Source organism: Bordetella pseudohinzii, from assembly GCF_000657795.2.
Taxonomy (GTDB): Bacteria; Pseudomonadota; Gammaproteobacteria; order Burkholderiales; family Burkholderiaceae_B; genus Bordetella; species Bordetella pseudohinzii.
The window spans coordinates 56,622-112,799 of the sequence record NZ_JHEP02000004.1 but is presented as its reverse complement, the minus strand read 5'-3'; the positions used below and the strand labels follow the sequence as shown (position 1 = coordinate 112,799).

The following is a 56,178-nucleotide window of genomic DNA, read 5'->3' as shown; positions in this document are numbered from 1 at the left end:
GATACAGCTGACGTCCGGCCAATCGGCGCTCCCGGCACGGTCCAGCACAAAATGCCGGACACAATGGCCGTGACGCCGCCAAATATCGGCCTGCGTGGCGATTTTCTTGGCCACGCCGGACCGGTCGCCCGGAATCTCAAACGTCAAATAGGCAATTCTCATCGCGGCGTGAGGGGGGACGACGGCATTCGATGCCATGATACCATCGGGCGCTGCGGGCCCGTGCCCCTCCCTGAACCGCCTGGCAACCCGATTACAAATGTGTGGAATCCTTGGCAGCTGGCAATTCGATGCTCAAGCCCGCGGCGATGCCGAAGACGCGCTGGCGCGCGCGTTGCCGCTCATCCGGCACCGGGGTCCCGACGATATCGGCACCGCGACAATACCCACCGCGTCCGGCCACCTGCGGTTCGGCCACACCCGGCTTGCCATCATCGACCTGAGCGCCGCCGGTCATCAGCCCATGATCCGCGGACCGCTCAGCGTGGTCTTCAATGGCGAAATCTATAACTATCGCGAACTGCGCCAGGAGTTGCTCGGGCTGGGCCACAGCTTCAGCACCGACACGGACACCGAGGTCCTGCTGGCCGCCTGGCGGCAATGGCAGCAAGCCGCCCTGCGCCGTTTCACAGGCATGTTCGCCTTCGCGTTGCACGACGCGCGCAACGACAGTCTGACACTGGCCCGCGACGCCTTCGGCATCAAGCCGCTCTACTACAGCCTGGACGGGCGGCGGCTGCTGTTCGGCTCCGAAATCGCCCCCTTGCGCGCCCTCGATCCCAGCCTGCGCCGCCTGGACTGGCAGCGCGCCTGCGACTATCTGTCATACGGCCGTTACGACTGCGACGAGCGCACTTTTATCCAGGGCATCTCGCAAATCGAACCGGGCTGCCTGATCCGCTATCACGCACAGGATGGCGTCCAACCCGCGCGCTGGTGGACGCCGCGCACGGCCGCCACATGGCGTGGCAGCTTCGCGGACGCCGCGGCCGAATTCCGCGAGCGCTTTCTCGACAGCGTCCGCCTGCACCTGCGCAGCGACGTCCCGATTGGCGCGGCGCTGTCCGGCGGACTGGATTCGGCGTCGATCACCTGCGCGATGCGCCACCTCGAGCCCGACATGCCGCTGCATACCTTCAGCTATATTGCCGAAGGCCCGCAGTCCGAAGCAAAATGGGCGCAACTGGTCAACCGGCACTGCGGTGCCCAGGCCCACGAAGTGCGCGTCGACACGGCCGACCTCGAACGCGACCTGGACGAGCTCATCGCGGCCCAGGGCGAGCCCTTCGGCAGCACCAGCATCTATGCGCAGTACCGCGTCTTCCAGTTGGCGCGCGAACACGGCATCGTGGTCACCCTCGAAGGCCAGGGCGCCGACGAACTGCTGGCCGGCTACAGCGGCTATCCCGTCGAAAGGCTCAGCAGCCTGCTCGAAAGCGGCCATCCCCTGCGGGCGCTGGCCTATGCGGGCCAACAGGCCCGCCTGGGACGCCATCCCTTGCGCCTGCTGGCGCAAAGCCTGGCCAGCGTGTCCGGTAAATGGGGACGCGAAGCGCTGCGGCGGCGCGCCGCACGCTGGCCCGCCTGGCTTCGCGGCCAGCTGCTGGCCGAAGCCGGCGTCCAGGCCCGCCCTCCGCTGCCGGCCCAGCGCCAGGGCGCGCGCGGCCGGCGCCTGATGCAAGCCCAGGCGCGTGCCTTGGCTGGCGACGGCCTGGGCGCCTTGCTGCGGCACGGCGACCGCAACGCCATGCGCTTCAGCATCGAAAGCCGCGTGCCCTTCCTGACGCCCGACCTGGCGGACTTCCTCCTGTCCCTGCCGGAACAGTTCCTGGTATCCGCGCGGGGGCAAACCAAGACGCTGCTGCGCGAAGGCCTGCGCGGCATCGTCCCCCAGGCCATTCTGGAGCGCCAGGACAAGATCGGCTTCGCCACGCCCGAACAGGCCTGGCTGCGGGCGTTGGCCCCTGAACTGCGGCAGTGGATCGTCGCCGGGCCAGAGGTCGCCTTCATCGACCGCGAACAGGTCTTGCGCGAGTTCGACGCCATGATGCAAGGCGCAAGGCCCTACACCTGGCAGGTTTGGCGCTGGGTGAACTTCTCTCGCTGGATGTCCTGCGGCGCGGTCCAGGCCTGATCGGCCCGGACCGGCACGGCAGTTCCGGACGTTCAGCCCAGAGCGGCCAGCTTGGAAGCGTGCTTGGCCATGGTCTTCTCGATCAGATCCAGGTTGTCACGTGTCCAGGCGACCGTGCGTTCCAGGCCGGTGTCGATATCCACCGAGGCCTCGAAACCCAGCTCACGCTTGGCCTTTTCCGGGCTGCCGAAACGCTTGCCCGAATTGTCCCAGGGACGCTTGGGCAGGCGATCCAGTTCGGTCGAGTTCCCGGTCAGCGCATTGATCTTGGCCGCCAGGTCGGCAATGCTGGTTTCCTTGCCGCTGGCAATGTTGTAGACGCCGCCGGGCGTGCCGTCCGCCGCGCACGCGATCAGGCCATTGGCCACGTCGGTGACGAAAATAAAATCACGTGTGGCAACGCCGCCGTTTTCCAGCGGCAGGGGCAAACCCTTGAGCGACTTGTAGACAAAGGTAGGCGTGACATTGCGCCACACCGTAGCCGGCGTGCCACGCCACTCACCAGCACCGAGGATCTCACCCGGCCCATAGACGTTCTGGAACCGCGCTCGCACGGTCGGCAACTGGTGCTGCTTGTGGTAATAGACCGAATAGAACTCGCCGAAGATCTTCGACATCGAATACGGGCTGTCGTTGTTGTGCAGCGAGACAATATCGGTCTCTTCGGTGGCCGTAGCATCGCCGAAAGTCTTTTCCGCAATGGAGCAGCCCGCGGCCGAATAAACCACTTTCTTCAGACGCTTGAAGCCTTTGATGCGCTCATACAGCTTCAGCGTCGTCAGCGTGTTGTTTTCATGATCGGCCAACGGATCATGGATCGAACTCTGGTTACCATGGTAGGTCGACAGGTGGAAGACGTAGTCGTATTCATCCTGCAGCGAGGCCAGCAGCGCATCGTCCGTGATCGAAGCCTGGCTGAAACGCACGGCCGGATGATCAGGCACATTGATGCGCTCGGCGGACAACAGGTTGTCAACCACATGGACAAGATTGGCGTCCAGTTCCAGCAGGCGCTTGACCAGATTGCTGCCGACAAAGCCGGCGCCACCGACGACCAGAACGTTCGATTTGGCGAGTTTGGAAGCATTCATATTTGAAACGGATTCTCTTGAATCAGGCTTTGGGCGCGGAAAGATGGCTGAAGATGTCCGTCACGCCATACTTGTCGTACCAGGCCAACTGGCCCGTGATGGTGTCTTTGAAATTCACGGCGGCCCTCCAACCGAAAGCCTGCTCCGTGACGCGCGGATCCAGCACGACGCTCTGGACGTCGTCGGCGCCGGCCGGCACCACCGGCACCGGTTCGGCCAGGGTGGCGCCGACATAGTCCAGGACTACATCAAACACTTCCTTGATCGAATGCCCCTCGCCGGTGGACACATTGAACACGCCGGTGGGACGTCCATCCTCCAACGCCAGCTCCGCGATGCTCAGGAAATCCGACATATCCAGGAAATCGCGCACCGTATCGCTGCAAAAGCACTTCTGGCCCGCCTTCAGACGCTTATAAAACGTCGGAATCGGACCGATCGCCAGGCGCGGCCCCGTGATGTTTGCCAGGCGCAGCGACACGACCGGGACATCGCCCATGAACAGATAGGCCTCGCCTGCCGTCTTGGAAATCCCATAGCTGGTGAAAGGCGCGGTGGGATGATCAGCCGGGATGGGAACTTGCTTCGGGCGTCCATAGCACAGGGCCGTCTGGAAATTCAGCAAGCGCTTGACCCCCAGCCGCGAGGCCGCCTTGGCCACATTGATGGAACCACGCACATTGGTGGCGGCATCTTCCGCCCAGTCCGATGGATCTTTGTACGCAGCGGCGCTGTGCACCACATGCGAGGGTTGGAACTCGTCAAAGACGCGATCCACCAAAGTAGCGTCGGCCACCGAGCCTTCGACCACTGTCAGCCCCGCCACCGGCGGCAACACCTCGCGCTTACCCGTGGCGAAGTTGTCGAGGACCAGAATCTCGTGGCCTTTGGGCAGCCAGTGCTCGATCAGATTGGAACCCAGGCAGCCGGCGCCGCCAGTGATGAGGATACGCATGGTGATTATTTGTTCTCGTTGATCTTCAGGTGGGTATAGCCCCCCGACACGCCGTACTCACGGAAATAGGCAACGGCGGCCGCCACGGTTTCCTTCAAGGGCGTGAATTCGATCTTGCCGAAATCCTGGACCGTGCGGGACGGGTCGAGCAGGATGGAAGGCGCGTCGTCCGGTCCCAGTTCGCGGATCTCGGGTTCCGGATAGGCAGGCAACTGCATGGCCTCGACCACGGCGTCGTAGAGCTCCTTGATGGCCACATCGGTGCCCGACGAAAAGTGATAAGCCCCATGGCCCACGCCATCGATCGCCTTGACGGTGGCGCGCGCCAGGTCCTTGACGAACACGAAGTCGCGGCGGGCCTTGGTCACAAAGCAGCGCTTGCCTTCGGACAGGCGCTGGAAGAAGATCGGCAGCGGACCCGACACATTGCGCGGGCCCACGACATTGGCCAGGCGGAAAGTGACGAAATCCAGCCCCGAATACTCCAGGTAGTCTTCATTGGCCGACTTGGAAATGGCATAGCTGCTATTGGCCGGATTGCGCGGATGATCCAGACGGACCGGCTGCTGGATGGGCTTGACACCGTAGCACAGCGCGGTCTGGAAGTAGACAAAACGCCCGACGTTGTTCTTCTTGGCAGCCTGAACGACGTTGGAGCCGCCGACGCAGTTGGTCAGCGTGTCGTTGTACCAGTCGTCCGGATCCTTATAGGAAGCCGCCGTATGCACGACGGCGTCGGGCTTGAGGTCGCTGATCAGCTTGTTGACCAGGGCGTGGTCGGCGATCGTGCCCTCGACGAACGTCAGGTTCGGGTGGTCTTTCAGGTGCTCGCGGCGCCCGGTGGCGAAGTTGTCGATGCCCACGACCTGGTCGCCGCGTTCCAGCAGGAGTTCGGCAATATGCGACCCGATCTGGCCGCAAATACCGGTGATAAAGATCTTCTTCATGGCTCAGCCTCAAATGCTCAATGTCTGTTGATGTACGTCGTGGAACTGTTGCTGCCACAGTTCAAGGCTCAGGAATGCCCAGATATTGCGGCTGAACAAACCCTCTTGCTGCATCATCGTCTCGATATCGAAACCCGGCGCAAGATACTCGCGCGTGCGCGCGTTCGCGCCACGGAAGGTATCAAGGATGAACTCGCGCGCCTTGCCGCCCTGCTTCATCCACACCTGCAGGGGGACCGGGAATCCCATCTTGTCCTTGCGCTCGCGAATCGCCTGCGGCAAGGTATCCTGGAAAGCCAGCCGCAGCAGGCGCTTGAGTTCGCCGTTCTGGAACTTAATGTTGGCAGGCACGGTGGCCACCAGCTCGATGAGCTTGTGATCCAGGAAAGGCACGCGCGACTCGATGCCATGCGCCATGCTCATCCTGTCTTCCACTTGCAGCAGGGCGGGCAGCAGCGTCTTGAAATCGAAGTGCGTGATCGAATCGAAATACGATTCCTGGCCGACGTTCTTGCCCCAGAAGATTTCCTTGAAATCGTCAAAGGAAGAAGCCTTGTTGGCGAACATATCCCAATTGACCACATTCCCGAAGGTGTTCGAGCGATTGATCAGGCGGTAGTAGCGCTTGTCCCGGGTATCGAAGATACCCTCGGCCATGAACTCCTGGATCAAGGGCTTGTAATTGCGCAGCGTCCGCAGGTTGGGAATGATGGACTCGTAGGTCACGATGTAATTGCCATTGTGCATCGTGCCGTCCAGCGCGCCCTTGATGCATTGCTCCCAATAGGCAATCAGGTATCGGGCATACCCGCCGAACATCTCGTCGCTGCCCTGCCCGCCCAGCACGACCTTGACATGGTTCTTGGCCAGCCGCGACACCTCATACTGCGGGAAAGATCCGGGACCGGCGACGGGCTGGTCCAGGTGATAGATCACCTTGCTGATGTCGTCGACGAAATCGTTCTCCGAGATATCGACCTGGTGCAGTTGAATATCATGCTCATCAGCCAGAACCTGCGCATAGCGCGACTCGTCAAAGGATTCGCTGAACGAGAATTTGCCGGTAAAGCCCTGGAACCGCTCGCCCTTGCGCTCCTGCCTGGCCATCGCCGCGACCAGGCTGGAATCCACGCCGCCGCTGATATAGGCGCCCACTTCAACGTCGCTGCGCATGTGCAAGGTGACCGAATCACGCAGACACTCGCGCACCTGTTCGACGAAGTAGCGCTCGGTATGGTCCCAATCCAGGTTGTAATGCACCTCCCAGTACTGCCGCTGCTGCAGCCCAAGGCTGGGGTCCACATAGCCGCAATGAGCCGGCTTCAGTTGCCGCACACCATCGAACAGCGTCTTCTCGCCCAGACAGAACTGGAAGGCAAAATAATCGTGCAGCGCGTTGACATCGGTCTTGACCTCCGGCAAGAAGGGCGTCAGGCCCTTGATCTCGGAAGCAAAGTAGAAACCACCCTGGCTGACCGCGTAATAGAAAGGCTTGATGCCGAAACGGTCGCGCGCAACAAAAAGCTGGCCGCGCTTCTCATCCCAGATCGCGAAGGCAAACATGCCTTCCAGCTTCTGAACACAATCCGGCCCCCATTTTTCATAGGCGCGCAGGATGACTTCGGTGTCGGAAGTCGTTTCAAACAGCTCTTCACCGATCTCCCTGCGCAGCTCAATGTAGTTGTAAACCTCGCCGTTGTACGTGATGACATTGCCCGAGGCGCCGCGCATGGGCTGCGCGCCGGTATTCAGGTCGATAATAGACAGTCGGACATGCGCCAAGCCCAAACGGCCGCCCGGGTGTATCCACAGGCCATGACCGTCCGGTCCCCGGTGGCGCTGCCGCTCCACGCCGAGCTGTAGATGCTTTTCGATCAGACCTGCCGGTCGATTCTCACGCCAGATTGCACCAAAAATTCCGCACATATTTTCTTTTACATGGATGGAGTAGTAAGCGGCGTACCGATTCTGCTTGAGCGCACAGTCGCAGGCGTCAGTGTACCAAGGGGCTGGCCGGGAAATCACCCCACCCGGGATGGCCGATTTGCATTATTCGAAAAAATTCCAATTCATTCCTACTGAACGAAAAACCGCTATTTGGCGGCTCACATCGAGAAGGGCCTGATCACCATGCCCAGGCTGCTATCCCAGCCGTTGACGAACACTGCGGCGTCGCCGGCCGCCAAGGCCGTGAACAGCAGCGGGTTGAATTCGGATGTATCCCGAGTTCGGCGCCGGGCTCGGCGCGCAAGCAGTCCAGCAGGGGGGTCGAATGCGTCACGAACCATATGGCGGGGAGACCGGCCAGCAGATCGATGGTATCCGCGAGGACAAAATCCGCGGCCCAATCCATATCCAGGGTCAGGAAGATACGTCCCTTCCCAGGACACCTCGTCCTCCACATCGATTTCGTCGATACGCGCAAAAATGTTCATGCGCCCCCTCTTTCTTTCTAACGGCTCTTGCACGCTCATCGAATCAGCCGCGCAATCGCCTCAACATGGCCCGCGCCGCGGGCCTCAAGACATTCTGCATCCCAGGAGGCAAACGGTTCCACACACGATACAGCACGGCCGTTTTGCCCACCGGCGCCAAGACATTGGCCGGGCTGGCTTCATCCGGCTGCGGCGCCGGGGGCGGGCGCATTTCAAACCGCCCCCCGGACTTGGACGGCCGATCGCCGATAAGCGTGGACACATCGGCGTAGAAGTCCCGGCTGACCGCCTCCCAATGATAGGTCGACGTGAAATATCGGCGCCCTGACTCGCCTTGCCGAGCCCGGACATCCGGCGCGCCGGCGATCTCGTTCACCTTGTCGGCCAGGGCCTGCGCATTGGTGAAATCGACGGTGGACCCGACGCCCGCCTCGCGGATGATTCTGCCGACGAACACGAGATTATTGGCCAGGACGGGCAGTTGCGCGGCCATATATTGCGACAGTTTGTTGGGGCTGCAGAACTTGTTGTTCACCGACACGGCCGGATCATACGGAATCACGCCGACATCGGCTTTAGCGGCCTCTTGGACGAGTTCATCCTCCGAGACGGCTGGCGGGAAAAAGATGCGTTTATCCAGCAGGCCGGTGGCGCGCGCCAATTCGATCATCTCGCGCTTGAAGGGGCGATCGGGTCCGCGCAATTGCAGATGCACGTTTTCATTCGTCAGCGGCCAGGCATTGATCAATTGTTCAATGCCGCGTCCCTCGGCGAAATTCCCCTGAAACAGGAACGTGCAGATATCACGAACCGGATACTCCCTCATGGCCATTGCGGCAGCCAGCGGCTCGCAATTGGGCACCGCGCCAAAAGGCCGACCATAGAAAGCCGCCATATGCCTGGCGAGCTCGGGCGAGACCGAATAGGCGGAATCAACTGCTTGCAGCAGATCGCGCTCGAAACGATGCCATGTCTCGACCTCCCAGCTTTGCGCGGCCGGCCCCAGGGAAGTCGGCCAGAACTCATGCGCGTCGAAAATGAGCGGAACGCCCAAGGCCTCCTTGAGGACGGCTCCAGCGGGCAAAGCCTCGAAATCGGCCACGATGATGGCATCGACGCCGCGCGCCTGGAGCACCGCATCGATCAGGGCCGCATTGCTCCTGAGCAGATAGGCGCACAGCCAGGCGCAATCGGCGGCGCGCGGCGAATCCGGATCGCCGCCCAGCATGGCGGCCAGCTGCCGCGGCGGACGGTCACAGAGCATCTGCAGCCGGGCCATGGCCTGCATGCCCACGCCGCCCATGCCCTCGCCCAGGAATAGCTCGCGCCAGCGCCGGGTATCCACGCGCGGAATGACGTTCTCGATCGCCCCGTTGGGCCGGGTTTCGAACGTGGCGCTCGCCAGATTGGTGTCGACGCCCACAACATGGATGCGCATGCCTTCGGGCGCGTGATCGGCCATCCAGCCCACGCGCGGATCGACTTTGGGTCGATGTGCGCACAACAACACGACGTTCTTACAGGCCGGGCCGTCTGCCTTGTATATTGGCCGGCCGGCACACGGCCTATCCTGCAACAACCGGTCAAGCCGCTCATCGACCGACGCCACGAAGGCCTGCATGGAGTAGCGCGGATTGGCAATGATTTCTTCGTAAGTGCGATCAACGATCTCGGAACGCAGGCGCTCGTCATACACATACTCACAAACCTGGTCGAAATTGGAGAGATCGCGATTCAGCGGCACGAAGTGCTGCCAAGGCTTGAAAATGTCCGAGTACCTGCCATCGTGCATGACTTGCAGCGCGCGCGCGGCGCCCGCCTCGAAATGCCGAGGCGAAATCTGGTTGTAGTAGACATTTCCCTCATAGGGCTCGAGCTGCTTGAGCACCCATTCGGAGTATTCGTGCTCGCTCTCGAAGCGATCCCGCTCTTGCTCCAGGCGCCGGCAAAGCGCTTCGACGTCGCCCTCAAAGTCGAAAATGCTCGCGCCCGATTCCACACCCAGCGTAATCTTGGAACGCGCCAGGAAATTGAACCAATCATCGCCCATCAAGCGATCTTCCCAGCGGCTGGAGATATCCAGCTTCAGGTTCCTGCCCTGCGCCGCCCGGATGACATCGTCGCCGATCGTTCGCTTGTCGTAGGCGAGCCGGCCGAAATACAGCGGTTGCAGCGAGCCCCGATAGGAAATATCGATATCGCGCTGCGTGGCCTTGGACTGGCGAGCCAGCAGCTTCGGGGTCACGTAGCCCGTGAGCATCTGCATGAACTCGGCGTCCCCGACCTGGTCCTTGGGGTACATTTTGTGGCGCTCTTCGGGCCACATGCAGCTCAACACCAGATCGAAACGGCGGCTGCCGATGAAGCCGGCGATCGCGCCGCTGCGGTACTGTTCATCCTGCTTGAACATCACCTTGACCCCGTCGAAGTCGCGCAGGCGCGGCAAAAAACGCTGATCAATGGCTTCGAGATTGACGGGGTTGTACGAGATCGTATTGTGAAGAATGATGCCGTCATATCCGGCGAGATTCACCATTCTGCCTTCGGATAACGGCGACACCGAGCCGAAGAGGTTGAAGATATCAATGGTGAAATCCGAGTAGGTACGCAAATACTGGATATTGTCCAGCACCGTCTCGATCCCATTCGGATCGAAATAGCACACCAGCAGGAATCTCTCGGGCCTTTTCACGAACGCCTTCATCGGTTCACTCGATCCTTATTGATTTGCTTTCTTCAGCTCAAAGCAGGCATCGATGCCGGCATAATGGCCATTGTGTAGTGGATAGCCCCGTTCATCGAAAGTGAGGCTCAATAGAAACTTGCGGTTTTCCTCGGGAAGCTGCCGATTCTGGATGGCGGAAAAACGCAGCGGAGCCAGGTTGGCTTCGTGCATCGATATCGCCGCGCCGCGATACGTGGCCGAAAAACCATTGCGGCGGCAGATGTCGATAAATTCCTGCGGACGATAGACATTGGCGATCGGACATTCTTCGCCGTCCGTGCTGCGCGCAAAGGCCTGGCGCAGGCTCACATCGGTATCCCGACCCCACTGTAGCCGCCATTGATAGGCGACGTAGAGGTGATACCAGAGGCTGTCCTGGTTGTAGACCATGACCTGCATGCTGCCGTCGGGCTTAAGCAGGCGATGCAGCTCACGCAAACAGCTATCGATATCTGGGACATGGTGCAGCACACCGCTTGAGTGAATGAAGTCCACACTGGCGGCGGCCAGCGGCAAGACCGGCTCATCCGCCTGCCCCTGTATCAGTTCGGCATCGATGCCATGCAAAGCCAAGCGGCTACGCGCCTCGTCGAGGGACGAAGGCGACAACTCGTAGCCGTATAGCTTCGCGGGTTTGGAGTACGTTCCGAAACCGACAAGATCATGTCCCGGTCCGCAGCCGAAATCCAGCACGACCTTGCCATCCTGCCCTGCCACCGGCATGAGTTCGATATAAGGGTAGTACTGGTCGCAACGCCACCAGAAGTAATCCAGGGACTCCTTTGGCGAGGCAAAGGCGTGGTGCAGGGTGACATTATGCTCAGTCCAATATTCTCCGACCGAGAGATCCCTACGCACCGGCGTCGCGGGTTTCGCGACGGGCACGGGCTCCACAACAGGCCCTGGCTCCGGCGCAAGCGTCGGGGCAACGGCGACCGGGACTGGAGCCTTCAGGATGGCGCGGATACGCCGGACAACTTTCCTCAACATTTTCATCTCCAAGGCTTCTGCTGGAATCAAATGCGGCCGGGGCCGAAAACCAGGATGCTACAGAACGGCTTCGAAATTCCCCTTAACTCGCCGGAAGGCCCGCAGGCCGAAATAGAACAGCAAGCCGGCCAGCACGATCAGATATGCCAGGCCGCCCGGATCCGGGCTCTGGTGGTGGATGAGCGGCTGCCGATATCCCTCAGCCAGGATGAAAAAAGGATTGTACTGGGACACCGTTTTGACAAGCGCCGGCATGACATCGATGGGATAGAAAATCGGCGTTCCGAAAAGAATCATGACCAAGGCATTAGGTATAACGAAGGTCATATCCCTTACGAATACGGTGATTGCGGACAGCCAGAGACCGATTGCGGCGACAAAGAAAAACTGCAGGAATACTATCAACGGCACCCAGGCGATATGCCAGGACGGCGGATTCCCGTCCACAATCATCAGAATGGCCAGAAATATCAAGCTCACGCAAAGTGGCACGATGCCCGTCGCCGCCGCCGAAATGGGCAGGATTTCGGACTTGAAGGCCAGGTTCTTGACCAGTCCGGACGCCGCCACCACGGAGGAGGCCGCCAGGGTGATCGACTCCGATATCGCGATCCAAGGGCCATAGCCGCTGATCAACCAGACGACATAGGCCAGCGTGGTGTCGGCCCCCGGCAGTTTCGATTTGTAGACGAAGCCAAAGACGAACGTAAATATTCCCAACATGAACAAGGGATTGACGACAGCCCAGACCATGCCCAGGGCTGAGCCTAGGTATTTATCACGCAGATTGACGACGAAGAAATTCCACGCCAATTGCAGATCACGCTTATGAAAACCAAGCACGATATTCACCCTTGATTCAAGAAAACAGGCTTGGCCTCGATTTGAAGCGGATAAAGAAGCATCGGCACGCCTCCCGAGGGCGGGTTCTGTGTATAGACTTCAAAGATTTTCGAGAGCACGGTACTCTGGCTCTCGCCGCGATCTATTTCGATATCGAAGCGATATACGCCCTGGCCGAGAACAACCCGCACCATGTCCAGCTCAAACTTGATCCGCCCCTGGTCATCCTGGCAGGCGGGCGGGACGCTGGCACGCCACATCAAGGTGCCGTCAAGACGAGTGACCGCGCATGATACTGCAGTTGCCTGGGCGTACCGCGGCGTCTGCAGGGCCACGAGGAGCGAGGCCGGCTCGCCCGCCTCGATGAGCGTGCGGTCGCCATCGCCGCCCTGCGTCATCCTGAAATCCTGGATCGACCAGCCCTGCGGCAATTCGACGTCCCGCGCCTGGGCCTTGAAGCGCTGGAGCAGGCGCTCTTCGTCCTCCGAGCGAACCGAATCGATATATTTCTCGATGACGTTTGCGGGCGTGCCATCCATGACGACACGTCCGCCATCCATCCAGATGCAGCGATTGCAGATGGCCTGTATCGCGCCCATGGAGTGCGACACGACGATGACGATGCGGCCCTTGGCGCAGATTTCGCGGATTTTCTCTGTTGCCTTGGCTGAAAACTTGGCGTCGCCGGCGGACAGGGCTTCATCAATGATCAGGATCTCCGGTTCCAGGCAGGAAATCATGGCAAAGGCCAGCCGCGATTTCATCCCGGTCGAATAAGTCCGGACGGGATAATCGATGAACTCACCGATATCGGCGAACGCAATGATCTTGTCCACAACCGCATCGATCTCTTCGCGCGACTTGCCCTGCACCTCGCCATCGATATAGATGTTCTCCCGACCCGTCGCCTGCTCGCGCAGTCCCACGCCCAACGTCATGATGGACGTCACGGAGCCGGACACCTCCAGGGAGCCGGAACTCGGTGTGGACAATCCCGCCACCATATGCAGCAGCGTGGATTTGCCAGCACCGTTGCGGCCGATGATGCCGATGCGTTCGCCTTCACCGATCTCCAGGCTGACATGGTCGACGGCGACCTTCTCCGAAGCTTCGCCAGCGGCGGTGCCGCGCAGGGCGAACTTCTTGACCAGTTCATTTGCCTTTATATAGAGCGTCACTGCGCCACCTTGATTTCCACCGGCAGAAGAACCGCCGCATCGGCCGCGGGCCCGGACACGGTCAGGTCCCAACCGTTACCCGTCGTCCAACTGCGCGAGTCGTGAACCTGTGCCGGCTCGTCCAGCGACGCACGGTGCCGGCTCAATGCAACGTTCAGGGAGTACTGCCCGGTGACCAGCGGCAGACCGTCTATCTTGACGCGAACCTGATGGCGGCCGGCGTGTGTGGCGACCAGCATATTGCTTTCGATAAGCAGGATCTCCCAGCCGGTTCCGACCCGCAGCGTCTCGACGGAAAAAGAAAATGCCACCGGTTCATCAATCGAGGATTCAATCTCGAACACGAACTCCGCGTCCTCGCCGCTGACGGCCTGATACAGCGTCGGGTGATCTTCGACGAACCGCGCCTGTCCCGCCTGCGGAACGTCGATGTCCAGATACTGGACAACCACCTTGTCGCTGGGCCCGGAAGCCACCAGCTGGCCGCGCTTGAGAATATGCGATTGCTCGCACAGCCTAAGCACAGATACCCAGTCATGCGTGACCAAGATGCCGGAGGCGCCGTTGAGCAATAACTTGCGCATGCGGCTCCAGCACTTGGCCTGGAAATGCTCATCGCCCACCGACAAGAGTTCGTCGATCAGGTAAATCTCGTGCTGCAAGGCCGTAGCCGTCGCGAAATACAGGCGCGCGGCCATACCGGCGGAATACGTCAGAATCCGCTGGTCGAAACTGCCCTCCAGCTCCGAGAAATCCAGGATGTCATCCAGATAGGGCTGCTGCCGCTTGCGCGGCACACCCATGATGGAAAGATACCGGAGGGCGTACTCCCGTCCCGTCAGATGCCGGTTTCCCATGCCGCCTAGCTCGAACAGCCCGCAGGCCAGGCCGTCGACATGCAAAGAGCCGCGGGTGGCGTTGTAGACGCCGCCAAGAATACGCAGCAAGGTGCTTTTACCGGCGCCGTTATGACCCAGAATGCCCACTATCTTGCCGCGCGGCACCGATAGCGACACGCCTTTCAGGGCATGGAAAGTCTTGCCCCTGAGCGGCAGGCCCAGCAGCATGCGCCACACATTGCTCTGCCCATCGATCGGAAAGACTTTTTCCACACCTTCGCAGACCAGCGCGAGCGGCCGGCATGCCAAATCAGCCATTCGTGGGCTCCTTTCTCAACAGGCGCCGGCCTCTGAGCAGGCCCGCATAGACCCGGTCGAAGTGCCGCGCGCCGGCATGCGATGAATGCCATTTGACAGCGAATGCCCGGCTGCGCCGTCCGATCTCTTCACGCTCATCCCGATTCTCGATGAGCCGCTTGACGACCTGGTATACATTGCCGGGGTTGGCCTGCACCACGGGTAATTCGTCGACATACTCGGGAAACTCCACCCGCATGCTTTCCAGCCATTCCGGCCGGATGAAACAGACCAGCGGCTTGCCCAGCATCAAGGCCTCGCGTCCGTTGGCTCCGAAAAAACCAAAGGTCAGCATATCCAGCACGATGTCGGCCTGCGCCTGGTAGAAGCGGATCTCCCTGTTCGGCACATGGTGGTAAGACAGGTGCTCAACATCATGGCCTTCGGCCCTGAGCCGTTCGATCAGGGGCACGTAGATATGCGAAGACTTGATATTCGTGCCTTCCTTGTCCGTGCGGGCGTCCTTGTTGCCGATCACATGATAAAGCCGCACCACGCCTGGCCTGTCCTCAAGCCGATAGGCCTCAGGTATTTCCAGATCCGGCCGCCAGAGATCCTTGTCCAGGCAGTAAAAGCCCGGCGCCTCATGGACACGGGGATCATCGTTGTAATCCGCGCGGTTGCCGCCGATATTGCATTGGTAGTCCGCCACGGAATTGCGGAATCTGGCCCAGGTGAGATTGCCTTCGTCGCTGCACACTTCCGGGTGGTTGCGCCAGTTGCATGAAGCGCAGGGCGATATGGGCCCCCATTGCGAGAACGAGGTCTGGGATACCCCGTCCATACAGCCTGTGTTGGAATAGACGATCTTCTTTCCCAGCGCCCTGAGCAGGTCAATCTCGAAATGCTCCCAGAAATTCTCCTTGAAATAGCCGCTCAACTGGAAACCGAACGACAGCCCCCCAATATTGGCGAAATGGAAGATGTCGTACCTGTCGATGGCTTCAAAGAAAAAATCGAGTTTGGCCTCCAAGGACTGGTACTTCTCATCGGCGAAGTGGAAATCGTGTCCGTGGTAGTAGATCTGCGAAGCGGGATTCAAGTCCCAGTTCAGCACATCGGCCTGCCAGCCCAGCCTGCGCAACTCGCGCGACAAGTACCAGGCATGGTAGTAGGACTGCCCACAGAACAGCACCGCCCGCCGCGGGGCGATACGCCGCCGCGCGCGGTGCAAGGGCTCCAGCACGTACTTCATCATCGCCTTCGGATGACGCTTGAAAAATTCGCCGAAAACGACTTCCCTGATATTCACTCTAGCTCCGACATTGCTTCTATCCCCGGCCGGCGCCCGCCAGCAGGGATCTTGTGCCCTGGACGCCGGTCTCCATCAAGGCGTCCACGATGGAAAGGCCGGTATTGAACTCCGTCTGTCCGTGCTGCGGATACACCGGGTGACGAAAACCTTGGTAAATCAGACCGATACCCGCCGCGCGGAACTTTTCATCTTCCTGATAGCCCGAGGTCCCCCCACCGCACATATACGCATCCGCCCCCGCGCGCCGCGTCAGATCGATCAGCAGATCGGTGGCGGACGACACCGCACCGAGATCCGAACTTATCAACAGCTTCTCGCGGGGAATCCCTAGGAGGGCGCAGATCTCGACGATTGCCCCGATGTTGAACTCGGACAAACTCTCAGTCTGGCGCATCAACATCGCTTCCACCAGCGGAAAGGCCTCGCGAAAATACGGCGCGCGCGCATACGACATCGCGATGGCCCGGCTGACTTTCTCGCGCCATCCACGATTGATGGGACTGAAACGCATATCGCGGATGGCTCGCCCACCGTGATAGGAGCGGTCCACCGGCGCGGTCACCCATTTGGGTTGCCCCGAGATCCGCATCTGCACGCGATTGGTCCAGCTGCCGTGACTGTACTGGACATCATCCAGCAGGATGAACACATCGCTGCGCGCGATCTTGTCGAAATAGCCCAGCCATGGGAAAAAATTGGGTTGATGTATCGCGCATATCCGATGCGTCATCATGCCTGCTCCAACCAAGCCCGCAGGCGGCCGCGCAGCACCGCGATGTCCTGCATGGGCACATACTCGGGCACGTGCAACCGCTCGCCGTTGCCGCGTTCCACATAGGCGCCGCCCAATGGCCGGACTTGGGCACGAATCCAATTGAACATCTGCCTGTCCGTCATGTTCGCCACATCCAATCTGGGCGAGTCCGCGTTCAGGCGCGGGTTGCGCGTCGCCGCGTCTTCGGCCTGCGGGTGGCAGGCAAGCCCTCCGGCAACAATACCTGGCAGGTAGGCATTCAGCAGCTGCTGCGTCGCGGCATGCACGCGCTGCGCCAAAGTAACCCAGGTGTCTCCCTCCTCGATGGCCACCGCCGAGCGGGCCACCACCGGCCCGGTATCCAGGCCTTCGTCGAGATAATGCAGGCTGACGCCGCTGGCCGGCTCGTCGTTGATCATGGCCCATTGGATGGGATTGGGGCCACGATTGCGCGGCAAGAGAGCGGCATGGACGTTCAAGGCATCGTAATCCACCAGTTCCAGCACCTCGGGGCGCAGGATCATGGAATATGAGTGCGCCAGCAAACGGGTGGGCCGGGTGCGCGCCAATTGCGCCACGAACTCCGCGTAACCCGGATCGTCGCGGCGCGGCTGGACCAGGAAAGGACAAGCCGCCTCGGCCGCCCGCCCCGCAAGGGCATCGAAGTACTGTGGCCGGATACCCGCGCCTACGATGGCGCAAATCCGGGCCTGCGACGGCAGCCTGGACCACAGGTCGGCCAGGCCACCGCCGTCGACGAACAAGGCCAGGCGCGTCGTCGATTGCTGCGTGGACGATACCGTCTTCATCTGCTTAGCGCCCGACATTCTTGCGGCCAAACGCGGCAAGGTCATTGTCATACTGGCGCAGCGTGGCCTCGGCCCGGCCGCGCACGCAGCGTTCGACGCGCTCACGCGGACTCATGGGCGTGTCCACCCACCAGGCCGGATGAGTCAGCACCTGCAAGCAATGGTCTTCGCCCTTGGCCAGCACCTCGGCCAGGCGGCGATGGCGCCAGTACCCATTGGAATCCGAGCAATAACCCACTTGGTCGCGGAAGTAGGCCGAATACGTATTGATCAGGCCGCCGTAGCGTGCATCCCGCTGCTCAAGCATCCAGACATCTGGATTATGGAAGGAAAATACATCAATGGCCTGGCCGAACAGGCGCTCAAGCAGGCGGGCCTCGAAGTACAGCAGGTCCTCCAGCTGGTCAACCGCCTTGACGCCGTAATAGCCACAATCGAAGTGCAGGCCCAGACGGTGGCCCAGGGCCAGGATACCTTCGACCTGGCGCAGGATGACGCGATCCATCAGATTGTAGAAATCACTATGCGGCAACAGGAAAAAGGTGCTGCTTACCTTCTCCTGCGCCTCGATCTCGGCCAGCTTGCGGGCCGCGTGGACCGAAAAGTCGACATCGTGGCGCCACAACACAAAGCGTTCGTCCTCCCTGTAATCATGAAAGTGCCTGAAGGTGTAATGTGCCCGCGCGGCACGCAGCTGCTCGCGATACGCCGAACGCGTGAAATCCGCGTAGTGATACTTCAGGGCAAGTTCGTCTTGATCCGATTGCATTGCTAGACCTTGTTCTATTGAGCCTGATCATGAAACCGACGATGCGATCCGCGCCGCAAGGCAGGCATGAAGCATTCGCCGTCAGCCGTGTCAGCCTCGAGAATCTCCACGCTGCCATCCCCGGTGGCCACGATCACCCTATCCTGAGGCAGACACAAGACCTGACCCGGCGCGCCGAACAGCACCGCTTCCGTGTAGACACGCGCCCGCCATATCCGCACCTGCCGATCCGAAAACCAGCTGAATGCGCCCGGATAAGGATGGCTGACAGCCCGCACCAAACGGACGATGTCGGCAGCCGGTCGGTGCCAATCGATCAGGCCGTCCTCCGGCGCGCGCTGGGCACCATAGCTCGGTGTGCCGATCTGCGTCCGCGGCACCAGCGTTCCGTTGACCATGCCATCGACGCAGCGCTCGATCAAACGCACGCTCGCCGCATTGCAGTGCTTTACCAGATCGCCGATGTAGTCGTCCGGTCCGATCGGTATGGCCTCCTGACCATACAAGGGCCCATCGTCCACGCCGTCACTCAACACGAACAGGCTGACTGCCGTTTCCTTCCACCCGGCCAGCATGGCCCAGTTCAGGGGCGCACCGCCGCGCAACTCGGGCAAGCGCGACGCGTGCAGGCCTACCGCTCCCTGCGCAAAACAATCGCGCAAACGCCGCGGCACCATGTGATACCAACCAGCGACGATGCAAAGATCCGCCACGGATGCCTTGAAGTAATCGGTCAGGGCGTCTACACCGCCATATTCGACGGCGGCGATGCCGCGGCTGGCGCACCAGCCCCGGACGTCAGCCTGGCGCGACACGGAGACCGGCTTGTCGCTATAGGAAATGGAAAAGGCCGGCGCCACATGCACAATGCACGTGACTTCATGGCCGGCGCGCAGGACTGCCTCGGCGATGGACAAAGTGGTATCGGTGCTTCCGAGTAGCGCGATTCGTCCCATTCATATTTCTCCGGAGTGCATGAATCGACCGCTCGTTAGAACGTCTGGCGCAGCCATGCGTCGACGCTTAACAGGGACCAGATGAGCAAGCGGCGATTGCGCGCCCCACTCAGATGCTCCTCGACTAATTTCCTCACCACCCGGGCATCCATCAACTCGTATAGCGGCGAGTTTCCGGTCATGAGAGTGCGCTTGACGAATTCCAGGCTGTCGCCCTTGAACCAGCTCGAGTCGGGGGCCGAGAAACCCTGTTTCTCCGCCCGCGCGATGTCCTTAGGCAAACGGCTGCGCATGACATCGCGCAGAATCGTCTTGCCATCGCGATTCCGCTCAAAATAGGCATGCACCTTGCTGCCCGGCTCGTTCTCGTTGATCTTGACGACCTCGGCCAGGTTATTGAGCTTGAGCCGCACGGGGCAGCTCATGGCGAAGTCCACAAGATCGTTGTCCAGGAATGGAACCCGCGACTCCAGGCCGTGCGCCATACTCAGCTTGTCCTCGACAACCAGCAAGCCGTGCAGAAAGGTCTTGGCCTCAAAGTAAAGCGAGTGGTTGATGTAGTCTTCCGGACGGCACAATTGGTCGGCATGCTGCTTGAACACATCGCGGAAGATGTCGCGTGTCCAGACATCCGAGACGTCCTTCCAGATGGGCGCGAACATCCCGCGCAAGGCTGTATTGGGCACAAGCCGTTGCCAGAACTGGTAATACTTGTCGATGTAGTGCTCAAAGTCGTCGTTGACGACAGCCCGATAATACCGCCAGGGATAGCCGCCGAACAGCTCGTCACCGCCCGCCCCGGACAGGACGACCTTGACAAACTTGGAAGCCAGCTTTGCTGCGTAGTAGTTGGGATAGCTCTGACCCACGCGCGGCTCTTCCAGGTGCCAAGCCAGCTGCGGCAGCACGCGCTCCATATCGCCTGACTTCAACACCATTTCATAGTGCTCGGTCTTGAAGCAGTACGACATGTATTCGGCCTTGCTGCGTTCATCGAAACCGAGCTCTATGCCCGATGCCGATGTCATATCAAAGCCGCAGGTAAACGTCTTGATATAAGGATGGGACTCGGCCGCGATGGAGGTGATCGAACCGGAGTCGATGCCACCGCTCAGATAGGAGCCCAACTCGACGTCCGTGACCAGCTGTCGGTTGACGGCCTGGTGAAAGAGACGGCCTAGCTCTTCACGGTAGGCTTCGTCGTCTCCCTGACAGTCCGGCTCCCTGAAATCGAAATCCCAGTACTGGACCGGCTTCAGCGCGGGTGATGCGCTGCGCAGATCAATAGAGGCATAGTGTCCCGCTGGCAGGAGCTGGATATCCTGCAGCAACGTGCGGGCAGTGAAGATATTCTGGAACGTGAAGTACTCGAACAGGGCCTCGCGGTCCAGTTTGCGTTCGAACTCCGGCCTTGAAAGAATGGCCTTCTGCTCGGATCCGAACGCCAGGATATTGCCTTGCAGGCTATAGTAAAGCGGTTTGACGCCGTAGCGGTCGCGTGCCAGCGTCAATTGCCTTGCCTGGCGATCCCATAAGGCAAATGCGAACATGCCATTCAGTCGCGCCAGTGTCCGGTCCAGGCCCCAGGCAGCGACGGCATGCAGCAGGACTTCTGTGTCGGTGCGCGACCGGAACTGGCAGCCTTGCGCTTGCAGCTCGCCGCGTAGCTCCCTGAAATTGTAGATCTCGCCGTTGTAGCTCAGCACATAGCGCGAATCCGCCGACATCATCGGCTGATGTCCGGCCGGCGAAAGATCGATGATGGCCAGCCGCCGATGCCCCAGGCCCACGTTGCCCTCGATCCAATGCCCTTCGCCATCCGGCCCCCGATGGGCGATGGCGTCGGTCATGCGTTGCAGCGCCACCGGAGAAACCGGTACACCGTCGAGCTGGATCAAACCTGCAACACCACACATAGTCGTTTTCAGCGCGTTCGCGCATTCAGGAAAGAAAATGGACGGCGCCGTTCCATGTGGAACGGCGCGTCCGTCGCGCACGAGCCTTTGCTGCGAATGCGGATCTAGGCAGCCAGTGCGCGCAGTTCACGCACCACATACCGGTAGTCTTCCTCCGACATGCGGTTGTGCAGCGGTATGGCCATCGAATAGTCATTGCAGTCGCGCGCACCCGGAAAGTCCTCGGGCTTGCAGCCGAATCGTTCGCGATAGAACCCAAGCATGTGCACGGCATGGGTGCCGGGACGCGTGGCGATACCTCGCTCCTGCAAGCGCTGCATCAAATCGTTGCGCGGCATGGGCGCGGTGACTGGGTCCACCCAGGTGACAAAGGATTGCCAGCCGTGGCGCGCGTCTTGCGGTTCCTGCGGCAGGCGCAGCCAGGCAATGTCGGCGAGCTGCTCGCGGTAGAAAGCCGCCCAATTTGCCCGTTCGTCGATAAAGGTGTCCAGCTTGGCGAGCTGCACCACACCGACGGCGCCCTGCAGGTCCGTCATGCGGTAGTTGAAGCCCATCAAATCGAAGTCAGCCAGGATCCAGGGCCGCGGACCATGGTGGCGCTGCTCTTCCGAAATACTGGCGCCATGGTTGCGCATCTGGTTCATGCGTTCGGCCAACTCGGCATTATTGGTGGTCACCATGCCGCCCTCGCCCGTCGTCACGGATTTGCGCGGGTGGAAAGAGAACACGCCGACATCGCCCAAGCTGCCGGCCGGTCGGCCGCGCAATCCCGCGCCGGCCGCGCAGGCCGCATCCTCGACGATGGTCACCGACGCTGGAAGCACCGCGCGCAGGGCATCGGTATCGGCGCACAGGCCGAACAAGTGAACGGCAATGACCGCGCGTGTTCGCGCGGTCACCTTGGCCGCCACCTGCGAAATATCGATATTAAAGGTCTCGGGGCTGACATCGACGAAGACCGGCGTACCGCCGCAGTACAGCACGGCATTGGCCGTCGCCACCCAGGTGAAGGCCGGCACGATGACCTCATCTCCCGGCCCGATACCCAGGCCTGCCAGCGCCAGGTGCAACCCCGTAGTGCAAGATGTCACCGCCAGCGCATGATCGACCTGGTGCCGCTGAGCGAACGCTTTCTCAAAAGCCGCCACCTTGGGGCCTTGCGTCAGCCAACCGCTCATCAAGGGCTCGCGAACCGCCTGCCATTCCTCTTCGCCGGTCATCGGCAGGGAAATGGCGATGTTCCGCTTCTCGGATGGGATGCTCACGCCTCGTCTCCATGGGCCACGCGCCAGTCGATCAACTTCTGCAGCCCTTCGGTCAATTCGTACTTGTAGACGAAATCCAGGTCGCGCGTCGCCTTCTTGGGGCAGCCGATACGGTTCTGCACCAGACGCCGCGCATCATCGGCACTATAAGGACGGTACTCGACCTTGAGATCCGACTTCTTCAGGTCGAGAATGGTGTCGCACAGCTGCTTGATACTGGTTTGCACACCTGTGCCCACGTTGTAGAACTGATCCGTGGCGTCGGACACCAGGGCCTGTACATTGCAGCGCGCAACGTCCTCGACATAAATGAAATCGTAGGCCTGGGTACCATCGCCGTTGATGATCGGCGCCTCGTTGGCATCGATCTTGTTCAACATGATGGGAATGACGCCCGTATAGGCTGCGGTCTGGTCCTGGTGCGGACCATAGACGTTCATGTAGCGCAAGCCGACGTAACTCAAGCCATAGCGATCATGGAAAGCATGGCACATCGCCTCGCCGGCGATCTTGCTGGCGCCATAGAAATTGCGATTGTTGAAGGGATGCTCTTCGGTCATGGGCACTTCGAGCGCATCGCCATAGACCGATGCCGACGACGAATACACCAGGCGCTTGATGTCGTTCTTGACACAGGCCTCCAGCACGTTGAACGTGCCTTCGATATTGACGTGGAAGGCCGTGCGCGGAAAATCCTTGCAATGCAGAAGCCACATCGCCGCCAGGTGCACCACGCCGTCCATGCCACGCATCGCGTCGTTCAACAGGTCGATATCACGGATATCTCCGCCATTCGGGTACAGCCGGCAACGCGGGTCCTTGAGGTATTCGGCAATGTTGCCGTGCTTGCCGCGGGCAAAGTTGTCATAAATGACAACCTCGGCCACCGGATGCTTCAAAAGCTCCGCGACAACGAAACTGCCGATAAACCCTGCACCGCCGATAACCAGAATTCTTGAACCGTCTAGCTTCATGGAGATATACCCTTAATTGCGACGAGCAAACAGTCCATTTTATCCGGAACCGTGCATCGTCCGCTGGCAGGCCCCGCTCACGCCCAGCCCGCAAATGCATATTTACAGCCAGTCGAAACTCGTACCCGCCGATTTCATATGTTTACTATTCAATGGAAATGATTGACGTTTCCATGTCAAAAATAAATGCGTTACTCGATAAATAGAAAGCCCCTTGCCAGCAAACCGACATGGGGCCTTGAATATCGAAAACAAACAGAATCAGAACGGAATATCGTCGTCCATGTCCGCCAGATTGGCCGCGCCGCCGCCCACGGGGGCCGCCGGCGCCGGCCGCTGGGCCGGGGCCGGGCGCTGCGCGGGCGCGCGCTGCTGGCGCGGGGCCTCGTCATAGCCGCCACCACCGCCGTAGTTGCCGCCGTCGCCGCCATCGCGCCCGCCCAGCATCTGCATCTGGTCGGCGACGATTTCGGTGCTGTAGCGGTCCGCGCCGGTTTCCTTGTCCTGCCACTTGCGGGTCTTCAGGCGGCCCTCGATGTAGACCGAGCGGCCTTTCTTGAGGTATTCGCCAGCGATTTCGGCCAGGCGGTTGTACATGACGACGCGATGCCATTCGGTTTCTTCGCGGCGCTCGCCGGAGGCCTTGTCCTTCCATTGGGAGGTGGTGGCCAGCGAAAGATTGCAGATTGCCGCGCCGTCCGGGCTATAGCGGACCTCGGGGTCGCGCCCCAGGTTGCCGACGAGAATGACTTTGTTGACGGATGCCATGCGATGCCCCTCTGTTGTGATCTGCCCGCCGCCTCTATGGACGGCGGCGCCAGCGCCCAACATAAAACCTGTTCAAGACGAAGGCCTTAACAAACACGCCGGTCTCATGCAGAAGACCGGCGTCGGTGACGGACCCGAAAGTCCGGTTTAAGGCCTGAAGTAAGCGCCATTATCGACGATATCGGCAACCCGCGCTACGCCGGACTGTGACCAAACGATGATGCGCCTGCCGGGGCCGGCCGGCGGCCCGGCCGAGACGCCCTCAGCGCAGGGGCTTCATGGCCCAGGCGGCCGCCAGCCAAAAGAGAGACAAAACAGCGGCGGCCAGGAAAACGCCATCGGGACCGGTCCGCGCGGCCAGCCAGCCGCCCAGGGCGCCGCCGGTAAACAGGCCCGCGGCCTGGGCCGTATTGTAGAAACCCAGGGCCAGGCCTTTGTATTGCTGCGGCGCCACGCGCGAGACCAGCGAGGGCTGCAGGGCCTCCAGAATATTGAAGGCGACGAAAAAGCCCGTCAGGGCAAGGGTCAGCGGCAGGAAGGACTGGGCGGCCAGGGGCAGCAGGGCGCAGACCAGGGCCAGCCCGGCCACGGCGGCGCGCAGGGCCGCGCGGTGCGCGCGGTGTTTTTCGGCCACGAAGATGACGGGCACCATGCAGACGAAGGACAACAGGATGACCGGCAGGTAGACATGCCATAGCGCGCCCAGGTCCAGGCCGCCGGTGCGGGCCAGCAGCGAGGGCACGACCACGAAGAGCGCCACCTGGATCAGGTGCAGGACGAAGACGCCGAAGTTCAGGCGCAGCAGTTCGCCATGCCGCAAGACTTCGCTGGCGCGGGCCTGCTGCATGCTGCGCGCCTGGGTCATCGGCACCACGGGCACCACCCAGCGGGCCACGGCCAGGCTGGCCAGGCCCAGGCAGGCGATGGTCCAGAACAGGCCATGCAGGCCCCACCACCCCACCAGCACGGGCGCCAGCACCAGGGACAGCGCGAAGGACAGGCCGATGGAGGCGCCGACCATGGCCATGGCCCGGGTGCGGACTTCGTCGCGCGTGGCGTCGGCCAGCCAGGCCGTCACGGCGGCGGAAATGGCCCCGGCGCCCTGGATGGCGCGGCCCATGGTGATCCAGAACACGTCGTCGGCGCGGGCGCAGACCACGCTGCCGGCAATAAAGAGAAGCAGGCCGGCGACCACCACGGGACGGCGCCCCCAGCGGTCCGAAGCCAGGCCGAAGGGGATCTGCATGATGGCCTGGGTCAGGCCGTACATGCCCAGGGCCAGGCCGACGCGGGCAGGATCATCGCCGCCGGGCAGTCCGCGGGCCGCGACGGCGAAAACGGGCAAGAGCAGGAACAGGCCCAGCATGCGGCAGGCGAACAGCCCGGCCAGGGCTACGCTGGCGCGGCGCTCGGACGAGGTCAGTTTCAGCTTCGGGTGTTCCGCCATGTATCTCTTGTCTAGGTATGCGCCGGCCGCCGGGCGGCGCGCAGGGGCGCCATCACTCTGGACGGCTCGGCGCGCTATAGTACCAAGTTGGCCTTTGAAACTGCTTAAACCCAGCCCGCTTGCCGCAGGCGGGCAAAGAAGGACGCGGAATGGACGAAATACGCATTCGCGGTGCCCGAACCCACAATCTCAAGAATGTCTCGCTGGACCTGCCGCGCCACCAATTGGTGGTGATCACCGGCCTGTCCGGCTCGGGTAAGTCATCGCTGGCCTTCGACACGCTGTATGCCGAGGGCCAACGGCGCTATGTCGAAAGCCTCTCGGCCTATGCCCGCCAGTTCCTGCAGTTGATGGACAAGCCCGATGTGGACCTGATCGAAGGCCTGTCGCCGGCCATTTCCATCGAACAGAAGGCTGCCGGCCACAATCCGCGCTCCACCGTGGGCACCATCACCGAGATCCACGATTACCTGCGCCTGCTCTACGCCCGCGTGGGCACGCCTTATTGCCCCGACCACGGCCTGCCGCTGCAGGCCCAGAGCGTCAGCCAGATGGTCGACGCCGTGCTGGGCTGGCCGGCCGATACGCGACTGGCCATCCTGGCGCCCATCGCGCGGGCGCGCAAAGGCAGTTTCGAGGATGAGTGCGCCAGCCTCCAGGCCCAGGGCTTTGTGCGCCTGCGCGTGGATGGCAAGCTGGTCGAAATCGACCAGATGCCGCCCCTGAAGAAAACCGAAAAGCACGACATCGATGTCGTGATCGACCGGCTGCGCGCCCGCCCCGAAAGCAAGCAGCGCCTGGCCGAGAGTTTCGAGACGGCGCTGCAGCTGGCCGACGGCCGCGCCATCGCGCTGGACCTGGACAGCGCGCACGAGCAGGTCTTCTCCAGCCGCTATGCCTGCCCGGTCTGTAGCCACAGCCTGCCCGAGCTGGAGCCGCGGCTGTTCAGCTTCAACAACCCCATGGGGGCCTGCCCCAGCTGCGACGGCATCGGCCAGGTGGGATATTTCGATCCCAAGCGCGTGGTGGCGTTTCCGGAACTGAGCCTGGCCGCCGGCGCCATCCGCGGCTGGGACAAGCGCAATGCGTTTACGCACTCGCTATTGACCAGCCTGGCGACGCATTATGAATTCGACATCGAAACGCCTTTCGAGGAACTCAGCGAGGAGATTCGCGACAAGGTGCTCTACGGCTCTGGCGAAGAAGAGATCGCGTTTTTCTATCTCAATGAAAAAGGCCGCAGCAGCGTCAAGCGCCACCCCTTCGAAGGGGTGATCCCCAATCTTGAGCGGCGCTGGCGCGAAACCGATTCGGCCACGGTGCGCGAGGAGCTGGGCAAATACCGCAATATCAAGACCTGCCCGGACTGCGGCGGCTCACGGCTGCGCCCGGAAGCGCGCCATGTGCTGATCGGCGATGAGCCCGGCCAGGGCCAGGAGCGCGGGCAGGCCATCTACGAAGTCGAGGCCATGCCGCTGTCGGCCTGCCTGGCCTGGTTCCAGGCGCTGCGCCTGACCGGCGCCAAGCAGGAAATCGCGCAACGCATCGTGCGCGAGATCGAGGCGCGGCTGAGTTTTCTGAACAACGTGGGCCTGACCTATTTGTCGCTGGACCGCAGCGCCGACACGATTTCCGGCGGCGAGGCCCAGCGCATCCGCCTGGCCAGCCAGATTGGCTCGGGCCTGACCGGCGTCATGTATGTGCTGGACGAACCCTCCATCGGCCTGCACCAGCGAGACAATGACCGCCTCATCGCCACGCTGCAACACCTGCGCGACCTGGGCAACAGCGTCATCGTGGTCGAGCATGACGAAGACATGATCCGCCTGGCCGACTGGGTGGTGGACATGGGACCGGGCGCCGGCGAACACGGCGGCCAGGTCGTGGCCCAGGGCCGCCCCGAGGCCGTGCAGGCCGATCCCGCCTCGCTGACCGGCCAGTACCTGAGCGGCGCGCGCGCCATCGCCATCCCGGACAGGCGTCCCGTCAGCGAGGACCTGCCCTGGCTGGAGCTGACTGGCGCCACGGGCAACAACCTGAAGTCGGTTGATCTGCGCGTGCCGGCCGGGCGCCTGGTCTGCGTGACCGGCGTGTCCGGCTCGGGCAAATCGACCTTGGTCAACGACACGCTGGCCGTCGCGGTCGCGCGCGCGCTCAACCATGCCCAGGGCGATGCCGCGCCTTATGCGACGCTCACCGGACTGGAGCATTTCGACAAAATCATCAGCGTGGACCAAAGCCCCATCGGACGCACGCCGCGCAGCAATCCCGCGACCTACACCGGCCTGTTCACGCCGATACGCGAACTGTTCGCCGGCGTGCCCGAGGCACGCACGCGCGGCTACGACCCGGGCCGCTTCAGTTTCAACGTCAAGGGCGGCCGCTGCGAGGCCTGCCAGGGCGATGGCGTGGTCAAGGTCGAAATGCACTTCCTGCCGGACATGTATGTGCCCTGCGACGTCTGCCATGGCAAGCGCTACAACCGCGAAACCCTCGAAATCCGTTATCGCGGCCGCAATATCAGCGAGGTGCTGGACCTCACGGTGGAGCAGGCCCTGGAGTACTTCGAGTCGGTGCCGGCCATCGCGCGCAAGCTGCAGACGCTGATCGATGTGGGCCTGTCGTACATCCGCCTGGGGCAGTCGGCCACCACCCTGTCCGGCGGCGAGGCGCAGCGGGTCAAGCTGTCGCTGGAGCTCTCGCGCCGCAGCACCGGCCGCACGCTCTACATCCTGGACGAGCCGACGACCGGCCTGCATTTCCGCGATATCGAGCTGCTGCTCAAGGTCCTGAACCAGCTGGTCGACAGCGGCAACACCGTCCTGATCATCGAGCACAACCTGGACGTCATCAAGACGGCCGACTGGCTCATCGACATGGGCCCGGAAGGCGGCGATGGCGGCGGGCGGCTGATCGCCCAAGGCACGCCCGAGACTGTCGCCGCCACGCCGGAAAGCCACACCGGCCATTACCTGGCGCGGGTTTTGCAGCGCCACAAAACCCGCTAGACTGGGTCCCCGCGTCCTGATGGCTGCCGAGATCCATACCATGTACACCCTGCTGATAGGCAATAAGAACTACTCTTCCTGGTCCTTGCGCGCCTGGCTGGCCCTGCGCGCGGCTGGCGTGCCTTTCCGCGAACAGAAGCTGGGGCTGTTCACCGAAGCCTTCGGCCAACGGCTGGGCGGCGTGACGCCGGCCGGCCTGGTGCCCGTGCTGCTCGACGGCGAGTTCGCCGTCTGGGACTCCCTGGCCATCTGCGAGTACGCCGCCGAACGCCATCCCGAGATGTGGCCGGCCCAGGCCCGCGCACGCGCCAGGGCGCGCTCCCTGGCGGCCCAGATGCACAGCGGCTTTGGCGATCTGCGCCGGCTGCTGCCCATGAATATCGAAGCCAGCCTGCCCGGCATCGATATCGGCCCGGCCCAGCAGGATATCTCCCGCGTGCAGGCCATCTGGCAGGACACGCTGGCCGAGTTCGGCCACGGCGGTCCTTTCCTGTTCGGCCGCTTCAGCATCGCCGACGCTTTTTACGCGCCGGTGGTCTCGCGCTTCACAACGTATGGCGTGGCCGCCTCCGGCCCGGTGCGCGACTATATGGACGCGGTGCAGGCCCTGCCCGCCATGCGCGAATGGACGCGCGATGCGCTGGCCGAGGCCACCTTCGTGCCTGAAGACGAGCCTTATCGCAGCCATCGCTGACGCGCGCGTTCTAGGCACAAACCCGGTTACATCTGCAATAGAAATCGGGTATGTTTGACGCGGACGAGGCCGCCTGGCGGCCTCGACGCTCAAACACATGCTGCACCATGGACGCCGACCACGAATTACGCATCGCCAGCGCCTTATACGCTGGCGTTGCCGATACGGAACAATGGCGCCAGGCCCTGACCCTGGCGGCGCAAGCCGTGGATACGGATCGCTGCGCCGTGCTGGCGCGCAATGTCGCCAGCGACGCCATCCTGGTGATCGACAATGCCGGGCTGGCCACCGTCACCCTGGACGAATACGAAGGCCATTACCACAGCATTGACGACTTCATGCGCGCGGCCCGCGCCGTGCCCACAGGCGGCTGCCTGCGCGACTATCCGGCCTTCGGCGCCGATGGCATCCGCCGCTCGCCCTTCTACAACGACTTCCTGTATCGGCATGACATCGGTTCGCTCATGCTGACCCAGGCCCTGCGCGAGCCCGAGATCGAATGGACCGTCGCCTTCCAGCGCAGCCCTGGCCGGGGCCATTTCGAAGATGCGCATGAGCGCGCGCTGGGCCGGCTGGTGCCGCATCTGCAGAAAGCCCTGCAGCTGCGCCTGCGGCTGCGCGAACTGGAGCGCCGCGCCAGCCTGGGCGAAGCCGCGCTGGACACCTTCGGCACGCCCTTGCTCTGCGTCGCGTCGTCGGGCCGCCTGCTGATGGCCAACCTGGCTGGCGAATCCTGGTACTCACGCCACGGCAAGCAACTGGAGCGCAGCGCGCAATGGCCGGGCGTGCTGGGTTCGGCCACCGGCAGCATGGGCCCGGCCGTGGCCGAGGGCCTGCGCCTGCCCGATGGCAGCCATGTCGTGGCCCTGCCCGCCCCGCCGGCCTACCGCGGCCGCGAAGGCCAGGGTCTGGCCCTGGTGCTGATCCATACCCATCTGAATCCCGCGCCTCCGGCCCGCGGCATGCTGAAGTCGCTGTTCGGCCTGAGCGCGGCGGAGTACCGGCTGCTTGAAGTCCTCATGTCCGGGGCGACCCTGCCCCAGGCCGCCCGGCAATTGGGCATCTCCGTCGAAACCGTGCGCACGCAGAGCAAGGCGGTGCTGCAAAAGACCGGCGCTCAGCGCCAGTCGGGACTGATGCGTCTTGTCAGCGCCCTGCAAAGCCCCATGCCGGCCAACTGAAACGCCGTCGCCGGCAAGAAAAAACCCGCCCACTCTGATGCGATGGTTGCCCCGGATCGCATCGCAGTGGGCGGGAAAGCACGGCGAATGTGCTTCGCCATACTAGAGAGGACGCGCGCCGGGCGCATCCCCCAATTGGGGGAGAAACCCCATCAGCCCATCTCGAAAAGCCGCCGGTGTTCGCCAATGGCGTAGCGGTCCGTCATGCCGGCGATATAGTCGGCGATGGCGCGCGCCTGGCCGCGCTCGTCCTCGCGGCGATAGTCCGGCGGCAACAAGCGGGGATCGCCAAGAAAGGCCTCGAAAAGCTCGCGCACGATGCGCCTGGCCTTGCCGGTCATGCGCACTACCTTGTAGTGGCGGTACAGGTTGTCGAACAGGAATTTCTTCAGGGCGTCGGCCTCGCGGCGCAACGGCTCCGAGAATCCGGCCAAGGGCGGGGCACGGCGCACGTCATCGGCGCTGGCCGGCGCGGCGTCGCGGATGCGGGCCAGGGTGTTGGCCGTCAGGTCCATGATGAGGGTGTTGATCATGCGCCGCACCGTCTCGGCCGTGGCGCGGCGCGGCGCCAGGTCCGGATAGCTGGCGCGCACCTCGGCATAATGCCGGGCGAAGAAATCCACCTCGCCCATCTGCTCCAGCGTCAGCAGGCCGGAACGCAGGCCATCATCGATATCGTGGTTGTTGTAGGCGATTTCGTCGGCCAGGTTGGCCAGCTGCGCTTCCAGCGAGGGCTGGGTGCGGGACAGAAAGCGCTCGCCCACCTCGCCCAGCTGGCGCGCATGCGCCACCGAGCAATGCTTCAGGATGCCTTCGCGGGTCTCGAAGCACAGGTTCAGCCCGTTGAATTCGGCATAGCGCTCTTCGAGCTCATCGACCACGCGCAGGCTCTGCAAGTTGTGTTCGAAGCCGCCGGCCAAAGGCGCGAGCTCGCGCATGCAGGCATTGAGTTCGTCCTGGCCGGCATGGCCGAAAGGCGTGTGCCCCAGATCATGGGCCAGGGAAATGGCTTCGGTGAGATCCTCGGACAGCCTCAGGCTGCGCGCCAGCGTGCGGGCGATCTGGGCCACCTCCAGGCTGTGCGTGAGCCGCGTGCGGAACAGATCGCCTTCGTGATTGACGAAGACCTGGGTCTTGTACTCCAGGCGCCGGAAGGCATTGCAGTGGATGATGCGGTCGCGGTCGCGCTGGAATTCGCTGCGGTTTTGCGCGGCCGGCTCTGCGTATTGCCTGCCGCGCGTCAGGGCCGGGTCGGATGCGTAAGAAGCCAATTCACTCATTTGCACTACCGTCCCGTCCCTTGCGTTTAGCCGGCCTGAACTGTTCGATCCAGCGCCGCGCGTATGGCCGATGGCGGCGCCGTGCGCATACCGGCCTGTCCGATACGCGGCATCAAGACAAAGCGTATTTCACCTGCTTCGGATTTCTTGTCAACCATCATGAGCGAAATCCAGCGGTCGAAACCCAGGTCCGGCGCGGCGACGGGACAGCCTATGGCCTGGACCAGGGCGCGCACGCGCTGCACATCGCCCGGCGCAAAGCCTTCGACCTCGGCCGAGAGCTCGGCGGCCTGCACCAGGCCGCAGCCCACGGCCTCGCCATGCAGCCACTGCCCATAGCCCAGGCCAGACTCGATGGCGTGACCGAAGGTGTGGCCCAGGTTGAGGATGGCGCGCAGGCCGGACTCGCGCTCGTCCTTGCCCACCACCTGCGCTTTCAGTTCGCAGGAGCGTCGGATGGCATAGGCCAGCGCCTCGGGCCGCAGGGCGCGCAACGCGTCGACATGCGCTTCGCACCAGGCCCAGAAATCGGCGTCGAGGATGAGGCCATACTTGATCACCTCGGCCAGGCCGGCCGAGACTTCGCGCGCCGGCAGCGTGGCCAGCACATCGGTGTCGATCTCCACGGCCACGGGCTGGTAGAAGGCGCCGATCATATTCTTGCCCAGCGGATGGTTGACCGCGGTCTTGCCCCCCACCGAGGAATCGACCTGGGACAGCAGCGTGGTGGGCACTTGGACAAAGCGGATGCCGCGCATATAGACCGCGGCGGCAAAGCCGGCCATGTCGCCGATCACGCCGCCGCCCAGCGCCACCAGCACCGCGCGCCGGTCCAGGCGATGCTCCAGCAGGGCGTCGAAGATCTTGTTCAGCGTCTGCCAGTCCTTGTAGGCCTCGCCATCGGGCAGTTCGATGCGCAGGACCTTGCGGCCGGTGCGCGCCAGCGCGGCTTCGGCCCGCTCGGCGTATAGCGCGGCGACGGTGGGGTTGGTGACAATGGCGATGGCCGTGGCATCGGCGGGGATGCTTTCATCCAGGCGATCCAGGCGGCCCGGGGCGATGCGGATGGGATAGCGTCCGCCCGGGGTATCGACCTCGACAACATTCATAGCTTTTTCTCGTACGCTTGCAGCTTGGGCAGGATGGCCTTGACCAGGGTGGCGATGGGCGTGGAGCCGGTCTCGATCACCAGGTCGGCCACTTCATGGTAGAGCGGTTCGCGCTTGACCATCAGGTCGCGCAGCGTGCCGCGGGGATCGGCGGTGGCCAGCAACGGGCGATTGCGGTCGCGGCAGGTCCGGCGGTAGAGTTCGTCGACGCTGGCGCGCAGATACATGACGATGCCGCGTTCGCGCAGGAAGCGGCGGTTTTCCTCGGCCAGCACGGCGCCGCCCCCGGTGGCGAGAATTATCCCCCGCCGTTGAGTACACTCTTGCAATGCGGCGGATTCCCGCTTGCGAAAACCGGCCTCGCCCTCTATCTCGAAAATGACGGGCACGCGCACGCCGCAACGCGCCTCCAGCTCATGGTCCAGATCGATAAACTCACGGCCCAGCGCCCGCGCCAGGCCGCGCCCGATGGTGGTCTTGCCCGCCCCCATCATGCCAACCAGGAAAATCGGCAAATCGTGCGGCAATTGCGCCAGGGCTTCGATGCTTTCGCCGGCGGCGGCCGCGGGAGCGGCCCCCGGATCAGGCGGCTCTTCGTCGGCGCCGGCGCACAAGTTAGCGGAGAGATTCATGCCGGCATTATCCCATTGCCGCAAGTTGCCCGCTTACCACAAAGATTTATTTTGTTACATCGCCTCCGATCAGACCTCGGAAGGCATACAGAGATCACCGTAAAATCGCCGCGATGAGCAAGCGTCCGAATTCTTCCAAGCAGGATCAGCCCGCCCCCGGCGGCTCGATGTTTTTGCGGTTTCTGGTCAAGACCGGTATTTTTTTCGGCGGCCTGGCCCTGTGCGGCCTGGTGCTGGCCGGCATGGCGCTGGCGCTGGCCTGGCCCAACCTGCCGGATCTGCACGCCATGACCGACTACCGTCCGCGGGTGCCGCTGCGCGTCTACACCGCCGACAAGGTCCTGATCGGCGAATTCGGCGAGGAACGCCGCAATGTGCTGCGCTTCAATGAGATCCCGGATGTGATGAAGTCGGCGGTGCTCGCCGCCGAGGATGACCGCTTCTATCAGCATGGCGGCATCGACTGGACCGGCGTGGTGCGCGCCGGCCTGACCAACCTCATCAATATGTCCAAGACGCAGGGCGCCAGCACCATCACCATGCAGGTGGCGCGCAATTTCTATCTGTCGTCCGAAAAAACCTATTCGCGCAAGTTCTACGAACTGCTGCTCACCTTCAAGATTGAATCCGAGCTCACCAAGGACCAGATCCTCGAGCTCTATATGAACCAGATCTATCTGGGTCATCGCGCCTACGGGTTTGCCGCGGCCTCGCGCACCTACTTTGGCAAGCCGCTGTCGCAGGTCACGCCCGCCGAAGCCGCCATGCTGGCGGGCATCCCCAAGGCGCCCTCACGCTTCAACCCGATTTCCAACCGTCCGCGCGCCGAACTGCGCCAGCGCTATGTGCTGGGCCGCATGTACTCGCTGGGCTACCTGACCGAGCCCGAGTACAAGACCGCGCTGGCCCAGCCCATCATCATGAAGTCGGCCGAGGGCACGCCGGCCGGCGGCTATGCCATCCACGGCGAATACGTGGCCGAGCTGGCGCGCCAGCTGCTCTATGGCGTCTACCAGGACAACGTCTATTCGCGCGGCATCAACGTCTACACCACGGTCTCCTCCAAGGACCAGGAGTCGGCCTACCGCGCCGTGCGCGACGGCGTGCTGGAATACACCCGGCGCGCGCCCTACCCCGGCCCCGAAGACCAGCTCGACCTGCCGGCGGGCACCGAGAAAGATCCGCAGGCGCTGGATGACTTCCTGGACGGCGTGTTCGACAAATACTCCGACAGCGGCGATCTGCTGACCGCCGTGGTGCTCTCGGCCTCGCCGACCGAAATCAAGCTGGCGCGCAGCTCGCGCGAGATCATCACCATCACCGACAAAAAGGTGCTGGCCGTCGTGGCCCGCGCCCTGAATCCCAAGGCCGCGGCCGAGCAGCGCCTGCAGCGCGGCTCCGTGGTCTATATCCACAAGCTCGGGGATGAAGGCTGGGAAGTCATCAACATGCCCGCCGTGCAGGCGGCCTTCGTGGCGCTCTCGCCGCAGGATGGCGCCATCCGCGCCATGGTCGGCGGCTTTGACTTCTACCGCGGCAACTTCAACCGCGTCACCCAGGCCTGGCGCCAGCCGGGTTCGAACATCAAGCCCTTCATCTACGCCGCCTCGCTGGAGCGCGGCCTGACCCCGGGCACGCAGATCTCCGACCAGCCTTTCGAGCTGTCGGCCGCCCAGACCGGCTCCAAGGCCTGGCACCCCAAGAACTACGGCAACCAGTACGAGCCCATGCTGACCATGCGCCAGGGCCTGTACAAGTCCAAGAACATGGTGTCCATCCGCATCCTGCAGGCCATCGGCCCGCAATATGCCCAGGACTACCTGACGCGCTTCGGCTTTGATAAGGCGCGCCAGCCCGCGGTGCTGCCGCTGGCCCTGGGCGCCGGTTCGGTCACGCCGCTGCAGCTGGCCGGCGCGTATTCGGTATTCGCCAACGGCGGCTACCGCGTCACTCCCTATCTGATCGACCACGTCACCGACAGCAGCGGCAAGGTGCTGATGCAGGCCCGCCCCGTGATCGCCGGCGACGAGGCCGCTCGCGCCATCGATCCGCGCACCGCCTGGATCATGGATGACATGCTGCGCGGCGTCGCCACCAGCGGCACCGCGGCGCGCGCGCGCGCCGTGCTCAAGCGCGGCGACGTCGCCGGCAAGACCGGCACCACGAACGAATCGGTCGACGCCTGGTTCTCGGGCTATACGCCCAATCTGGTGGCCACCGCCTGGCTGGGCTTTGACCAGCCCAAGTCCCTGGGCTCGCGCGAGACGGGCGGCGGCGTGGCGCTGCCGATCTGGCTGGATTACATGCAGGACACCCTCAAAGGCGTGCCCGAGGGCAAGCAGCGCCCCAGGCCGGACGGCCTGCTGGCCGAAAACGGTGACTTCTATTTCGCGGAGTTCCCGCCCGGACAGGCCGTGGCCCGCCTGGGCCTGCCGCAACCGGGCGAGGATACCCTGGGCGACTTCCTGAACGGCCTGGGCGGCGGCAACCAGAATGTGCGCACCGCCCCCAGCTTCGGCAGCAGCTCGCAACAGCCCTGGTCGCAGAATATTCCCTTCTGAGGCCAGGCCCGGGCCGGCGCCCCGCTAGACGCGGACGCTCAGGGGCACGCCGGCGGCCGCCGAGCAGATCTGCGACAACGCATCGGCCAGATTGGGGCCGCCGCGCGTATCCAGCCACTGCTGGCCGTCAAAGCGGTAATGAAAGCCGCCGCTACGGGCCGCCACCCAGAGTTCCTGCATGGCGGCCTGGCTGTTGATGACGACATGGGTGTCGTCCTCGAAAATCAGGGTCAGGACGTTGCCGCTGCGATTGGCCTCGATATCCACATCATGCGCGGCCATCCAGTCATCGGCCTGGCTCTCGATGCTGTCGAGCACTTGTTCGGTCAACGCAAGAAATTCGGTTTCGGTCATAATCCAACCTGCAACGATTACGGAGTTACCAGTGTCCCACATGGCCTTCAGCCACAGGGTTTTTCGCATTGTAGCCACGCTTTCGGCCACCGGTCTGATCGCGGCCTGCGGCTACAAAGGCCCCCTGTACCTGCCGGCGCCCTCGGATCAGCAGGGTAGCTCCGGCGCGAAACAAGCCCCCGCGCAAACCGAAAACCGACCCCGTATTCCCACCAGCCCGCCCCTGCCATGACCGCGCCTTCCTCCCAGCCCCAACTGGCTGGCCATCCGTATTTCCATTACAAGCATGGCGTGCTGCACGCCGAAGGCGTCGCCCTGGACATCCTGGCGGCCAAGCTGGGCACGCCGCTGTACGTGTATTCGCGCGCCGCCCTGCATGCCGCCTATGACAGCTACCGCCAGGCCATCGGCGACCGGCCGGTGCTGGTCTGTTACGGCATGAAGGCCAATTCCAACCTGGCGGTGCTCAAAGAATTCGCCCGCCTGGGCGCCGGCTTTGACATCGTGTCGGGCGGCGAACTCAGGCGCGTGCTGGCCGTGGGCGGCGACCCGGCCAAGATCGTGTTCTCGGGCGTGGGCAAGCAGGCATGGGAAATGCGCGAGGCGCTGGCCGCCGGCGTCAAGTGCTTCAATGTCGAGTCCGTCGCCGAACTGCATCGCCTGTCCAAGGTCGCCCAGGCCGAGGGCCAGGTGGCGCGCGTCTCGCTGCGCGTCAATCCCGATGTCGACGCGCAGACCCATCCCTATATTTCCACCGGCCTGAAGGAAAACAAGTTCGGCATCGCGATCGACGAAGCGCTGCACGCCTACCAGACCGCGGCCAGCCTGCCCGGCCTGCGGGTCGTCGGCGTGGACTGCCATATCGGCTCGCAGCTCATCGATGTCAGCCCGTATTTCGATGCGCTGGACAAGCTGCTCGACCTCATCGACCGCATGGCCGCGCAAGGCATCGCCATCGAGCACCTGGACCTGGGCGGCGGCCTGGGCATCCGCTACACGGATGAAGTCCCGCCTTCGCCCAAGACGCTGCTGGACGAGGTCTTCAATCGCCTGCAGGCGCGCGGCTACGGCCATCTGCACCTGGTGCTGGAACCGGGCCGCTCGCTGGTCGGCAACGCCGGCATCCTGTTGACCACGGTGCAATTCCTCAAGCACAACGAGGCGCGCAACTTCGCCGTGGTCGACGCCGCCATGAACGACCTGCTGCGTCCCACGCTCTACCAGGCCTATCATGGCGTGCGCGCGGTGGTGCCGCGCGAGACCGAAACGCGCGTCTATGACGTGGTCGGCCCGGTGTGCGAAAGCGGCGACTGGCTGGCCAAGGAGCGCAGCCTGGCCATCGAGCAAGACGACGTGCTGGCGCTGGAATCGGCCGGCGCCTACGGCATGGTCATGGCCGGCAACTACAACACCCGCCCCCGCGCCGCCGAGGTCATGGTCGACGGCGAGCAATACCATATCGTGCGCCAGCGCGAATCCATCGAGGACCTGCTCAGGGGCGAATCCACCCTGCCCTGAGCCTCGGGCCAGACTGCCGGCAAAGCCCCGCTTGCGGGGCTTTTGCTTGCCCCCTCCGGCTACAGCTCGCCGTAGGAGTGCAGCCCGGACAGGAACATATTCACGCCCAGGAAGGCAAAGCCGGTGATCAACAAGCCCACCAGCGCCCAATAGGCCGCCATGGTGCCGCGCAAGCCCTTCATCAGCCGCATATGCAGCCAGGCGGCGTAATTGAGCCACACGATGAGGGCCCAGGTCTCCTTGGGATCCCACTGCCAATAGGCGCCCCAGGCATCGGCCGCCCACAGCGCGCCCAGCACGGTGGCCACCGTGAAGAAGGCAAAACCGATCGCGATGGCGCGATACATGATGTCATCGAGCACTTCCAGCGCGGGCAGCGCCTGCGCGATGCGGCGCCGCGCCAGCAGGATGGCGCCGACGATCACCGCGCTCACGCCGCCGTAGACCATCCACGTCGCCGACAGGCCTTCGGTGCGAAACACCATCGGCTCGACGCACAGCAGCACGCCCAGCACGAACAGCGGCGCCAGCCGGGTCCAGGAAGCCGTCTCGCCATGCTGCTTGACCAGATAGGCGAAGCCCACCATGGCGGCCAGCGAAAAAGTGCCGTACCCGATGAAGTTCGCCGGCACATGCAGTTTCATCCACCAGCTTTTCAGGGCGGGCACCAGGGGCTGGATCTGGCCGGCATCGCGCGTGAACGCATACCAGAGCAAAAAGACCATGGCCGACGAAATCACCAGCAGCACAAAGCCGCCCAGCGCGCGCGTGGCGTACTTGCGCTCGTAATAGAGATAGAACAGCGCCGTGATGAGCGCGAACAGCACGAAGACCTCGTACAGGTTGCTCACCGGGATATGGCCCAGATCCGGCCCCATCAGATGGCCTTCGCGCCAGCGCACCAACAGGCCGGTCACGCCGGCGAACACCGCGCCCCAGGTCAGCGCCGTGCCCAGCCAGGCCGCCGTGGGGCTCACGATGCCTATCCAGTAGCAGGCCGTGGCCAACAGGAAAAGCGCGCTCATCCACAGAATGGCGGACTGCGAAGAAAAGAGATATTTCAGGAAAAAGACCTGCTCGGCCCGGGCCAGGTCGTTCTGGTAGAGCATGAGGGCCAGGCCGGCGGCCAGCGCGCAGGCCAGCATCAGGCGCCGCAGCGGCCGCCACAGCCAGCCCAGCCAGACCAGGGCAGGCACGGTGCCGCAGAGAATGATCTTCTCGTAATAATCCATGGACTGGCCAAAGCGCGTCAGCGCATAGCCCGCCCCCACCGCAAGCAGCAGGAAGAAAACCGCATCGGTCCAATCGGGACGGCCGCGCACGCTGCGCTGGTCGCCGGTCTGGGAAAAACCGCCGTGCCACATCTGGCCGCGAGTGGAGGTATTCATCGTTCACCTCGGAACGGGTCCGTCAGCGCGGCCCGGAAACGCTCGAATTCCTGGGAAAAGTCCAGTGTACGCTTCTGCGACGTCATCGCCGCCTGGATCTCGCTGCCCGCGCCTTGCGGCTTGATCCAGATCCAGATGCGCCGGTCTCGAATATAGAACATGGCGAAAATGCCCACGATGAGCAGCAGGCAGCCCAGATACACCGCGTTCTTGCCCGGCGTGCGGCTCACCTGGAAACCGCTGGCCTGAACCTGGTGGAAATCGTTGAGCGTCAACAGGATGGGCGCCGGATAGATCGTCAGATCCGACAAGGCGCCCATCGCCGCCTGCTGCCACATCGCCGCCGCCTCGGCCTCGGGCCCTGCTTCGGGCAAGGCGGGCAGATGCTCGCGCTCGCGCATGATGGCGCGCACGTCGTAGAGCGTGCTGTTGAGCAGGCGCAGCACCACGCTGGCGGCGCGCTCGACGTCCGCCGGCTCGGTGCTGGCCTGCAGCAGTTCGGACAGCGCCCGCAGACCGCCCGAGGCGAAAGTGTCCAGGCCGCGGCTGGCCGCGCCGGTCAGGGCCTGGCGATCGGCGCCGGGCGGCAGGTTGCGCTCCACGAAGCGCCTGACGGCTTCGGCCCGCACGGCCGGATCGGCCAGAGCGGCGCGCAGTTTCATGAATTCGCCCGGCGAGCCGTTCGCGTCGGCCGGAATGCGCAAATAGGCGTAGTTCTGCGAGGCATTCTGGCGCACGCCGGCCAGGATGACCGGCAGGCCGTTGAGATCGACCGGCAGCATGTACACGCGGTATTCGTTCGACTGGCCCGCGGCGTCCACGAGCTGGTACTCGATCGTGGGGCCGAGATTGCGCAGATGGTCGTTCTTGCGCCCCGCCGCGCTGCCTGTCACGGCCGCGACATGCTCGCCGAAACTCTGCTTGCCCGCCTGCGGATCGCCGCTGGTGATGTCCTCGACATTGATGGGCCGCAAGGCCGTGATGTTGAGTTTCAGGCTCTCGGTCGGCTGGCCCGCCACGCTGGCGCTCAGGTCATTGCTCTCGCCCACCGTCCCCTGCACGGAGAACGTCTGCTCGGCCGCGCCGCGCAGCGGATAGCCGGTCAGCGTCACCTTGCTGCCGCCATCATCGAGGTTGGACTGGTAGACCGTCACCCCCTTGTACCGCAGCGGCTCATTGACCTCGATCACGCGCTCGAAGGTATGGCCGTCATCGGGATCGGTGACTTCGACATGGCTGGCGAACCGGCTGGGCATGCCCGTGGAGTAATACTCGACGTCGAATTTCTTCAGTTTGAGCGTAAAAGGCAGGGGCTGCACCAGCACGCCGTCGCCCACCATGACCAAGGCGGTATTGCGCTCGGCGCCCTCGGGCACCAGCACATTGGCGCGAAAGCTGGGATTGGCCAGGGGCAGTCGGCCGCTGGGCGGCACGTCGGCGATCAGCATGTTCTCGGTGATGGGCTGCTTGCCGCCGAACATGACCTGCAGCCGCACGGGCAGCTCGCTGTCCATCAGGCCGCCGACGCAGATGATAATGAGCGAGGCATGGGCGCAGATGTAGCCAAGGCGGTTGCTGCTGCCTTTTTTGGCCGCCAGCAGCACCCCGCCCGGGTCCTGGCGCTGCCGCACGGCATAGCCCTGCTGCCGTAGCAAGGCCTGCAGCCGGCCCTGCGCGGCCTGGGGGCTCTCGGCCGAGGTCATCTGGACGCGATCGGGAAAGGCGCGCAAGCTGCTTTCGCGCACATGCTCGCGAAACGACGCGGCGTCGCGCAGCATTTTGGGGGCATTGCGAATCAGGCAGATCGAGGTGGACACCACCAGAAAGCCCATGATGACCAGAAACCACCAGCTGTTGTACACATGCCAGATGGAAAACTTATCGAACACCTCGTACCAGAAGGGACCGAACTGATCGATATAGTTGCCGGCCGGCCGGTTCTGCGGCAATACCGTGCCCACCAGGCTGGCCACGCAGATGAACATCAACAGGCTGATGGCGAAACGCATCGAGCCCAGGAGTTCGAACAGATCGCGGGGCAGGCTGCGCGGGGTGGTGCGGGAAACAGTGGAAGTCATCAATCAATAGCAAAAAGAGGGTGAGCCGCCGGCCCCCCTCCTGGACAGCATCGCCCGGTTTCCCGGGCCGGCCCGCCGGCGTCAACCGGCGGTTGAATCAATCAGCGCAAGCCCGCCGCGTAGTCCGCCACCGCCTTGATATCGTCGTCGCTCATGCGCACGGCGATATCGTGCATGGGTTGGCTGTTGGCGCGGTCGCCGCTGCGAAACAGCTTGAGCTGCGCCTCGATATAGGCCGGGAACTGGCCGGACAAGCGAGGATACTGCCCGGGCAGCCCCGCGCCGTTGGCGCTGTGACAGGCCGCGCAAGCCGGCAGGCCGCGATCGGCCGCGCCGGCGCGCCAGAGTTTCTGGCCATGCTCGACGAGCTTTTCATAGCCCGCGGTGGCGGGCTCCTTCAGGGGCTGCTGCGCCAGATACAGGGCGACGTTCTGGATGTCGGCCGGCGTCAGGGCCTGGCTCATGGCCGTCATCGGCGTGGGCGCGCCTTGCGGGCCCTTGCGCACCGGCAGCTTGGCGCCCGGCTGCACCTGGAAGTCGTGCAGCTGCTTGGCCAGATACTCGTGCGGCTGGCCGGCCAGATTGGGATTGGCGGGAATGGTACTGTTGCCGGCCGCCCCATGACAGGACGCACAGGCAATAATGCCTCGCGACGGATCGCCTTGATCGAACAACTGGGCGCCTTTGGCCGCATCGGGCTTGGCGGGGCCTGCGGGCCCTCCGGCAGCAAAACTTATAGTAGTAGTGATGGACAGACCGAGCATCAGCCCGCTTGCAACCACCATCCGGGACAGCACACGCTTCATGTAGACCTCGACGATCGTATGTCGAACTCAGGCAGCGTGCTCATGCACACTGCGCCTGACGCCTGCCCGCGCAGCCGGATGCGGCTTTTTGCCAGCCCCTCGGCCCTCCTCAAGCCTTGGGAGCCGCCCCCCACGCGCGGGGACTACTGTTGCCACTGTTGCAAACCGGCGATTATACAATAGGGTTTGCATTCACCCACCAAGTCGACCCGTGTCCCTTCTACACCGCGCCTCCTTTTTCATTTCGGCAGCCCGCCTCGACCAGCTGCCGCCCGCCGGTGCGCCCGAAGTCGCCTTCGTGGGCCGCTCCAACGCCGGCAAATCCTCGGCCATCAACGTGCTGTGCAACCAGCGCCGCCTGGCCTTCTCCAGCAAGACGCCCGGGCGCACGCGCCTGATCAATATGTTCGGCCTGCCCGATCCGCTCAATCCGGACGAACCCCTGGGCTTTCTCGTGGATCTTCCCGGCTATGGCTATGCCTCGGTGGCGCATCGCGAGAAAGAAAAGTGGGCCGACATTCTCGGCGGCTATCTGCGCGACCGCCCCTCGCTGGCCGGTATCGTGCTGCTCATCGATATCCGCCGTGGCGTCACCGAACTGGACCGCCGCCTTGCCGATTTCATCGCCCCCACCGGACGTCCGGTGCTGGCCTTGCTGACCAAGGCGGACAAGCTGCCTTATGGCCAGCGCGTGCGCGCCGTCTTCGACGTGCGCAAGCAACTGGCCGATATCGGCGCCCTGAACACGGTGCCCTTCTCGGCGACCGAACGCATTGGCCTCGATGATGCCACCGCGCAGATCGAGAACTGGATCTCTCCCAAGGTAGTGCCATGAACCCCCACATCATTTCGCCCGCTTTCCCGGCCTCGCGCCCCCGCCGCCTGCGCCGTGACGACTTCACGCGCCGGCTGGTGCGCGAAAACGCGCTCAGCGTCGATGACCTGATCTACCCGGTCTTCGTGGCCGAAGGCAAGGGCCTGCAGCAGCCCGTGCCCTCGCTGCCGGGCGTCGTGCGCTATTCGCCCGATACCGTGCTCGCCGTGGCCGAACGCTGTGTCAAGCTGGGCATCCCCGTGCTGGCGCTCTTCCCGGTCATCGACCCCGCGCTCAAGACGCCGGACGGCATCGAGGCCACCAATCCCGAGGGCCTGATCCCGCGCGTGGTCGCCGCCCTGAAGTCGCGCTTCCCCGGACTGGGCGTGCTCACCGACGTGGCCCTGGACCCGTACACCAGCCACGGCCAGGACGGCATGATCGATGACGACGGCTATGTGCTCAACGACCCCACGGTGGAAATACTGGTGCGCCAGGCCCTGGTGCAGGCCCAGGCCGGCGTGGACATCGTCGCGCCCAGCGACATGATGGACGGGCGCATCGGCGCCATCCGCCAGGCCCTGGAGCAGGCCGATCACATCCATACCCGCATCATGGCCTATTCGGCCAAGTACGCCAGCGCCTTCTATGGCCCCTTCCGCGACGCCGTGGGCTCGGCCAGCAATCTGGGCAAGTCCAACAAAATGGTCTACCAGATGGATCCCGGCAATATCGACGAGGCCCTGCGCGAAGTGGCCGGCGATCTGGCCGAAGGCGCCGACATGGTCATGGTCAAGCCCGGCATGCCCTATCTGGACGTGCTGCGCCGCGTGAAAGACACCTTCCGCGTGCCGACCTTCGCCTACCAGGTGAGCGGCGAATACGCCATGATCAAGGCCGCGGCCGCCAATGGCTGGCTGGACCACGACAAAGTCATGATGGAAGCCCTGCTGGCCTTCAAGCGCGCGGGCGCCGACGGCATCCTGACCTACTTCGCCATCGACGCGGCGGAAAAACTGCGCGACGCCCGCTGACAGCCGGCCTCAGGCAGCGGCGGGCCTGGCGGGGCGCAAACCCAGCCAGGTCCCCAACAGCACACAGACCAGCCCGGCCAGATGCACGGGGGTGATGCGCTCGTCCAGGAAGACCGCGGCGGCCAGCAGCCCGAAGATGGGCAGCCAGTTCACGAACATCGCCGCCCGGCTCATGCCCAGGCGCGCGATGCCGCGGTTCCACAGCAGATTGCAGGCTCCCGAGGCGATCACCGCCGAAAAGAACACCACGGTCCAGGCCCAGGGATCCGTTGTCCAGGACGCGGCCCGATACGTTGCCGGCGACAATGCCGCGTGGGTGGAAAGCGCCACCGCTCCGGCCAGATAGGTGTACCAAAGAATGGTCAGGGGATCGAGCGCGCGCGAGACGCGCTGGATGACCAGGCCGCCAATGACAAAGACCACCACGGCCAACAGGGCCAATAAATCGCCCAGGCCCGCCTGCGCCAGCCGGCCGCCGCTGCCGGCCACCACCAGTCCCACCCCACCCAGGCCCAGCACGGCCGCCCCGATGCGGGCCGGCGTCAGTTTTTCGCGGTAGCACAGCGCGCCCAGCACGACCGAGAACAAGGGGCTGGTGGCCATGATGAGCGTGGCATTGGCGGCGGAGGTCATGCGCAAGCCCGCCACCAGCGCGATCTGGTGTCCATAGACGACCAGCAAACCCGCCGAGAGCACCCATGCCAGCTGGGCGCGCGTCAGGCGCGGCACCTGCCCGAAACGCAGCAGCATGAAGGACGTCACCGCCGTGAAAGCCACGACGATGCGCACCGCCGCCACGACATAGACATCCATCTGGCCCAGCAGATACTTCACCGCCACCAGGTTCACCCCCCAAGCCGCCATCACGAAGAACAGCTGGACATACACCGGTCCCGGCGGGAGCGGCGTGGCTTGAGTGCTGGAGGTGTTCACGGCGGATGAGGGTATGGCGGACCGAACCGCCATACTACCCCGCGTGCAGGGAGGCGGCGCGCGCCGCCACGGGATTTCCTGCTTACTGTTGTGCTGACGCCGCGGCCTGGTCCAAGGAGGCCGAGAAACGCGCCGCATCCTGGAAACCCACCACGCGCGGCTGCGCCAGCAAACGCCCGCCCGGCGCGAAAAACATGATGCCCGGCGGCCCGAAGAGCTTGAAACGCTTGAGCAGGGCGCGGTCCTCGGCATTGTTCTGGGTCACATCGGCCTGCAGCAGCAGCATGCCGGCCATGCGTTGCGCGACGCCCGGATCGCTAAAGGTAAAGCGCTCCATCTCGCGGCAGGACACGCACCAATCCGCATAGAAATCCAGCATCACCGGCCGCGTGCTCGCCGCCAGGGCGGCATCGAGCTCGGCCAGCGTGCGCACCCGCGTGAACTGCGGATGCGCGCCCGCTGGCGCATTGTCCTGGCGCGCCGCGAGATGGCCCAGCGGCGCCAGCGCATCGCGCCCGCCGCTGGCCGCGCCGACGATCCACACCAGCGCGGCCAGGGCGAGCAGCAGGCCCAGGCCCTTGCCGAACATGCGCGCCGCCCCGGCGCCGGCCGGCAGCGCCTCGAAAGCGCGCAACATGACGGCCGACACCATGGCCAGCAGGGCCCAGCCCAGCATCAGCACCCAACCCGGCAACACCGGTATCAGCATCCACCAGGCAGTGGCCAGGAGCAGCATGCCGAACAGCCGCTTGACGCCATTCATCCAGGCGCCGGTCTTGGGCAACAACGCGCCCGAGGAAGCGCCCACGGCCAAGAGCGGCACGCCCATGCCCCAGGCCATGGCCAGCAGCGCGGCGGCGCCGAGCCACACATCGCCGGTCTGCGAGATATAGAGCAAGGCGCCCGCCAGCGGCGCGGCCACGCAGGGCCCGACGATGAGCGCGGAAATCGCGCCCATCAACAGGGCGCCGGTGTAACGCCCGCCGGGAATGCGATTGGAGCGCGCCGCCAGGCGAGCCTGCCAGGACGCGGGAAGCTGCACCGTATAGGCGTCGAACATCGCCAGCGCCAGCAAGGCCAGCAGGATGGCAAACAGCGTGAGTACCCAGGGCGTCTGCAGCCAGGCGGCCAGGCCCGCGCCGCTCAGGCCGGCGGCCACGCCCAAGGCCGTATAGACCACGGACATACCCAGCACATAGGCCGCGGCCAGGCCCAGCCCGCGCCCGCGCGAGACCGCGGCCTGCCCCTCGCGGCCGATGATGATGGACGACAGGATAGGGATCATGGGCAGCACGCAGGGCGTGAAGGCCAGCAGCAGGCCCAATACGAAGAACACGCCGGCCGTGCCGAGGATGCCCAGGCCGCCGATGGCGCCAGCCAGGCCGACATCGCCCGCGCCCAGCAAGGCGCTCAGGCCGGAGGCCGGCGCGGCAGCGGCCTGGCCCGCGAGCGCCGCGGCCTCCCGCCCCGGCTCGATGGCCGAGACCTTGATCGCATAGCCCGCGCCCTGCGGCGTGAGCGCCACCAGATGCGACATCGGCGGATAGCACAGGCCGGCGTCGGCGCAGCCCTGGCTGGTCACGCGCAGCCGCGCCGGCTGTCCCGCCAAGGCCAGCGGCACGCGGATCAGCACGTCCTGGTGATAGACCTCCATGTCCTTCTCGAAGGTGGGATCGTATTTGATCTCGCCCGTCGGAAAGACGGCGGCGCCGCTGTTGATGGACGTCTCTGGCTGGCTGGCGAGCTCGAAACGCTCGCGGTACATGTAGTAGCCCGGCGCCACCTTGAAACGCAGTTCGAGCAAATCGGCCGCGGGCTGGGCCGCGCTCAACTGGAAGGCCCGCTCGGGCTCCAGGAAATCCGCTTCGCCGGCCGTGGCCCGCGCGCCCGCAACGGCCAGCAGGCACAGCGCCAGCAGCCAGAAAACCCGCCAGATTGCGCTGCGTTTCAGATCCATCGCGACTGCCTGCATAACATCCTCTGCCTATTCAGATCCGGCGTTGCCGGCCTGTTCACGCACCCAGTCCAGATAGGAGGCCAGGCCCCCGATCACGGGAATCACGATGATTTCCGGGACGTCATAGGGATGCAGCCGCGCCAGCGTCTGCACCACGGCCTGATGCATGCCGTAGGTGGTCTTGATCGTGAGCGGAATCTCCTCGGCGCCCTCGACCTCCCCCTTCCACCGATAGACAGACAGCGCCGGCTGTCCAAGGTTCACGCAGGCCGCCAGGCCGTCCTCGACCAGCACATGCGCGATACGCTTAGCCAGCAAGCTGTCCGGAGCATTGCTGAGGATCAGCACAACGTCGTCATCGCGCAACATGCGACCTCCCCATTTGAGACCTGCGCCAAGAAACTCAGGGTATTTTATGGGATTGGCCGCGGATGCCGCTTTTCGCCTGCCGCGGCCCTCAGGAGACAAGGAAATGCCGGACAACTGCCTGTTCTGCCGCATCGCGCGGCATGAACTCCCCGCGCACGCCATCCACGAAGACAGCCGCATCTTCGCCTTCCTGGACATCCATCCGGTCAGGCGCGGCCATGTGCTGATCATTCCGAAGCAGCACTATCCCTATTTCGAAGACATGCCGGCCGACCTGGCCGGCCATATCGTCAACCTGGGCCAGCGCCTGGCCCGCCACATGAAGCGGCTCTACACCGTGGACCGCGTCGGCCTGACCTTCACGGGCATCCATGTGGCCCACGCGCATGCGCACATCGTGCCCATGCATCATCCGCATGACATCACGTCCACGCACTACATCGCGCAGCAAGACCTGACGTTCATCATGCCGCCGCAGGCCAGCAACGAAGCGCTTGCCGAGACCGCGGACACGCTGCGCCAGGCGCTGGGCTGAGCCGGAAAAACAAAAGCGGACCCGGAGGTCCGCTTTTGCCGCTTATGGCGCTGCCTTATTCGGCGGCGCTATCCGCTTCGGAAGCATCCACTTCCGGACGGTCAACCAGCTCCATGAAAGCCATGGGAGCGTTGTCGCCCTGACGGAAGCCCATCTTCAGGACACGGGTGTAGCCGCCGTTGCGGTTCGCGTAGCGCGGACCGATTTCAGCGAACAGCTTGACCACGGCGTCGCGATCGCGCAGACGGGCAAAAGCCAGACGCTTGTTCGCGAGGGTGGGTTCCTTGCCCAGGGTGATGAGGGGTTCGATGACGCGGCGCAGTTCTTTCGCCTTGGGCAGCGTGGTCTTGATCGCTTCGTGAGTGATCAGCGAAACGGCCATGTTGCGGAACATGGCGAGACGATGGCTGCTGGTGCGGTTGAGCTTGCGCAGGCCGTTACCGTGACGCATGGTGATTTCCTTTGAATCTAAAGACAGCGTTTCCGCCGCCGGGTTAGCCGGCTCTTCTATCGGCCCGTTTCAATGGGGCGGGCCGCGGTCCGGTGGACAAATGGCATCCGAAGATGCCGCTAGGGCGGCCATGGACCGTCTGGCCCATGGCTCACCGTATGGCTTACGGGCGCTCGAGGCCCAGCGGGGGCCAGTTCTCGAGCTTCATGCCCAGGGTCAGGCCGCGTGCGGCCAGGACTTCCTTGATTTCGTTGAGCGACTTGCGGCCCAGGTTCGGGGTCTTGAGCAGCTCGTTCTCGGTACGCTGGATCAGGTCGCCGATGTAATAGATGTTCTCGGCCTTCAGGCAGTTGGCCGAACGCACGGTCAGCTCCAGGTCGTCGACCGGACGCAGCAGCACCGGATCGATCTGCGGCGTGCCGCGGACCGGGGCTTCGTACGAGTCGCCGGCGCCTTCCAGGGCGGCAAACACGGAGATCTGGTCCATCAGGATGCGGGCGGACTGGCGCACGGCTTCCTCGGGCGAGATCACGCCGTTGGTTTCGATGTCCAGCACCAGCTTGTCCAGGTCGGTACGCTGTTCGACGCGGGCGCTTTCAACGGCATAGCTCACGCGGCGCACGGGGCTGTAGGAAGCGTCCAGGACGATGCGGCCGATGGTGTGGGTGCGGTCTTCCGACAACGCGCGCACATTGCCCGGCACATAGCCGCGGCCCTTCTCGACCTTGATCTGCATCTCCAGCTTGCCGGCATCGGTCAGGTTGCAGATGGGGTGATCGGGATTGACGATCTCGACGTCATGCGGCAATTCGATGTCGCTGGCCAGCACCTGGCCGGCGCCGTTCTTGCGCAGGATCAGGGTGACTTCGTCGCGGTTGTGCAGCTTGAACACGACGCCCTTCAGGTTCAGCAGGATGTCGACGACATCTTCGCGAACGCCCGGAATGGTCGAGTATTCATGCACGACGCCGGTCATCTGCACTTCGGTCGGCGCGTAGCCGGTCATCGAAGACAGCAGGATGCGGCGCAGGGCGTTGCCCAGCGTGTGGCCGTAGCCGCGCTCGAACGGCTCCATCACGATCTTGGCGTGGTTGGGGCCGACCGGTTCGACTTCGATGGAACGCGGCTTCAGAAAACCTTGAGTGGACATGTACTGGGTTCCTTTTCAATACCCTCGGCTCGTTACACCGATAAGGCTGATGGAAGTAAATGCTGCGGACAGCGGGGTAAAACAGCGGCTTAGAACACCGCAAAGCCCGCCTCGGCCGATAAGGGCCTGGGCGGGCTGGGACGCGCCGTTCGCGGGCGCAAGGCCCGCGATACGATTAACGCGAATACAGTTCGACGACCATGGATTCGTTGACGTCGCGGGCGACATCAGCGCGATCCGGAGCCGACTTGAACGTACCGGCCATCTTGCTGGTATCGACTTCCACCCACTGGGGGATGCCGATGCTCGAAGCCAGATCCAGCGATTCGCGGATGCGGGCTTGCTTCTTGGCGCTTTCGCGCACCGTGATGACGTCGCCAGCCTTGACCAGCATCGAAGCGATATCGGCGGTGTGGCCGTTCAGTTCGATGGCGCGGTGGCTCACCAGTTGGCGGGCTTCGGCGCGGGTCGAACCGAAACCCATGCGGTAGACGACGTTGTCCAGACGCGATTCGAGCAGCTGGATCAGCGTTTCGCCGGTGTTGCCACGACGGCGCTCGGCTTCGGCGAAGTACTTGCGGAATTGCTTTTCCAGCACGCCGTACATGCGCTTGAGCTTTTGCTTTTCACGCAGCTGCAGACCGTAGTCAGAGGTGCGGGCGCCCGAAGTGCGGCCATGCTGGCCAGGCTTGGAATCCAGCTTGCACTTGGAATCCAGCGAGCGGCGGGCGCTCTTCAGGAACAGATCGGTGCCCTCGCGGCGCGAGAGTTTGCACTTGGGACCAGTATAACGAGCCATGAAGGTTCCCCTTAGATACGACGACGCTTCGGCGGACGGCAGCCGTTATGCGGGATGGGCGTGATATCGGCAATGCTCGAGATCTTGATACCCAGCGCATTCAGGGCGCGCACGGACGATTCGCGGCCAGGACCAGGACCCTTGATGCGGACTTCGAGGGTCTTGATGCCGTATTCCATCGCCACGCGGCCGGCCGTTTCGGCGGCGACCTGAGCGGCGAACGGGGTCGATTTGCGCGAGCCCTTGAAGCCGGCACCACCCGAAGTCGCCCAGGACAGGGCATTGCCTTGGCGATCGGTGATGGTGATGATGGTGTTGTTGAACGATGCGTGAACGTGCGCGATGCCGTCCGAGACGTTCTTCTTGACCTTTTTGCGCACGCGCGAAGCGCCGCTGGTGGAAGCTTTCGCCATAATCTAAATCCTCGATTATTTCTTCAGGGACGCAGCAGCACGACGCGGGCCCTTGCGGGTGCGGGCGTTGGTGCGAGTGCGCTGGCCGCGCACGGGCAGACCGCGCTTATGACGCATACCGCGGTAGGTTCCCAGGTCGATCAAACGCTTGATCGAGAGCTGTACTTCACGACGCAGGTCACCCTCGACAGTGAACACACCCAGGTGTTCACGGATGCGTTCCAACTCAGCGTCGGTCAGATCTTTGACCTTTTTGGTAACGGGCACACCAGCAGCTTCGCAGATCTTGCGGGCGCGCGTACGACCGATGCCAAAAATGGCGGTCAGGCCGATCTCGGCGTGCTGTTGCGGCGGAATGTTAATGCCAGCAATACGGGCCATGACTGTTCCTTGATTTAATCCGTTGCGTACCGCTAACCGGGGTTAGCCTTGACGCTGCTTGTGACGCGGGTCGGTGCAGATGACACGCACGACGCCGTGACGTTTGATAACTTTGCAGTTGCGGCAGATCCGCTTAACCGATGCCATTACTTTCATGGTTGACTCCTAATTTTCCGTAACCCGGTTCCGCATCATTTGGAGCGGAAGACTATTCTTGCTCGCGTCAGATCATAGGGCGTGAGCTCCACTGTGACCTTGTCGCCGGGCAGAATCCGGATGTAATGCATGCGCATCTTGCCGGAAATATGGCCCAACACCACGTGGCCGTTTTCGAGCTTGACGCGAAAAGTCGCGTTGGGGAGGTTCTCAAGAACCTCACCTTGCATCTGGATGACGTCGTCCTTTGACATACTCTTTGCTTACCGCATGGGCAAACCCGTACCCTTGAAGTTGGCCTTCTTGAGCAGCGAGTCGTATTGGTGCGACATCATGTAGGCCTGAACTTGCGCCATGAAATCCATCGTCACCACAACAATGATCAATAGGGACGTTCCACCAAAGTAGAACGGTACGTTCCAACGCATCACCAAGAATTCCGGCAGCAAGCACACGAGCGTGATGTAGAGGGCACCAGCCAGCGTGAGACGCATCAGAATCTTGTCGATGTAACGCGCGGTTTGCTCACCGGGACGAATGCCCGGGACGAACGCACCGCTCTTCTTCAGGTTATCCGCCGTTTCGCGGCTGTTGAACACCAGAGCCGTGTAGAAAAAGCAGAAGAAGATGATCGCGACCGAATACAGCGTGATGTAGAGCGGTTGACGAGGTTCAAGCGCGGCAGCCAGGTCACGCAGCCAGACCATACGGTCACCACTGGAGAACCAGCTGGTGATCGTGGCCGGGAACAGAATGATCGACGACGCGAAGATCGGCGGAATCACCCCGGCCATGTTCAGCTTGAGCGGCAGATGCGAGCTCTGTCCGCCGTAGACCTTGTTGCCCACTTGGCGCTTGGCATAGTTGACCGTGATCTTGCGCTGCCCGCGTTCGACGAACACGACGAACGCCGTCACCAGTATCACCAGGGCGATGATGAACAGGGCGGACACCACCGACATCGAGTTGGTGCGCACCAGGTCCAGCAGCCCGGCCAAGGCCGTGGGCAAGCCCGCGACGATACCAGCGAAGATCAGGATCGAAATACCATTGCCCAGACCACGTTCGGTAATCTGTTCACCCAGCCACATGACAAACATGGTGCCGGTGACCAGCGTCACCACCGTGGTGAAGCGGAACAACATGCCCGGATCGACAACGAGCCCGGGTTGCGACTCCAACGCCACCGAAATGCCCACAGCCTGCACCAGCGCCAGCACGACCGTGCCGTAGCGGGTGTATTGGGTGATCTTGCGCCGGCCGGCCTCGCCCTCTTTCTTGAGCGCTTCCAGCGACGGCACCACCACCGACATCAACTGCATGATGATGGATGCCGAAATGTACGGCATGATCCCCAGGGCAAAGATCGAAAAGCGCGAAAGCGCACCGCCCGAGAACATGTTGAACAGGCCCAGGATCCCGCCCTGGTTCTGGCGGAACAAGTCCGCCAGCGCGTCCGGATTGATGCCCGGAACAGGGATGTGAGTACCGAGACGGTAAACCACGAGGGCGAGGACCAGGAACACGAGACGGCGCTTCAGATCGCCGTATCGCGTACCGGTCTTGCCCAGTGCCTGCGCTTTAGCCACGCGTCACCTCGCGATCAAGCAAGCGAGCCGCCCGCGGCCTCGACGGCGGCGCGAGCGCCAGCCGTCGCAGTGATGCCACGCAGCACCACTTTGCGCGAGAGTTCACCCGACTTGATGACCTTGGCATAACGCACGCCCTGGCCAACCACGCCCGCGGCCTTCAGGGCCTGGACGTCGATTTCCTCGACGTCGAGACGCTGCAGGTCCGACAGACGGACTTCGGCGTACAGATGCTGGCCGAGCGGGGTGAAACCACGCTTGGGCAGGCGACGCTGCAGCGGCATCTGGCCGCCTTCGAAGCCAACCTTGTGGAAACCGCCCGAACGCGACTTCTGACCCTTGTGACCACGGCCGGCGGTCTTACCCAGGCCGGAACCGATGCCACGGCCGACGCGGCGCTTGGCGTGCTTAGCGCCCTCAGCGGGCTTCAGCGTATTGAGTTGAATATCCGACATCGTAATTCCTTAGGCTTCCGACACGGAGACGAGATAATCCACCTTGCGGATCATCCCGCGCACTTCCGGCGTGTCGAGCAGCACGCGGCTGCTGTTGAGACCGCGCAGACCCAGGCCGCGAACCGTGTCGCGGTGGGATTGCTTGGTACCGATCACCGAGCGTACGAGCGTAACTTTGATCTGCTTCTGAGCCATGATTTACCCCAGGATCTCTTCGACGGTCTTGCCGCGCTTGGCAGCAACTTCCGACGGGGTCAGGGAATTGCGCAGGCCGTTCAACGTGGCGCGAACCATGTTGTACGGGTTGCTCGAGCCAAGACTCTTGGCCACGACGTTGCGCACGCCCATCACTTCGAAAATGGCGCGCATCGGGCCGCCGGCGATCACGCCGGTACCTTCAGCGGCCGGCGAGATCAGCACCGTCGAGGCGCCGTGCTTGCCCACCACGGTGTGGTACAGCGTGCCGTTCTTCAGGGCCACCTTGAACATGCCGCGGCGGGCCTGTTCCATCGCCTTCTGGACCGACACCGGCACTTCACGCGCCTTGCCCTTGCCCATGCCGATACGGCCATCGCCATCGCCCACCACGGTCAGCGCGGCAAAGCTCATGGTGCGACCACCCTTGACCACTTTGCTCACGCGGTTGACCGCGATCATCTTTTCGCGCAGACCGTCGTCGTTCTCTTTTTCCGCGGCGTTCTTGCCTTGTACTTTAGCCATTTGACTGATCCTCGCTTAGAACTTCAGGCCGGCTTCACGCGCGGCATCGGCCAGCGCCTTGACGCGGCCATGGTAACGAAAGCCCGAGCGATCGAAGGCAACCAGTTCGATACCGGCGGCCTTGGCCTTTTCGGCCACACGCTTGCCGATCAGCGCGGCAGCGGCGGTGTTGCCACCGGCGCCGGACTGGCCAGCCAGCTGCGAGCGCACTTCGGCCTCGAGCGTCGAGGCGCTGACGACCACACGATCGCCTTCCGGCGAAATGATGTTGGCGTAGATGTGCAGGTTCGAGCGGAAGACCGACAGGCGATGAACGCCCAGCTGCGTAATCTTCCGGCGGGTCGGAACCGCACGACGCAAACGGGTAACTTTTTTGTCCATGATTCGTCCTTGTCGCCTTTACTTCTTCTTGGTCTCTTTGATGACGACGCGCTCATCGGCGTAACGCACGCCCTTGCCCTTGTAGGGCTCGGGTTCGCGATAAGCACGAAGTTCCGCGGCCACCTGACCGACGACTTGCTTGTTGGCGCCCTTGATGACGATTTCCGTCTGGGTCGGGCACTCGGCCTTAACACCGGCGGGCAGCTTGTGCAGGATGTCGTGCGAAAAGCCCAGCTGCAGCTTGACGGCGTCGCCCTGCACGGAGGCACGGTAACCCACGCCGACCAGCGTCAGCTTGCGCTCGAAACCCTTGCTCACACCGGTCACCATGTTGGCGACCAGCGCGCGCACGGTGCCCGACATGGCGTTGGCGTGACGCGAGTCGTTGGCGACGGCGAAGGTCAGCTTGCCGGCGTCCTCAACCACGTTGACGTCGCCCGTCAGCGCCTGCACCAAGGTGCCCAGCGGGCCCTTGACGGTGATCTGATCCTGCTGGATGTTGGCTTCAACACCCTTGGGCAGTTCGACCGGATACTTAGCGATACGTGACATTCGAGTCTCCTTAGGCCACGTAGCAAAGCACTTCGCCGCCCACGCCGTTGGCGCGAGCCTTGCGGTCGGTCATCACGCCGCGCGAGGTCGAAACGATAGCCACGCCCAGGCCGTTCATGACCTGAGGAATGTTGCTGCGGCCCTTGTAGATACGCAGACCGGGGCGCGAGACACGTTCGATGCGCTCGATGACCGGGCGGCCGGCGTAGTACTTCAGGGTGATTTCCAGCTCAGGCTTGGCCTGGCTGCCCTTGATTTCAAAACCGTCGATATAGCCTTCGTCCTTCAGCACGGTGGCGATAGCCACTTTCAGCTTCGAGGAGGGCATGTTCACCGTAGTCTTGTCAACTTGCTGCGCATTGCGAATGCGGGTCAGCATATCGGCGATGGGATCGCTCATGCTCATATTCGTTCTCCTACCAGCTGGCCTTGGTCATGCCGGGCACTTCGCCCTTCATGGCCATTTCACGCAGTTTGTGACGGGTCAGGCCGAACTTGCGGAACACGCCGCGCGGACGACCGGTCACCACGCAGCGATTGCGTTGGCGCGTCGGGTTGGCATTGCGCGGCAGTTGCTGAAGCTTCAGCCGAGCTTGGTAACGTTCTTCGTCGGTCTTCGACTGGTCGTCGATGATCGCTTTCAATTCGGCACGGCGAGCGGCGAACTTGTCAGCCAGCTTGGCGCGCTTGATGTCGCGATTGATGAGGGAGAGTTTAGCCACGTCATCAGCCCCTTAGTTGCGGAACGGGAAGCTGAAGGCGGTCAGGAGCGCCTTGGCTTCTTCGTCGGTCTTGGCGGTGGTGGTGATGCTGATGTTCAGCCCACGCAGCGCGTCGATCTTGTCGTACTCGATTTCGGGGAAAATGATCTGCTCTTTCACCCCGATGTTGTAGTTGCCACGGCCGTCGAAAGCACGACCCGAGATGCCGCGGAAGTCACGCACGCGCGGCAGCGCGACCGCAACCAGGCGATCCAGGAATTCGTACATGCGCTGGCCGCGCAGCGTGACCATGCAACCGATCGGGTAGTTTTCACGGATCTTGAAACCCGCGATAGCTTTGCGCGTCTTGGTGATGACGGGCTTTTGACCGGCGATCTTGGTCAGGTCCGAGACGGCATGCTCGATGACCTTCTTGTCCGCCACGGCTTCCGAGACACCCATGTTCAGGGTGATCTTGGTGATGCGGGGGACTTCCATCACGCTTTTGTAGCCAAACTTGGCCTGCAGGTCGGCAGCGACCTTGCTCTTGTAGAAATCTTGCAAACGAGACATGTCTTTCGCCCCTTACGCCTTGGCGCCGACGACGGCACCATTGGAACGGAACACACGAACCTTGCGGCCGTCCTCTTCCTTGATACCCACGCGATCGGCCTTGCCGGTGGCGGGGTTGAAGAGCGCCACGTTCGAGATATGGATCGGGAGCGTCTTTTCGACGATGCCGCCGGGGTTGTTGGCCATGGGGTTGGCCTTC

58 protein-coding genes (2 of these 58 running past the window's edge) are annotated in these 56,178 nt (G+C 63.2%); 10 read left to right on the top strand and 48 right to left on the bottom strand.

The genetic code is table 11. The features are described 5' to 3' along the window. Positions 1-147, bottom strand: the 5' end (the start) of a protein-coding gene (locus tag L540_RS07060; protein WP_231584749.1) for a glycosyltransferase family protein. Its footprint begins 900 nt before the window's first position; the window shows 147 of its 1,047 coding nt (coding positions 1-147); its start codon is at positions 145-147; its stop codon lies off the left edge, out of view. Positions 148-259: 112 nt separating this feature from the next. Here L540_RS07060 and asnB (L540_RS07055) point away from each other — a divergent pair, with 112 nt between their 5' ends. Beyond that, positions 260-2,134 (top strand): asparagine synthase (glutamine-hydrolyzing), encoded by a 1,875-nt coding sequence (asnB, locus tag L540_RS07055; protein WP_043207236.1) that lies wholly within the window; start codon positions 260-262, stop codon positions 2,132-2,134. 32 nt (positions 2,135-2,166) lie between these two features. Here asnB (L540_RS07055) and L540_RS07050 read toward each other — a convergent pair whose 3' ends face one another. The 20 genes from L540_RS07050 to L540_RS06955 form a co-directional block, all read right to left on the bottom strand. Then, the gene (locus tag L540_RS07050) at positions 2,167-3,225 is read right to left on the bottom strand and encodes an NAD-dependent epimerase/dehydratase family protein (protein ID WP_043207238.1); all 1,059 of its coding nucleotides are present in this window, start codon (positions 3,223-3,225) and stop codon (positions 2,167-2,169) included. A 22-nt stretch (positions 3,226-3,247) separates the two neighbouring features. Then, positions 3,248-4,180, bottom strand: a complete 933-nt coding sequence (locus tag L540_RS07045) for an NAD-dependent epimerase/dehydratase family protein (protein WP_043207240.1) — start codon at positions 4,178-4,180, stop codon at positions 3,248-3,250. A 5-nt stretch (positions 4,181-4,185) separates the two neighbouring features. After that, positions 4,186-5,127 (bottom strand): NAD-dependent epimerase/dehydratase family protein, encoded by a 942-nt coding sequence (locus L540_RS07040; RefSeq protein WP_043207243.1) that lies wholly within the window; start codon positions 5,125-5,127, stop codon positions 4,186-4,188. Positions 5,128-5,136: 9 nt separating this feature from the next. Further along, on the bottom strand, positions 5,137-7,053 hold the full coding sequence (asnB, locus tag L540_RS07035) for an asparagine synthase (glutamine-hydrolyzing) (RefSeq protein ID WP_043207245.1): 1,917 nt from the start codon (positions 7,051-7,053) through the stop codon (positions 5,137-5,139). 179 nt (positions 7,054-7,232) lie between these two features. Next, the gene (locus L540_RS21965; RefSeq protein WP_156430664.1) at positions 7,233-7,562 is read right to left on the bottom strand and encodes a hypothetical protein; all 330 of its coding nucleotides are present in this window, start codon (positions 7,560-7,562) and stop codon (positions 7,233-7,235) included. A 43-nt stretch (positions 7,563-7,605) separates the two neighbouring features. Continuing rightward, complete coding sequence (locus L540_RS07025; protein ID WP_231584748.1) at positions 7,606-10,266, bottom strand: glycosyltransferase; 2,661 nt, start codon at positions 10,264-10,266, stop codon at positions 7,606-7,608. A 15-nt stretch (positions 10,267-10,281) separates the two neighbouring features. Further along, positions 10,282-11,283 carry a class I SAM-dependent methyltransferase gene (locus tag L540_RS21500; protein WP_167352877.1) on the bottom strand — a complete coding sequence of 334 codons (1,002 nt, stop codon included), beginning with the start codon at positions 11,281-11,283 and terminating at the stop codon, positions 10,282-10,284. A gap of 51 nt (positions 11,284-11,334) precedes the next feature. Further along, on the bottom strand, positions 11,335-12,129 hold the full coding sequence (locus L540_RS07015; protein WP_231584747.1) for an ABC transporter permease: 795 nt from the start codon (positions 12,127-12,129) through the stop codon (positions 11,335-11,337). Then, positions 12,126-13,298, bottom strand: a complete 1,173-nt coding sequence (locus tag L540_RS07010) for an ABC transporter ATP-binding protein (RefSeq protein WP_043207249.1) — start codon at positions 13,296-13,298, stop codon at positions 12,126-12,128. Before L540_RS07010 ends, L540_RS07015 begins: the two co-directional genes overlap by 4 nt. Then, on the bottom strand, positions 13,295-14,455 hold the full coding sequence (locus L540_RS07005) for an ABC transporter ATP-binding protein (protein WP_043207251.1): 1,161 nt from the start codon (positions 14,453-14,455) through the stop codon (positions 13,295-13,297). Before L540_RS07005 ends, L540_RS07010 begins: the two co-directional genes overlap by 4 nt. Continuing rightward, positions 14,448-15,746, bottom strand: a complete 1,299-nt coding sequence (locus L540_RS07000) for a glycosyltransferase (protein ID WP_043207254.1) — start codon at positions 15,744-15,746, stop codon at positions 14,448-14,450. The genes L540_RS07005 and L540_RS07000 overlap by 8 nt, the downstream gene beginning before the upstream one ends. A gap of 19 nt (positions 15,747-15,765) precedes the next feature. After that, a complete protein-coding gene (locus L540_RS06995) occupies positions 15,766-16,482 on the bottom strand; it encodes a WbqC family protein (protein WP_043207257.1) in 717 nt (238 codons plus the stop codon). Then, positions 16,479-17,312 (bottom strand): methionyl-tRNA formyltransferase, encoded by an 834-nt coding sequence (locus L540_RS06990; protein WP_043207259.1) that lies wholly within the window; start codon positions 17,310-17,312, stop codon positions 16,479-16,481. The genes L540_RS06995 and L540_RS06990 overlap by 4 nt, the downstream gene beginning before the upstream one ends. 4 nt (positions 17,313-17,316) lie before the next feature. After that, complete coding sequence (locus tag L540_RS06985) at positions 17,317-18,081, bottom strand: polysaccharide deacetylase family protein (protein WP_043207261.1); 765 nt, start codon at positions 18,079-18,081, stop codon at positions 17,317-17,319. Between the two features lie 14 nt (positions 18,082-18,095). Continuing rightward, positions 18,096-19,037, bottom strand: coding sequence for a methionyl-tRNA formyltransferase (locus tag L540_RS06980; protein ID WP_043207262.1), 942 nt, complete (start codon positions 19,035-19,037; stop codon positions 18,096-18,098). A 35-nt stretch (positions 19,038-19,072) separates the two neighbouring features. Next, on the bottom strand, positions 19,073-20,953 hold the full coding sequence (asnB, locus tag L540_RS06975) for an asparagine synthase (glutamine-hydrolyzing) (RefSeq protein WP_043207263.1): 1,881 nt from the start codon (positions 20,951-20,953) through the stop codon (positions 19,073-19,075). Positions 20,954-21,057: 104 nt separating this feature from the next. Continuing rightward, positions 21,058-22,218 (bottom strand): DegT/DnrJ/EryC1/StrS family aminotransferase, encoded by a 1,161-nt coding sequence (locus L540_RS06970; RefSeq protein WP_043207264.1) that lies wholly within the window; start codon positions 22,216-22,218, stop codon positions 21,058-21,060. Continuing rightward, positions 22,215-23,192 (bottom strand): NAD-dependent epimerase/dehydratase family protein, encoded by a 978-nt coding sequence (locus L540_RS06965; protein WP_043207265.1) that lies wholly within the window; start codon positions 23,190-23,192, stop codon positions 22,215-22,217. The genes L540_RS06970 and L540_RS06965 overlap by 4 nt, the downstream gene beginning before the upstream one ends. Before the next feature lie 261 nt (positions 23,193-23,453). Beyond that, positions 23,454-23,960: a single-stranded DNA-binding protein gene (gene ssb / locus L540_RS06960; protein WP_043207266.1), complete on the bottom strand. Its 507-nt coding sequence runs from the start codon at positions 23,958-23,960 to the stop codon at positions 23,454-23,456. A 262-nt stretch (positions 23,961-24,222) separates the two neighbouring features. After that, positions 24,223-25,407 carry an MFS transporter gene (locus L540_RS06955; protein WP_043207268.1) on the bottom strand — a complete coding sequence of 395 codons (1,185 nt, stop codon included), beginning with the start codon at positions 25,405-25,407 and terminating at the stop codon, positions 24,223-24,225. Between the two features lie 149 nt (positions 25,408-25,556). On the opposite strand from L540_RS06955, the gene uvrA reads away from it, so the two are divergent. The 3 genes from uvrA to L540_RS06940 all read left to right on the top strand — a co-directional run bounded on the left by uvrA (position 25,557) and on the right by L540_RS06940 (position 30,290). After that, complete coding sequence (gene uvrA, locus L540_RS06950; protein ID WP_043207269.1) at positions 25,557-28,415, top strand: excinuclease ABC subunit UvrA; 2,859 nt, start codon at positions 25,557-25,559, stop codon at positions 28,413-28,415. 40 nt (positions 28,416-28,455) lie between these two features. Next, the gene (locus L540_RS06945) at positions 28,456-29,109 is read left to right on the top strand and encodes a glutathione S-transferase family protein (RefSeq protein WP_043207400.1); all 654 of its coding nucleotides are present in this window, start codon (positions 28,456-28,458) and stop codon (positions 29,107-29,109) included. A gap of 107 nt (positions 29,110-29,216) precedes the next feature. Then, complete coding sequence (locus L540_RS06940) at positions 29,217-30,290, top strand: helix-turn-helix transcriptional regulator (RefSeq protein WP_043207271.1); 1,074 nt, start codon at positions 29,217-29,219, stop codon at positions 30,288-30,290. 152 nt (positions 30,291-30,442) lie between these two features. Here L540_RS06940 and L540_RS06935 read toward each other — a convergent pair whose 3' ends face one another. The 3 genes from L540_RS06935 to L540_RS06925 are packed head-to-tail and all read right to left on the bottom strand — an operon-like array spanning position 30,443 to position 33,311. Then, on the bottom strand, positions 30,443-31,570 hold the full coding sequence (locus L540_RS06935; protein ID WP_043207272.1) for a deoxyguanosinetriphosphate triphosphohydrolase: 1,128 nt from the start codon (positions 31,568-31,570) through the stop codon (positions 30,443-30,445). Between the two features lie 26 nt (positions 31,571-31,596). Continuing rightward, positions 31,597-32,679: a 3-dehydroquinate synthase gene (gene aroB, locus L540_RS06930; RefSeq protein ID WP_043207273.1), complete on the bottom strand. Its 1,083-nt coding sequence runs from the start codon at positions 32,677-32,679 to the stop codon at positions 31,597-31,599. Next, on the bottom strand, positions 32,676-33,311 hold the full coding sequence (locus L540_RS06925) for a shikimate kinase (RefSeq protein WP_043207274.1): 636 nt from the start codon (positions 33,309-33,311) through the stop codon (positions 32,676-32,678). Before L540_RS06925 ends, aroB begins: the two co-directional genes overlap by 4 nt. Before the next feature lie 113 nt (positions 33,312-33,424). Between L540_RS06925 and L540_RS06920 the strand changes: the two genes are divergently transcribed. Further along, positions 33,425-35,872 carry a penicillin-binding protein 1A gene (locus tag L540_RS06920; protein WP_043207277.1) on the top strand — a complete coding sequence of 816 codons (2,448 nt, stop codon included), beginning with the start codon at positions 33,425-33,427 and terminating at the stop codon, positions 35,870-35,872. Between the two features lie 24 nt (positions 35,873-35,896). Here the strand turns inward: L540_RS06920 and cyaY are convergent, their stop codons facing one another. Further along, positions 35,897-36,226, bottom strand: coding sequence for an iron donor protein CyaY (cyaY, locus tag L540_RS06915; RefSeq protein ID WP_043207278.1), 330 nt, complete (start codon positions 36,224-36,226; stop codon positions 35,897-35,899). Between cyaY and lptM the strand changes: the two genes are divergently transcribed. Together lptM and lysA are read left to right on the top strand one after the other, a co-directional pair. Next, entirely contained in the window at positions 36,177-36,458 is a 282-nt protein-coding gene (gene lptM / locus L540_RS22125) for an LPS translocon maturation chaperone LptM (protein ID WP_414734115.1), read from the top strand. The genes cyaY and lptM overlap by 50 nt on opposite strands. After that, a complete protein-coding gene (gene lysA, locus L540_RS06910; protein ID WP_043207279.1) occupies positions 36,455-37,744 on the top strand; it encodes a diaminopimelate decarboxylase in 1,290 nt (429 codons plus the stop codon). The genes lptM and lysA overlap by 4 nt, the downstream gene beginning before the upstream one ends. Before the next feature lie 59 nt (positions 37,745-37,803). Here lysA and ccsB read toward each other — a convergent pair whose 3' ends face one another. The 3 genes from ccsB to L540_RS06895 form a co-directional block, all read right to left on the bottom strand. Next, positions 37,804-39,132: a c-type cytochrome biogenesis protein CcsB gene (gene ccsB, locus L540_RS06905; protein ID WP_043207280.1), complete on the bottom strand. Its 1,329-nt coding sequence runs from the start codon at positions 39,130-39,132 to the stop codon at positions 37,804-37,806. Beyond that, on the bottom strand, positions 39,129-41,210 hold the full coding sequence (locus tag L540_RS06900) for a cytochrome c biogenesis protein ResB (protein WP_043207281.1): 2,082 nt from the start codon (positions 41,208-41,210) through the stop codon (positions 39,129-39,131). The genes ccsB and L540_RS06900 overlap by 4 nt, the downstream gene beginning before the upstream one ends. Positions 41,211-41,311: 101 nt before the next feature. Then, complete coding sequence (locus tag L540_RS06895; protein ID WP_043207286.1) at positions 41,312-42,016, bottom strand: c-type cytochrome; 705 nt, start codon at positions 42,014-42,016, stop codon at positions 41,312-41,314. A 211-nt stretch (positions 42,017-42,227) separates the two neighbouring features. On the opposite strand from L540_RS06895, the gene yihA reads away from it, so the two are divergent. Both yihA and hemB read left to right on the top strand, forming a co-directional pair. Then, on the top strand, positions 42,228-42,851 hold the full coding sequence (yihA, locus tag L540_RS06890) for a ribosome biogenesis GTP-binding protein YihA/YsxC (RefSeq protein ID WP_043207289.1): 624 nt from the start codon (positions 42,228-42,230) through the stop codon (positions 42,849-42,851). Then, a complete protein-coding gene (gene hemB / locus L540_RS06885; protein ID WP_043207290.1) occupies positions 42,848-43,864 on the top strand; it encodes a porphobilinogen synthase in 1,017 nt (338 codons plus the stop codon). The genes yihA and hemB overlap by 4 nt, the downstream gene beginning before the upstream one ends. A 9-nt stretch (positions 43,865-43,873) precedes the next feature. On the opposite strand, the gene L540_RS06880 is transcribed toward hemB, so the two are convergent. From L540_RS06880 to cutA, 3 genes are read right to left on the bottom strand one after another with little or no spacing between them, the layout of a single operon-like run. After that, the gene (locus L540_RS06880) at positions 43,874-44,830 is read right to left on the bottom strand and encodes a DMT family transporter (protein ID WP_048026142.1); all 957 of its coding nucleotides are present in this window, start codon (positions 44,828-44,830) and stop codon (positions 43,874-43,876) included. Between the two features lie 49 nt (positions 44,831-44,879). Continuing rightward, complete coding sequence (dsbD, locus tag L540_RS06875) at positions 44,880-46,754, bottom strand: protein-disulfide reductase DsbD (protein WP_048026140.1); 1,875 nt, start codon at positions 46,752-46,754, stop codon at positions 44,880-44,882. A gap of 27 nt (positions 46,755-46,781) precedes the next feature. After that, complete coding sequence (cutA, locus tag L540_RS06870; RefSeq protein ID WP_043207293.1) at positions 46,782-47,123, bottom strand: divalent-cation tolerance protein CutA; 342 nt, start codon at positions 47,121-47,123, stop codon at positions 46,782-46,784. A 103-nt stretch (positions 47,124-47,226) separates the two neighbouring features. Between cutA and L540_RS06865 the strand changes: the two genes are divergently transcribed. After that, a complete protein-coding gene (locus L540_RS06865) occupies positions 47,227-47,658 on the top strand; it encodes an HIT family protein (protein WP_043207294.1) in 432 nt (143 codons plus the stop codon). A gap of 55 nt (positions 47,659-47,713) precedes the next feature. Here L540_RS06865 and rplQ read toward each other — a convergent pair whose 3' ends face one another. From rplQ to rplX, 17 genes are all read right to left on the bottom strand, one after another. Next, a complete protein-coding gene (gene rplQ, locus L540_RS06860) occupies positions 47,714-48,109 on the bottom strand; it encodes a 50S ribosomal protein L17 (RefSeq protein ID WP_005017352.1) in 396 nt (131 codons plus the stop codon). A gap of 163 nt (positions 48,110-48,272) precedes the next feature. Beyond that, a complete protein-coding gene (locus L540_RS06855; protein WP_029579961.1) occupies positions 48,273-49,259 on the bottom strand; it encodes a DNA-directed RNA polymerase subunit alpha in 987 nt (328 codons plus the stop codon). Positions 49,260-49,434: 175 nt separating this feature from the next. Beyond that, on the bottom strand, positions 49,435-50,058 hold the full coding sequence (rpsD, locus tag L540_RS06850; RefSeq protein ID WP_043207296.1) for a 30S ribosomal protein S4: 624 nt from the start codon (positions 50,056-50,058) through the stop codon (positions 49,435-49,437). An 11-nt stretch (positions 50,059-50,069) separates the two neighbouring features. Then, complete coding sequence (rpsK, locus tag L540_RS06845) at positions 50,070-50,471, bottom strand: 30S ribosomal protein S11 (RefSeq protein ID WP_005017345.1); 402 nt, start codon at positions 50,469-50,471, stop codon at positions 50,070-50,072. A 15-nt stretch (positions 50,472-50,486) separates the two neighbouring features. Then, positions 50,487-50,852 (bottom strand): 30S ribosomal protein S13, encoded by a 366-nt coding sequence (gene rpsM, locus L540_RS06840; protein ID WP_005017342.1) that lies wholly within the window; start codon positions 50,850-50,852, stop codon positions 50,487-50,489. Between the two features lie 42 nt (positions 50,853-50,894). Beyond that, entirely contained in the window at positions 50,895-51,008 is a 114-nt protein-coding gene (rpmJ, locus tag L540_RS21490; RefSeq protein ID WP_003806928.1) for a 50S ribosomal protein L36, read from the bottom strand. Positions 51,009-51,043: 35 nt separating this feature from the next. Beyond that, on the bottom strand, positions 51,044-51,262 hold the full coding sequence (gene infA / locus L540_RS06835; protein WP_003806927.1) for a translation initiation factor IF-1: 219 nt from the start codon (positions 51,260-51,262) through the stop codon (positions 51,044-51,046). Positions 51,263-51,271: 9 nt separating this feature from the next. Next, a complete protein-coding gene (gene secY, locus L540_RS06830) occupies positions 51,272-52,597 on the bottom strand; it encodes a preprotein translocase subunit SecY (RefSeq protein WP_043207300.1) in 1,326 nt (441 codons plus the stop codon). 14 nt (positions 52,598-52,611) lie between these two features. Then, on the bottom strand, positions 52,612-53,052 hold the full coding sequence (rplO, locus tag L540_RS06825; RefSeq protein ID WP_043207302.1) for a 50S ribosomal protein L15: 441 nt from the start codon (positions 53,050-53,052) through the stop codon (positions 52,612-52,614). Between the two features lie 9 nt (positions 53,053-53,061). Continuing rightward, positions 53,062-53,247 (bottom strand): 50S ribosomal protein L30, encoded by a 186-nt coding sequence (gene rpmD / locus L540_RS06820; protein WP_029579965.1) that lies wholly within the window; start codon positions 53,245-53,247, stop codon positions 53,062-53,064. Between the two features lie 3 nt (positions 53,248-53,250). Beyond that, entirely contained in the window at positions 53,251-53,772 is a 522-nt protein-coding gene (rpsE, locus tag L540_RS06815; protein ID WP_029579966.1) for a 30S ribosomal protein S5, read from the bottom strand. A 15-nt stretch (positions 53,773-53,787) separates the two neighbouring features. Then, complete coding sequence (rplR, locus tag L540_RS06810; RefSeq protein ID WP_029579967.1) at positions 53,788-54,153, bottom strand: 50S ribosomal protein L18; 366 nt, start codon at positions 54,151-54,153, stop codon at positions 53,788-53,790. A gap of 18 nt (positions 54,154-54,171) precedes the next feature. Next, positions 54,172-54,705 (bottom strand): 50S ribosomal protein L6, encoded by a 534-nt coding sequence (gene rplF / locus L540_RS06805; RefSeq protein WP_043207303.1) that lies wholly within the window; start codon positions 54,703-54,705, stop codon positions 54,172-54,174. Positions 54,706-54,715: 10 nt separating this feature from the next. Next, the gene (gene rpsH, locus L540_RS06800) at positions 54,716-55,111 is read right to left on the bottom strand and encodes a 30S ribosomal protein S8 (RefSeq protein WP_029579969.1); all 396 of its coding nucleotides are present in this window, start codon (positions 55,109-55,111) and stop codon (positions 54,716-54,718) included. A gap of 10 nt (positions 55,112-55,121) precedes the next feature. Next, entirely contained in the window at positions 55,122-55,427 is a 306-nt protein-coding gene (gene rpsN, locus L540_RS06795; RefSeq protein WP_005017321.1) for a 30S ribosomal protein S14, read from the bottom strand. A gap of 12 nt (positions 55,428-55,439) precedes the next feature. After that, positions 55,440-55,979 carry a 50S ribosomal protein L5 gene (gene rplE / locus L540_RS06790; RefSeq protein WP_029579970.1) on the bottom strand — a complete coding sequence of 180 codons (540 nt, stop codon included), beginning with the start codon at positions 55,977-55,979 and terminating at the stop codon, positions 55,440-55,442. A 12-nt stretch (positions 55,980-55,991) separates the two neighbouring features. Continuing rightward, a protein-coding gene (rplX, locus tag L540_RS06785) for a 50S ribosomal protein L24 (protein ID WP_043207304.1) crosses the window boundary here: on the bottom strand, positions 55,992-56,178 show its 3' portion. Its footprint extends 134 nt past the window's final position; only the last 187 of its 321 coding nucleotides appear in the window; its start codon lies off the right edge, out of view; the stop codon is at positions 55,992-55,994.

What these genes read in the sequence shown, in the direction of transcription:
- asnB (WP_043207236.1), top strand. Translation starts at nt 260, where the DNA reads ATGTGTGGAATCCTTGGCAGCTGGCAATTCGATGCTCAAGCCCGCGGC.
- L540_RS07050 (WP_043207238.1), bottom strand. Translation starts at nt 3,225, where the DNA reads ATGAATGCTTCCAAACTCGCCAAATCGAACGTTCTGGTCGTCGGTGGC.
- L540_RS07045 (WP_043207240.1), bottom strand. Translation starts at nt 4,180, where the DNA reads ATGCGTATCCTCATCACTGGCGGCGCCGGCTGCCTGGGTTCCAATCTG.
- L540_RS07040 (WP_043207243.1), bottom strand. Translation starts at nt 5,127, where the DNA reads ATGAAGAAGATCTTTATCACCGGTATTTGCGGCCAGATCGGGTCGCAT.
- asnB (WP_043207245.1), bottom strand. Translation starts at nt 7,053, where the DNA reads ATGTGCGGAATTTTTGGTGCAATCTGGCGTGAGAATCGACCGGCAGGT.
- L540_RS21965 (WP_156430664.1), bottom strand. Translation starts at nt 7,562, where the DNA reads ATGAACATTTTTGCGCGTATCGACGAAATCGATGTGGAGGACGAGGTG.
- L540_RS07025 (WP_231584748.1), bottom strand. Translation starts at nt 10,266, where the DNA reads ATGAAGGCGTTCGTGAAAAGGCCCGAGAGATTCCTGCTGGTGTGCTAT.
- L540_RS21500 (WP_167352877.1), bottom strand. Translation starts at nt 11,283, where the DNA reads ATGAAAATGTTGAGGAAAGTTGTCCGGCGTATCCGCGCCATCCTGAAG.
- L540_RS07005 (WP_043207251.1), bottom strand. Translation starts at nt 14,455, where the DNA reads ATGGCTGATTTGGCATGCCGGCCGCTCGCGCTGGTCTGCGAAGGTGTG.
- L540_RS06995 (WP_043207257.1), bottom strand. Translation starts at nt 16,482, where the DNA reads ATGATGACGCATCGGATATGCGCGATACATCAACCCAATTTTTTCCCA.
- L540_RS06990 (WP_043207259.1), bottom strand. Translation starts at nt 17,312, where the DNA reads ATGAAGACGGTATCGTCCACGCAGCAATCGACGACGCGCCTGGCCTTG.
- L540_RS06985 (WP_043207261.1), bottom strand. Translation starts at nt 18,081, where the DNA reads ATGCAATCGGATCAAGACGAACTTGCCCTGAAGTATCACTACGCGGAT.
- L540_RS06980 (WP_043207262.1), bottom strand. Translation starts at nt 19,037, where the DNA reads ATGGGACGAATCGCGCTACTCGGAAGCACCGATACCACTTTGTCCATC.
- asnB (WP_043207263.1), bottom strand. Translation starts at nt 20,953, where the DNA reads ATGTGTGGTGTTGCAGGTTTGATCCAGCTCGACGGTGTACCGGTTTCT.
- L540_RS06965 (WP_043207265.1), bottom strand. Translation starts at nt 23,192, where the DNA reads ATGAAGCTAGACGGTTCAAGAATTCTGGTTATCGGCGGTGCAGGGTTT.
- ssb (WP_043207266.1), bottom strand. Translation starts at nt 23,960, where the DNA reads ATGGCATCCGTCAACAAAGTCATTCTCGTCGGCAACCTGGGGCGCGAC.
- L540_RS06955 (WP_043207268.1), bottom strand. Translation starts at nt 25,407, where the DNA reads ATGGCGGAACACCCGAAGCTGAAACTGACCTCGTCCGAGCGCCGCGCC.
- uvrA (WP_043207269.1), top strand. Translation starts at nt 25,557, where the DNA reads ATGGACGAAATACGCATTCGCGGTGCCCGAACCCACAATCTCAAGAAT.
- L540_RS06945 (WP_043207400.1), top strand. Translation starts at nt 28,456, where the DNA reads ATGTACACCCTGCTGATAGGCAATAAGAACTACTCTTCCTGGTCCTTG.
- L540_RS06940 (WP_043207271.1), top strand. Translation starts at nt 29,217, where the DNA reads ATGGACGCCGACCACGAATTACGCATCGCCAGCGCCTTATACGCTGGC.
- L540_RS06935 (WP_043207272.1), bottom strand. Translation starts at nt 31,570, where the DNA reads ATGAGTGAATTGGCTTCTTACGCATCCGACCCGGCCCTGACGCGCGGC.
- aroB (WP_043207273.1), bottom strand. Translation starts at nt 32,679, where the DNA reads ATGAATGTTGTCGAGGTCGATACCCCGGGCGGACGCTATCCCATCCGC.
- L540_RS06925 (WP_043207274.1), bottom strand. Translation starts at nt 33,311, where the DNA reads ATGAATCTCTCCGCTAACTTGTGCGCCGGCGCCGACGAAGAGCCGCCT.
- L540_RS06920 (WP_043207277.1), top strand. Translation starts at nt 33,425, where the DNA reads ATGAGCAAGCGTCCGAATTCTTCCAAGCAGGATCAGCCCGCCCCCGGC.
- lptM (WP_414734115.1), top strand. Translation starts at nt 36,177, where the DNA reads ATGCTGTCGAGCACTTGTTCGGTCAACGCAAGAAATTCGGTTTCGGTC.
- cyaY (WP_043207278.1), bottom strand. Translation starts at nt 36,226, where the DNA reads ATGACCGAAACCGAATTTCTTGCGTTGACCGAACAAGTGCTCGACAGC.
- lysA (WP_043207279.1), top strand. Translation starts at nt 36,455, where the DNA reads ATGACCGCGCCTTCCTCCCAGCCCCAACTGGCTGGCCATCCGTATTTC.
- ccsB (WP_043207280.1), bottom strand. Translation starts at nt 39,132, where the DNA reads ATGAATACCTCCACTCGCGGCCAGATGTGGCACGGCGGTTTTTCCCAG.
- L540_RS06900 (WP_043207281.1), bottom strand. Translation starts at nt 41,210, where the DNA reads ATGACTTCCACTGTTTCCCGCACCACCCCGCGCAGCCTGCCCCGCGAT.
- L540_RS06895 (WP_043207286.1), bottom strand. Translation starts at nt 42,016, where the DNA reads ATGAAGCGTGTGCTGTCCCGGATGGTGGTTGCAAGCGGGCTGATGCTC.
- hemB (WP_043207290.1), top strand. Translation starts at nt 42,848, where the DNA reads ATGAACCCCCACATCATTTCGCCCGCTTTCCCGGCCTCGCGCCCCCGC.
- L540_RS06880 (WP_048026142.1), bottom strand. Translation starts at nt 44,830, where the DNA reads ATGGCGGTTCGGTCCGCCATACCCTCATCCGCCGTGAACACCTCCAGC.
- dsbD (WP_048026140.1), bottom strand. Translation starts at nt 46,754, where the DNA reads ATGGATCTGAAACGCAGCGCAATCTGGCGGGTTTTCTGGCTGCTGGCG.
- cutA (WP_043207293.1), bottom strand. Translation starts at nt 47,123, where the DNA reads ATGTTGCGCGATGACGACGTTGTGCTGATCCTCAGCAATGCTCCGGAC.
- L540_RS06865 (WP_043207294.1), top strand. Translation starts at nt 47,227, where the DNA reads ATGCCGGACAACTGCCTGTTCTGCCGCATCGCGCGGCATGAACTCCCC.
- rplQ (WP_005017352.1), bottom strand. Translation starts at nt 48,109, where the DNA reads ATGCGTCACGGTAACGGCCTGCGCAAGCTCAACCGCACCAGCAGCCAT.
- L540_RS06855 (WP_029579961.1), bottom strand. Translation starts at nt 49,259, where the DNA reads ATGTCCACTCAAGGTTTTCTGAAGCCGCGTTCCATCGAAGTCGAACCG.
- rpsD (WP_043207296.1), bottom strand. Translation starts at nt 50,058, where the DNA reads ATGGCTCGTTATACTGGTCCCAAGTGCAAACTCTCGCGCCGCGAGGGC.
- rpsK (WP_005017345.1), bottom strand. Translation starts at nt 50,471, where the DNA reads ATGGCGAAAGCTTCCACCAGCGGCGCTTCGCGCGTGCGCAAAAAGGTC.
- rpsM (WP_005017342.1), bottom strand. Translation starts at nt 50,852, where the DNA reads ATGGCCCGTATTGCTGGCATTAACATTCCGCCGCAACAGCACGCCGAG.
- rpmJ (WP_003806928.1), bottom strand. Translation starts at nt 51,008, where the DNA reads ATGAAAGTAATGGCATCGGTTAAGCGGATCTGCCGCAACTGCAAAGTT.
- infA (WP_003806927.1), bottom strand. Translation starts at nt 51,262, where the DNA reads ATGTCAAAGGACGACGTCATCCAGATGCAAGGTGAGGTTCTTGAGAAC.
- rplO (WP_043207302.1), bottom strand. Translation starts at nt 53,052, where the DNA reads ATGTCGGATATTCAACTCAATACGCTGAAGCCCGCTGAGGGCGCTAAG.
- rpmD (WP_029579965.1), bottom strand. Translation starts at nt 53,247, where the DNA reads ATGGCTCAGAAGCAGATCAAAGTTACGCTCGTACGCTCGGTGATCGGT.
- rpsE (WP_029579966.1), bottom strand. Translation starts at nt 53,772, where the DNA reads ATGGCTAAAGTACAAGGCAAGAACGCCGCGGAAAAAGAGAACGACGAC.
- rplR (WP_029579967.1), bottom strand. Translation starts at nt 54,153, where the DNA reads ATGGACAAAAAAGTTACCCGTTTGCGTCGTGCGGTTCCGACCCGCCGG.
- rplF (WP_043207303.1), bottom strand. Translation starts at nt 54,705, where the DNA reads ATGTCACGTATCGCTAAGTATCCGGTCGAACTGCCCAAGGGTGTTGAA.
- rpsH (WP_029579969.1), bottom strand. Translation starts at nt 55,111, where the DNA reads ATGAGCATGAGCGATCCCATCGCCGATATGCTGACCCGCATTCGCAAT.
- rplE (WP_029579970.1), bottom strand. Translation starts at nt 55,979, where the DNA reads ATGTCTCGTTTGCAAGATTTCTACAAGAGCAAGGTCGCTGCCGACCTG.